This is a genomic window from Marinobacter sp. SS21 (genome assembly GCF_028369065.1).
GTDB lineage: Bacteria > Pseudomonadota > Gammaproteobacteria > Pseudomonadales > Oleiphilaceae > Marinobacter.
The window spans coordinates 461,025-504,101 of the sequence record NZ_JAQNDA010000001.1 but is presented as its reverse complement, the minus strand read 5'-3'; the positions used below and the strand labels follow the sequence as shown (position 1 = coordinate 504,101).

Genomic DNA, 43,077 nt, shown 5'->3' with positions numbered 1-43,077 from the left:
CATCAACCACAACACTTCCAGGTTGCGATGGCATTCCTTCTCCAGGCGGCGGGTACTGCTGGTCTGGTTCAGGTAGGCGTAGATATACAGCTTCAGCAAATCACCTGGGTGATAAGGACGCCGGCCAGTTTGAGCTGTCTCGGCTTTCTTGAACCCCAGCTCAGATAGGGGTAAGGAATCGACAAAGGCGTCGATGACGCGAACCGGGTGGTCCTGGGGAATGTAATCTTCAACGCTCGGGGGGAGCAGAAGCGTCTGACTGCGAGGTGTGCCTTCCTTGTGCCTCATAAAAATAACCGCGAACCATGTCGCGGTTATTTTGCCAGCTTCGGAGACTGTTTTCACACAGCCTCTCATGGGCGCCCTTTTTTATTGTCGTTACACCGGCTGATTGTAAAGCAGATCATCCGCGTGCCGGAGATACAGCAACAGGTCAGCACCGGCTTCTGTCATGGAATCGAAGGGACCTTCCACGGTCCCCTCCCGGGTCTGGTAGTACCATTTGCCATTGACCGACGTGAAGCGGTCGCTGCGGAACCAGTGCTTTTCCTCTTCGCCGCGACGAATATCCATAGGGGCTACCTCTTTGCACGAACACCACACCAATCGCTCAAAAAACGACCACCTCCCTGCAGTCTAGGTCAGAACCTGCATTCACCCCCAGCAACCCGGGGATATATTTCACAGACTTTCACAAAGCCAGCCCCTCGCCACGACCGCGTCCGTGCACTCAGTCTTCCAGCAGGTCGCGCATGAACTGGGGCTGCGCCAGCGCACCGTGGTGCGTGGCCTCGTTGTAATAACGGGTCACAAACCCACGTTCGGCGGCATCCGCCTCGCGGAAGTACAGCAGCGGGTTGTCCTTGCTGCCCATGGTGCAACTCCACCAGCCGGTGGGGTAAACCGGTTGTGGGAACGGCAGCGTGACCACATGCCCCAGACCCGCTTTTTTCATGTCGGTGTGGATACCGCGAATGATGCTGTCGGTGTGCAGTAACGGCGATTCACTCTGCTGCACCACAATGCCACCCTCCCGCAGCGCCAGCATGCAGTCACGGTAAAAATCGAGGGCGAATAGGCCTTCCGCCGGCCCGACCGGATCGGTACTGTCGATAATGATCACATCAACGCTGTTGGGCTCGATGTCCCGCATCCACTGCACGCCATCGCCAAAGAAGAAGTTCGCCCGCGGATCGCCATTGGATTCGCACAGTTCAGGAAAATACTTCTCGGACAGCTTGGTAACCCGTTCGTCGATCTCCACCTGCCAGGCTTCCTCCACGTCGGGGTGCTTCAGCACTTCTTTCAGGGTGCCGCAGTCGCCACCGCCGATGATCACCACTTTCTTCGGGTGCTTGTGGGTAAACAGGGCCGGATGGGTCATCATCTCGTGGTACAGGAAGTTATCCCGGCTGGTCAGCATCACGCAGCCGTCCAGTACCATCAGGTTGCCGAATGTGTCGGTTTCATAGATTTCCAGCTTCTGGAACTCGCTCTGCTCCTCATGCAACTTGTTGCGGACCTTGAGTGAAAACGCCGTGCCTTCGTTCTGGAACACTTCCGTAAACCAACCGTCATTCAGTGTGGTCATGCCTGTTCTCCAATCGCCAGTGATCGACCCGAATCACGGGTCGTTATGTAGCGATATTGTAGGTGCCCTCACCTCAGAGCTAAAGCATCCCTTGGCGCTATGGCGCTGATAAACCCCAAATCGCCTCTGCGCGATCTGAGGGCTCCTATAATTTATATTCTCACCATCTTTTAGCGACCGCCGGGAATCCCTACAATGGCGCCATCGCGCCGACACCCGATCGGCCCAGCCTAGAGCACAGGTAGCAACGCCATGACTGACGCTTCCGCCAACCACGCCAAAGCGGTTTACAACATCGCCCACTGGAGCGACGGCTATATCGACGTCGACGCCCAGGGTGACGTCCTCATTCGGCCCGACCGGGACATCAGCGCGCACGCCATCAACCTGCCCCAACTGGCGGCGGATCTGGTGGCCCAAGGCACCGCGCTGCCGGTCCTGGTGCGCTTTACCGATATCCTTCACGACCGCGTCAATCAGCTCTGCCAAGCGTTCAATCTGGTGGCCGCGGAACAGAACTACCAGGGCCGCTACACCGCGGTGTACCCCATCAAGGTGAACCAACAGCGCCGGGTGGTGGAAGAGTTAATCCGCGCCGAGCCGGCGGCCTCGCGACAACAGATTGGCCTGGAGGCGGGCAGCAAGCCGGAACTGATGGTGGTGCTCGCGCTTTGCCAATCCGGCTCGGTGATCGTCTGCAACGGCTACAAAGACCGGGAATACATCCGGCTGGCGCTGATCGGCCAGGCCCTGGGTAACCGGGTGTTTATCGTGGTGGAGAAGCCGTCGGAGCTGCCGCTGATCCTGGAGGAGGCAAGCCGCCTGGGGGTGAAGCCGCTGATCGGCGTACGGGCGCGCCTGGCCACCGTCGGCAAGGGCAATTGGCAAAATACCGGTGGCGAGAAGTCCAAATTCGGCCTATCTGCCAGCCAGATCCTGGACGTTCGCGACACTCTCGCCAGCGCCAATGCGCTGGATTCCCTGCAACTGCTGCATTTCCACCTGGGCTCGCAGATTGCCAACATCCGTGATATCCAGACCGGCCTGCGGGAGTGCGCCCGGTTTTACAGTGAGTTGCGCCAGATGGGCGCCCCCATCACCACAGTGGACATTGGTGGAGGTTTGGGCGTGGATTACGAGGGCACCCGCACCCGCAGCAGCTGCTCGATGAATTACAGCATTGAGGAGTATGCCTATAACGTCATTCACACCCTGCAGGCGGAATGCGAACGCCTGGGCATTCCCCATCCGGATCTCATTAGCGAGTCCGGCCGGGCGCTCACCGCGCACCATGCGGTGCTGGTCACCAACGTGATTGATCGTGAACTGGCGGAGCACGGAACACCGAATGCGCCCGACGCCGAGGCGCCGACACCCTTGCACGACCTGTGGCGGGATTTGGCCAGCCTGCAGGATGAACGGTCTGGCCGATCGCGGGTGGAAATCTTCCACGATGTGTTACACGCCATGAGCGATGTCCATGCCCAGTTCGCCCACGGCCTGCTGTCGCTGGGTCACCGCGCCGAGGCGGAACGCATCTACTCCGCCTGCTGTCGACTGCTCCAGCAGCAGCTCAACGGCAGCAACCGGGCACACCGGGAGATCATCGATGAACTCAACGAGAAACTGGCGGACAAGCTGTTCGTCAACTTCTCCCTGTTCCAGTCGCTGCCGGATGTCTGGGGCATCGACCAGATCTTTCCAGTGCTGCCAATCAACGGGCTGAATCGTCCACTGGACCGGCGGGCAGTGATTCAGGACATCACCTGCGACTCCGACGGACGCATCGACCGCTATGTCGATGGCCAGGGCATCGAATCCACCCTGCCGATCCCCGCCCAAGACCCGCGGCAGCCCATGCTGATCGGCTTTTTCATGGTTGGCGCCTACCAGGAGATTCTCGGGGACATGCATAACCTGTTCGGCGACACCCACTCGGTGGATATCCGCCGGGATGCCGACGGTCGTTACCAGATCAGTGAAACCATTGCCGGCGACACGGTGGAAAAGATCCTGCGCTACGTCAATTTCGAACCGGCAACGCTACTCCAGGCGTACCGCAAGAAATTTGCCCACAGCGCTGTCCCCGCTGACATCCAGGATGGCTTGCTGGCGGAACTGGAAAGCGGCTTGTACGGGTACACCTATCTGGAAGAGTGAGTGCTCACTCGGCGCCAGACGGCGATTGGCGTGAGGTTCGATAGGCGGTCGGCGACATGCCTTCCCACTTGCGGAAGGCCCGACCGAAATTGGACGGGTCGCTGTAACCCAGCCGAAAGGCAATGTCATCGATGCTCATGTCGCTGCCGGCCAGCATTTGTTGCGCCCGCTCATGGCGGACACCATCCTGCAGCGCCAGGAACTTCATGCCCTCGGCGCTGAGCTGACGACGCAGGGTTCGGGCCGACACACCGAGCCGCTCCGCCACCTCCTCCAATCCAGGCAGGCGACCCGACTGCACCGATTCCAGCAATCGCTGAACCCGCTCAACCGTCGAAACCAGGGCCTCCAGACGCTGCCGCTCCCGTTCGCACTGTTCCTCGGCAACCCGGCGGGTAACCGGATTGGACAGGGCCAGCGGCAGGGTCAGAAATTCCTTGCGGAAACGCAGTTGATTCACGCCCTGGGAAAAACGCACCGTCTCGCCAAACAGGGCCCGATAGGCCTCATGGTGATCCGGTTGAGGGTAGCTGAGCCGACATTCGCCGCCGTCCAGCAAACGGGTACCAAACAGCAGCAAATTAACGTCCATGATGGAGGCCAGCACCACCTCCACATTGAACGCGTGAAGGTCCATCAGGTCGTGCTGAATCTGCAGTTCGAGCACCGCATCGTTCCCTTCGATGAAGAAGGTCAGGTCCATGTAGATAAAACGCACGCGGAAATACTTGATGAGGACCCTGAGCCCCTCCTCAACGGTATCACTGCTAACGGCAGCCTGTGACAGGGCACCGTGGGTGGTGAACTTGAGGCGCCGACCATACTCCAGCCCCAGCGCCGGCACGCCGCCCAACTTCAAGGCAGCCCGATTGAGGGCCACAAACTGATCCACCGTGATCAGGTTATCCGGGTGCCCCAGGGCCGCCGGTCGAAGGTTGGCAGCCGCCAGCATTGCGCTACGATTGCCCCCTTTTTCCTCCACCAGCTGGCAGAGAATCTCGGCATAGTGCGCTTTGATCAGAGGCAGATCGGGTTTCAGCTCGGATGGGTACGTCGACATCCTGCAATCCTGAAGACAAACCAGCCGTCAGCGTAGACGGCGTGACCGAATAGAGCAATTACTCTTCAGCCGGATCTGGGGCGCCACCAGAGCCAGTCGCGGCCGTGCCGGGCGATTCCGACACTCACCGACCGGTGGCGGTGGGCAATGAATACGGTGTCTCGCTTTCGGTATTGACGGCGTCACTGCGACTCACCGGCACCTTCAGCCGCCGGCTCAATCCACTTATCCGCTGAAACGCCGCCTTCACCCTGCCTGGCCGAAAATGACCGCAACTTGTCAGTTTCTGACCTTCTGCCCACCGCGGCAATCAAGGATACTTGTCTACGTTGATTAGTGTCTCTGAACTAGTCCAGCTCAACGCCCCGTCGGGTTGAGCAATCTTGCTTTTAGCCACGCTTTTGCGTGGCTTTTTTCGTTCTGCCCAGCCTACGCCCCCGATAGAGTGCCCACCCGCTCTGAGGTACAATCCAGTCCCAGTTATATCCCGCAAGCGTGAGGCATGGCATGACCGTGGACGATTACAGCTACCGCTTTGGCGGCATTGAACGACTCTATGGTCGCCGGGCCCTGACGGCCTTCCGGCAGTCCCACCTGGTGATCGTCGGTCTCGGTGGCGTTGGTTCCTGGGCCGCCGAGGCGCTCGCCCGCTCCGGCATCGGCCGGCTCACCCTGGTGGACATGGACGATATCTGCGTCTCCAACACCAACCGCCAGTCCCATGCGCTGACCGGCCAGTACGGCCGAGCCAAGACCGACGCCCTTGCCGAACGCCTGCGGGCCATCAACCCCCATGCCCACATCGAGCCCCATTTCGGCTTCCTGACGCCGAACAATGTGGAGGCCTTGATCGGCCGCGAACTGACCGGTGTGGTCGACGCCATCGACAGCGTCAAGGCCAAAGCCGCGCTCATCGCCCACTGCCAGCGCCGCAAGATTCCCCTGATCTGCGCCGGGGGCGCCGGCGGCCAGATGGACCCAACCCAGATCCAGGTCGCCGACCTCAGCCGAACCACCCAGGACCCGCTACTGGCAAAAGTTCGCAATCTGCTGCGCCGGGAATACGGCTTCTCGCGCAATCCCAAGCGCCGGTTTGGCATCGAGGCTGTGTACTCGCTGGAGCAACTGACCTATCCCGCCGCCGATGGCGAGGTCTGCCTGCAGAAGCCCGACAACGCCGGGCCGGTGCGACTGGATTGCGCCACCGGCTTTGGCGCCGCCAGCCCGGTCACGGCAAGCTTCGGTTTCATTGCCGCATCCCGATTGCTAAACCGCATTGCAAGGCGGGCTCAGCTTAGCGATAGTTAAGGGCCTCACGCTTACACCACCTCAAGGGAACTGATCCTTTATGTCGCCCAGCATCGTTATGCTCCTCGCCAGCATCGGCGTGTTCTCGCTCTTTTGCCAATGGCTGGCCTGGCGGGTGCGCATGCCGGCCATCCTGTTTCTGCTCGCCGGCGGCATCATCGCGGGCCCCCTGCTGGGCTGGCTGGACCCGCAACCGCTGTTCGGCGAGCTGTTGTTTCCGCTGATTTCCCTGGCGGTCGCCGTCATCCTGTTCGAGGGCAGCCTGACCCTGCGCTACCAGGAGATCAAGGGTCACGGCAAAATGGTGCGCAATCTGATACCCGTTGGTGCCCTGGTCACCTGCGTCATCGCCACGCTCGTCGCCCACTGGGCCCTGGATCTGCCGTGGCCGGTGGCGCTGCTGTTTGGCGCTATTGCCATCGTCACCGGTCCCACCGTCATCGTTCCGCTGCTGCGCTCGGTCAGGCCCCAGGCCAAACTGGCCAATATCCTGCGCTGGGAAGGCATCGTCATCGATCCGGTCGGCGCGCTGCTGGCGGTGCTGGTGTTCGAAGGCATCGTGTCCTGGGGCCAGGGTAATGTCTTTAGCCACTCGCTGTTCATCTTCGTCAAGGCCCTGACGGTGGGTTTCCTGATCGGCGCAGTCGCTGGCTGGATGAACGGCGTCGCCCTGCGCAAGCACCTACTGCCACAGTACCTGCACAACGCCGGCACCCTGACCTTCATGCTGGGTGTCTATGCCCTATCCAACGAACTAGCCCACGAATCCGGCCTGCTGACGGTCACCGTCATGGGCATCTGGATGGCCAATATGCGTCAGGTGCCTATCGACAGCATTCTTGAATTCAAGGAGTCCCTCAGCGTTCTGCTAATTTCCGCCCTGTTCATCATCCTCGCCGCCCGCATCGAGTTCGCCTCCATTGCCGAGCTGGGCTGGGGACTGGCGGTGGTGCTGGCGGTCCTGATGCTGGTCGCCCGTCCGCTAAGCATCTTCCTTTCCGCCATCGGCACCAATCTGAACTGGCGTGAAAAACTGTTCCTGAGCTGGATCGCGCCTCGCGGTATCGTCGCCGCCGCGGTGTCCGCGCTGTTCGCCTTCCAGCTGCAGAAGCTGGGGCATGCCAGCGCCGAAACCCTGGTGCCGCTGGTGTTCATGGTGATCATCGCAACCGTGACCGTGCAGAGCCTTACCGCCCGCCCGCTCGCCCAGCTGCTGCGCGTGGCGGAACCGGCCAACTACGGTTTCCTGATTCTGGGGGCCAACCAGGTCGCCCGACAAATTGGCCAGGCGCTGCAGAAACACGATGTACCGGTGATGCTGACCGACACCAACTGGGAAAATGTCCGCCAGGCCCGCATGGACAACCTGCAGGTGTACTTCGGCAACCCGGTGTCGGAGCATGCCAGTACCCACCTGGACTTTACCGGCCTGGGCAATCTGCTGGTGATCTCGCCTTACAAGCACATGAACTCGCTGGCGACCTATCACTTCCTCGACTGGTTTGGTAAAGGCAGCGTCTACAGCCTGTCGGACGGGGACCAGGACCAGTTGGCCCGCCACCAGACCGCCGAGAAAATCCAGCGTACCCGGGGGCTGTTCGGCGACGTCAGCTACGCCAAATTGGCCAGTCTGGTGAGCCGGGGCTACACGGTGAAAACCACCCACCTCAGCGACGCCTTCTCGTTTCAGGCGTTCCAGGAACAATACGATTTCCAGGCCATTCTGCTGTTTGTGATCGACGCCCGGGCACGGATTCGGCCAGTAACCACCGCCATGGAACTGCAACCGGAGAAAGACTGGGTTCTGATCAGCCTGGTCCCGCCCCAGCCGCCGAAGGATCGCAAGGAGAAGGATACCAGCAGCCAGACGGAAGCCACCGGCTAGGGAGCCGGTGGGCGGAGAGATCGAGCAACCGGGACCGGCCTAACCCGCCCGGCAGTCAAGCACCAGTTTGCCTTGTACGTGGCCATCCTCGAGCACGCGATGGGCGTCCGCCGCAGCCGCCAGCGGAAACACCTGGTGCACATGCACCTTGACGTCACCGTCCTCGATGAGTTCGGCAATTTCCTCCAAATGGAAGACTTCCGGCCGCACCGTCATGCCATGGGCTCGCAGCCCCATACCTTCGGCGGCGGAGATGATGTCGTCCGCCGTCACCGTGGGAATGGTGACCAGCACGCCGTGTTCACTGAGGGTATGCAGGGAACGGCGACCGGTATCCCCCCCCACCAGGTCCAGCACCACGTCCAGGCCATAGCACTCGTCCACCACGTCGGTCTTGGTGTAATCGATGACCTCATGCACCCCCAGACCGTCCAGGAAGTCCTTGTGGCGTGCCGAGGCGGTAGTGATCACGTGGGCGCCGCGGACCAGGGCAAACTGAATGGCAAAATGGCCGACCCCACCGGCACCGGCGTGAATCAGGATTTTCTGTCCCGGTTCCAGTTCCGCCACCTCAAACAGCGCCTGCCAGGCGGTCAGCGCCGCCAGCGGCACGGCACCGGCAGTCATCAGGTCCAATTCTTCCGGGACAATGGCCACCTCGTCAGCCTGCGCCAGCACGTACTCGGCGTAGCCGCCACCAGCGATGGGAAACCCCACCATGCCCATGACCCGGTCCCCCGCAGCCAGGGTCCGTACCTCGTCACCCAGCGCCACCACCTCGCCGGCCATATCATAGCCCGGCGTCCACGGCAGCCGATGCTCAATCTGTCGAGCGGCGAACCCCAACCCCTTGCGGGTTTTCCAGTCAATCGGGTTCACTCCGGCGCCAGCGACCCGGATACACACCTGACCTGGGCCAGGCCGCGGCACCGCGGTTTCCTCCAGTTTCAGCTGGTCGGCGTCGCCAAACCGCTCATAGACGATGCGCAGCATCGCGCCGCTATCAGGTTGCACGGCCGGGTTCTCCATCGCGCTCTCCCCTTTGCTCGCAGTCCGAGGGTATTCCACTCTCCAGCCTAGCAGATATTTCAGCCTTCGCTGTCAGTCGGTCTGGCTCAGCGCTGCCAAGCCCTTACCGCCAGCGACCAGGGCGCCCCCCAGGATCTCACCGTACTCCGGGGGCACCCGCGTCGGTCGCTGACTCTTGAGATCGACACAGGCGTGGCTGGACAGGGCCCTTACCAGGGTCTTGCCGTCGCTGGCGCGCACCAGCTGGAATTGGCGGGCAGAACGGAAGCGACCGTCGAAACCGGTCAACCAGGTGGCCAGAATGAGGCGGTCGCCGGCATTGGCGGCGGCCAGATAATCGATTTCGGTGCGGGTGATGGCCATGGCCTTGCCGGTGGCCTCGTGGCGCTCCCAGGTCATGCCCAGACTCTCGATGTGAGCCCAACTGATCTCCTCCAGCCAGCGGACGTAGACCACGTTGTTGGCATGTCCCAAGCGGTCGGTATCGTCAGGGGTCACGTCGATGGTCAGGGTATACGGATCCGGCAGATCCCAGTCAATGTCCGCCACTTGCATCATTCGTTAATGTCTCCAAGCCCAGGGATGGCATGCAACGCTAGCCGACCGATACGGTCGTTGTGAAGTGAACCAAAGTATAGATAACCACCACTGGGATTCACCGACGTGATCTCCTGCAGATGGCTGCCCCTGGTATCGTGGAGGCTGGTGATCACCGCGCCCTGGTCGTCCAGCGCCACCACCAGGCCATAGGCTTCCGGCTTCGGTTTCAGTCCATCCGGCAACTTCGCCACCAGATCCTTCAGCCAGGGGTGCAGATGCAGGGTGTCGATCTGCTCATTGCGCAGCGAGGGAAAGGCAACCCAATACCGACCCTGCTGGTCCACCGCCAGGTTGTCCGGGAAGCCAGGCAGGTTGTCGGCAAACACCTCGGCCTGACCGGCATCGCGGCCACTGATCCAATAACGGAGGATACGGTACTTCCAGGTTTCGTTGACCAGCACGTAGCTGCCATCCGGGGACACCGCCACACCGTTGGCGAAATGCAGGTTACCCAGCAGCACCTCGCTTTTGCCCGTGGCGGGATCGTAGCGCAGCAGACGACCGTGGGGGCGCATCTCCAGCAGGTCCAGTTTGTAATCCGGCTGCTCGAACCGGGAACTGGCATCGGTAAAGTAAATACGACCGTCCGGGGCGATATCGACGTCATCGGTGAAGCGATACGGCAGCCCTTCCGCTTCCCGACTCAGCACGCTGATCTCGCCGTCGGGGGTGATCGCCAACAGCCCCTTCCAGGCATCGGCCACGATCAGTCGCCCGTCGCCATCAAACACCATGCCCAGGGGTCGCCCACCGGTCTGCAACCACTCCTCGACCCGGCCATCCGGCCACACCCGCACAATCTTTCCGTCCTGGGTGCCCGCGTAGACGCGGCCCTGGCCATCCACCGCGGTATCTTCCGGTCCGTAGACCTGGCCCTTGGCCAGCAGATCGGCCAGACGCAAGTGCTGGTTGGCTGAGAGCGGGCCGGTCATGGCCGGAGGCGGTGGCGGCGCCCAGGCCTGGCTGTCTACCGGTGAGGGCGAGAGCAGAAAACCACCCAGCAGCAGGAACACCACGAGCACGCCGATCAATAGCCATTTCATAAGAAATTCCAATTCCTTAGGTTGCTTGCAAACACACTCGACGACAACCTAGCACAGCGACCTGACTCGGCATAGCGTCGACATTGCAGCGGCACGGGCGCTCGAGTATAGTCACTGCTCATTTTCTGACCGGCCCGGCGCCACGAACGTACCTTTAGGGAGCCCACCATGCTGTACCAACTCGCCTCTCCGCTGTTTACCCTGGCCGCGCTGCTGGTCATTGGTGGTGTCGCTTATAGCGCGAAAGCGTTTTTTGACCATAAGCTCAGCAAACTGGACAGCACCGGCGATCGCCAAGCGCGCGCCTGAGCCCCCCTGGCAACTCACTCCGCCAGGAACTGGCGGCACAGGGCGGCAAACGTATCCGGCTTCTCGGCATGCAGCCAGTGGTCGGTGCCGGTGATCACCTTGAGGCGGGCATGGGGAAACAATCGGGCCACCTCGTCCCGGTGTTTTTCCTGAATGTAGGCGGAATCTTCACCCTTGAGGAACAGTACCGGGCCCAGGTAAGGGCTGGTGGCTTCCGGGGCCGCGGCCAGCCGGTGGTAGCATTGCTGAATCACCGGCAGATTCAGGCGCCAGCGAAACACCGCGGCACCGCTACGCTCTGAGTCCGGAATCCGCTGCAGGTTCTTGAGCAGGAAGCTGCGGATGCCCGTGGTGGGCACATACGCCGCCAGGGCCTCGTCGGCCTGCTGCCGGGACGTGATCCGATCCAGATCCAGCTGACTCAGCCCCTCCAGGATGGCGTCGTGGCGGGGTTTGTAGGTCACCGGGGCGATATCCGCCACCACCAAGCGCTCGACCCGGTCGGGCGCGCTCAGGGCGACCTGCATGGCCACCTTGCCGCCCATGGAATGCCCCAGCACGCAGGCCTGCGCCAAGCCCTGCTCATCCATGTAGCCGATGACATCATCCGCCATCGCGGGATAATCCATGGTATCGGTATGGGGCGAACGGCCGTGGTTACGCTGATCCAGAGCGTGAATCTGAAAATGCTCCTGGAGCCGCTGTGACACACCCCCGAGATTTTCCATAGAGCCAAACAGGCCATGGAGCAGGATCAGCGGTCGCCCTGCTCCGGTGATGCGATGGTTCAAACGGACCTTCATGCCGACTCCTCTTTCGTTGCAATCAGTCAATGGGCTGGCCATAAGCAACCGCGAACTAAGGCGCCTCTGATGGTGAATGGCTCTGAATGCCAGAGCTGATCCGGAGTTAATCAGAGGCTCCCTAACCACTGCCAGCGCGTCATCACTTACTCATTTTGTGGTGTCCATCGCGCACAGCGGCTGCCTGGCAAGCTACATTAACACCGAACACCAACGCCACACACATTTCAGGGATACCGGCCCCATCGACGTGACCGGCCCGCACACAAGGAAACTCACCATGGCGCAATCGCAGCAACCGGACCGCCGCAAACTTCGCAGGATGCCCGCCGCCAACCTGGCCTTGGAATGGCGGCCACGGAAGGGTCTGTTTGGCCGCTTCCGACCCGCCGCCGGCTTCGACTTCACCCGGCAAGGTCTGTCGATGGTGGTCAATGGCCAATACTTACTCAAGGAGGGGGATGCGGTGGAGCTGCGGGCTCAGCTGTCGATGGAAGCCGGCGTCCTCGACCTGGACAAACTCATCGCAAAGGTCTGTAACCTGCGCCACAGCGGTCAGGATCAACAGATTGCAGGCCTGCAGTTCGATTTCACCGCCAGTCGCGCCATGAAGTCCGACCAGGTGAAGGCACAGCTGGGCCGTATCGAGGGCATTCTCGAACGCAGCGAAAAACTGCGCCTGCGCATCCAGCCGCTGGAAGCGTTCGGCGTCGGGGACTGAGCCCCTCAGAGGCTGTAAAACACAAACGAAAAAGGCCGATCACTCGGCCTTTTCCGGTACTAACCGCCCCCTTAGCAGAAGAACATGCCGCTCAGGTACTCTTCCAGTGCCCGACAGTTAGCACGCTCCAATTCATTATGGGGAACAAAAATTGTGTTTTCCATACAGACCACCTCCTCGTTGTTGATTGTGTACTGCAGTGTCTCTAATCGGTGGTCTAATGCTATCGTTAAAGCGATGACATTCCCTTGACAGGTTGTCCCAGACACTTGACATTTCGTAACAACATTTCGGAGCAGACCCGCTTTGGCAGGACCCGTGACGGTGGATACGAAGGACGAGGAAACCTTGAGCGTAACGCCGCTGGTGGCGGCCTCCAGCGCCCTGGCACTGGTGCATTACCTGCAACGCCGGGGACAGGACGACCCCGCGCCGATGGAGCAGTTGCTGGGGGTGTCGCTGAGTCAGCTAGACGGCCCCGATCAGCGCGTGCCCGCCGACGCCTACTACCGTTTTTGGGACTATGCCGAGCAACTCACCGGCGATCCGGCGGTGGGCCTGCACGCCGGCGAAACCGTGGACCCGGAGAGCATGGGCCTGGTCGGCCACGTGTTTTTCAATTGCGACACCCTGGGCGATGCGCTCGGCCAGTATGTCCGCCTGCACCGACTGATTAACGAATCGATCGCCCTCAGTTTTGAGCAGACCGAAGACCAGGCCATCCTGTCTTGGCAGCCGGATACCGCGGCCCATTACTGTCGCCAGGACATGGACCGCACCCTGGCCTCGGCCATCACCCGGACCCGGCACTTCATCTTTCCCGACTTTGCGGTGGACTGGGTCGAGCTGGCCCACCCACAACCCAGTTATGCCGCGGAATACCGGCGCCTGTTCGGCGGAGAGGTGTTGTTTGGCGCCACCACCACCCGGGTTGGCTTCAGCAGCCGCCACCTGGGTCGCCCGATTCCACGGCGCAATCCCTACATCTATTCCGCCGTGCTCAAACAGGTCAACACCATCCTGGCTCGCTGGCAACCCCAACGCAGCTTCAGTCGCAAGGTACGCCGCCTGGTGGCCCACCAAATGGCCACCGACCGGGTCAATGCCGACACCCTCGCCCAGCAATGCCACATGAGCCGCCAGACGCTCTACCGGCGCCTGAAACGGGAGGGGGTCAGCTTTCACGACCTGGTGGAACAGGTCCGCAAGGGCAAGGCGCTGCGCTATGTGGCAGCCAACCAGTATTCCCTGGGCGAAATTGCGTTCCTGCTCGGATTTTCCGAACTCAGTGCCTTCAGCCGGGCCTTCAAGCGCTGGACCGGCATGGCACCGGCGCAGTTTCGTGCCCGGCATCACCATCAGGACGGCCATCAGTGAGCGAAGGGCTGTCGTTCATCGCGTTCGTGGTCGCCAGCCTGTACGGCGCGGCGTTGCTGTGCGTCTACCGCATTCTGCTGACCTATCGCACCGCTCAGGGCGCCATCGCCTGGATCATCGCCCTGCTGGGCCTGCCCTACCTGTCGGTGCCACTGTTCCTGTTTTTCGGCCGCAACCGGTTCTCCGGATACGTGCGGGCCCGGCGCCTGGAGGACAGGGCGCTGCAGCCCCTGGTCAACCGCTTTGAACAGCAGACCGCCGCGCTGATCGCCCCGGAACCGGCCCACGCCGATCCCGACCTGCAGGTATTGTGCCGGCTCGCCCGCCAGCCGTTCACCGGTGGAAACCGCTGCGCTGTACTGCGGGATGGTGAAGCCACGTTTCAGGCTCTGTTCGATGCCATGGAGGATGCCCAGCACTATATCCTGCTGGAGTTCTACATCGTCCGCTCTGACCGGGTTGGCCAGCGCATCAAGACCATCCTCAAGCGCAAACTCGCCGAAGGGGTCCGGGTCTGGTTCCTTTACGACGACATCGGCAGTGTCTGGCTGCCACGTAACTACCTCAACGAACTGAGCGCCGCCGGCGCACGGATTGCCTCGTTCGGCGATGGCAACATCCGTCGGCGCCGGTTCCAGATCAATTTTCGTAATCATCGCAAGCTGCTGGTGTGCGATGGCAGCATCGGTTTCGTCGGCGGCATCAACCTGGGGGATGAATACCTCGGCCGCGCCATGGATCAGGAGCCCTGGCGCGATACCCATTGTCGCATCGAGGGCCCTGCGGTACTGGGCCTGCAACTGGCCTGGCTGGAGGACTGGAATTGGGCCTGCAACGAGACCCCGGCCCTGGACTGGTCACCCAAAACGGCGCCGGGAGGCGATCAGCAGGCGCTGATTCTGCCAACCGGTCCGGCCGATCCCCACGAAACCTGTACCCTGTTCTTCCTCAACTGCATCAACAACGCCCGCGAGCGGATCTGGATCGCTTCGCCCTACTTTGTTCCCGACTTCCAGGTGATCAACGCCCTTCAGCTTGCCGCCCTGCGGGGGGTGGATGTCCGCATTCTGATCCCCGAGAAATCCGACAGCCGGCTGGTCCGGTTGGCGGCTTACTCCTACCTGGTCCAGGCCAGCCGGGCCGGCATTGGCATTTACCAGTACCAGCCGGGCTTTATGCACCAGAAGGTGGTGCTGGTGGACAGCCGCTACGCGGCGATCGGCACCGCCAATCTGGACAACCGCTCCATGCGGCTGAACTTCGAGATCACCGCCCTGTCCACCGCGCCCCAATTTGTCCAGGCCGTCGCGCAGATGTTGTCCGAGGACCTGCAAAGCTGCCGCCTGATGACCGCACGGGACTACCGCGACCGTTCGCTGCTGTTTCGCCTGTGCTGCCGGGCGGTACGCCTGCTGGCGCCCATTCTGTAACCATTTTCCCCACTGCCAAGATGTGAGAACATTGGCGGCACTCTGCTCCAGGCCGGACCCCAAGCACAGCGATGACCACCTTCAAACCCAGTGAACCCCTGACGGAACAGGTCGCGCGTCACCTGGAAAACCAGATTGCCTTTGGCCAACTGAAATCCGGCGAACGGATTTACGAGAGCGCCATGGCACGGCAGCTGGATGTCAGTCACGGCTCCATCCGCGAGGGCCTGCTGCTGCTTGAGAAACGTCACCTGGTGCGCAACGTGCCCCGTAAGGGTGCCTTTGTGACCCGACTGGACGAGTTCTTTGTCCGCAGCCTGTACGACATCCTGGTGCTGTATCTGAGCCACACCGGGCGCAAACTGGTACACGGTTGGCAGCCCGCCGACATGGCGCGCCTGGAATCGCTGTACACCCGGATGAGTGACGCTTTCGAGCGCCAGGATCTGATGCGGTTTCTCGACCTCGGCATCGAATTCACCCAGGCATCCCTGGTCTATGCCGACAACTATTTCATCGTGTCCGCCATTGAAAATCTCTGGCCTTCCGCCAAACGCTGTGCCTTCGTGGCCTTCCAGCACGGCGGCCAGGACACCCTCAGCGACAACCTGGCCTATATGCGAGATTCCATCGACGCCATCCAGCAACGGGATGAACCGCTGCTGTGCGAAATTCTCGAAGGTTACGCCCAGCAGCAATGCGCCAAGGTGATTGCCAGTCTCAAGGCGACGGAAACCGATTACCATGCGTCACCCTGAACCTTATCGAACCCTCGCCGCGGTCAGCCTGGCCACCCTGATGAGCGCCTGTGCCAGCACCCCCTGGATGGCCTCGCACCCGCAGTCCGCGCCAGCGACAGCCGATGGCGATACCCGAGAGCAACGACCACAACCGCCCTGCGCCTGGAGCCAGGTGCGAGGCATCGCCAAGCTGCTGTCGCTCGGGCGCCACCCTGACCGCAGCCAGGCCTCCTGGCAGTTCTTTCCGGGCGATGACGTGCTGTTCCATCCCGCCCCGCCCGGCAGCCGGGTGGGCGACGAATACAAGGCACTGCTGCGCCGGCCCATGAATGGCCCCTGCCGCCAGCTCGAGCTGTACCTGGTTGCGCCCATCTGAGCGCGCCGATCCGTCCACCCCGGGCATTCAGTCGAATAACCGGCCCAGGTAATAGCCGATATTCAGGTACGCGGACCAGCGGTGGTCGTCGTTATAAGCGGCGGTGATCTGCACCGGGCCGAGGAAGGTATCGATGCCGGCGAACAGGCTGTAAGAACGGAGCAATTGCGCCCAGCGGGCCTGGTCGACACTCTGCCAGGCGTTGCCGACTTCCACCCCGGCGCCGGCGTAGAACGGCACAAACGGCCCGCCGAAGGCTCGATAACCGAAAACCGAGGCAAGGGCGGCGTCCGGACCGGCGATTTCGCCGTGTCCGTAGGCGGTTAACTGGCGAAAGCCCCCCAGAATCACGAAATCGTCGATGTCCGCCTCGCCGTCCGTCACCACATCGACATAGAGCGTACCGAGGAAACGATAGTTTTCCCAAGGTGCGGCGCCGGATGCCAACAGGGTCACCCGGTCATAGTCGGCATCCGCCCCCAGAGCAGGGCGTTCGAACTTGCCCTTCAGTCCGATAAAAGCGCCGTCTCCGGGCAACAATGGATCGTCCAGCGAATCGTGCACCAGCTGCAGGTCCCAGCCGCCACGATGGCGGCGGCGACCGCTACCCAACGCTCTGCTGACCAGCTCATCCAAAGTGCTGAAACCGCGATGCAGCCCCACCCGGGCTTCGGTATTCGAGGTCAAGTTCGCGCCCAACGCCAGGTCCAGCTGCCGTCGTTTGACATCCGCCTCGACGATGCGGGTGCCGTTATCGAAGATATCGAACTCTTCTTTCTCATACTCGGCTCCCAGCACCGCAAACTGCTCAAAACCGAAGCCCAAAGGCTGGAACCACTCACTACGGACATAGGGTTCGGTGCCAATCTGGATGCCGGTCAACCATTCGCCCCCCAGGCGGTTGAGTTCGGTCATGCGAACCGCGGCAGAGACGTTGAAGCTGGCATCGTCGTTAAAGCTTTCCTCGTAGCCGAGGCCGAAGCTCAGGTAGTTGGGCCCCCAACTCTTCTCCCGGGCCTGGACCTCCAGCACAGTCCCGGTCTCGGCCGGCAGCAGACTGTAGTTCACGGTTTCGTGGTATCCCAGCCCGTACAGTCGCTTGAGATCCTCATCCAGTGTCGGCACGTCCAGCGGCTGATTGAGTGGCTGGCGGATGCGGGAGAGAACGAAGGTTTCGGAGATGCGTGCCGACGGCTGCACCCGGATCTCGGTGATCGGACCAGCCATAAACGGCCGTTCCGCCCGCCGGGTGAGGTAGTCTTGCCAGGTTCCGGCGTCCACCGACAGCGGATAGAGTTCCACAGCATGATGGCGGGCGGCGGTGGCACCGATCTCGATCAGCATCGGCGCCGCAAAAAAATCGGCAGACGACAGTCCTTCCAGGTCGGGGCTGATCAGCACGTCGTCTTCAGACAGTAGCGCCAGCTGCTCCAGCACATTGTCCCGGGTCAACAGGGTGGTGAGCTGGCCCACCACCGAGAAGGCCTCGGTCAAACTGTCACCGGCGGCCAGCGCATCCGAGATGTCCACGGCGATCACCACGTCCGCGCCCATCGCCTTCACCACGCTGATCGGCATGTTATTGGCAATCCCGCCGTCCACCAGCGGGCGACCGTCGCGCACAAACGGCGCATACACCGCGGGAATACTCATGCTGGCGCGAATGGCATCGGCCAGGCTGCCCTCCCCGATCACCACTTCTTCGCCGGTTTCCAGGTCCGTGGCCACCGCCCGGTAGGGAATGGGCAGTTGATCGAAGTCTCGCACCAGGGCCGCCTCTCGGGTCAGCTCGTTGAGGGTAAAGCCCAGGTTCTGACCCGAGATCAGGCCCCGGCCAACGTGGACGCCGTCGGCCCGAACCCCGATACCCGGGGTGACCGGGAAACGCCAGTCCTGCTGTTTGCGCCGGACCGGCAGGTAGGAACGGCCCGGGGTGTCCTGAAAACTGGCCAGCCAGTTCATATTGATGAAACGCTGCTCGATTTCATCCACCGGCATGCCCAGGGCGTACAGCGCGGCCACGGCGGAACCGGCACTGGTGCCGGCAATGTAATCGACGGGCACCCGGATTTCCTCCAGCACCCGCAGTACACCCACGTGGGCCAGCCCCTTGGCGCCTCCGCCACTGAGCACCAGACCGACCTTGGGCCGCGACTCGGCACCGGCCGGGTGAGCGGCGGCCGACAGCTCCAGCGGCCACGCCAGCAACAGGCAACACGGCAGGAGCCGCACCAGGAAGTCTAGGCGCACCAACAAAACCCTTACCCTTGCCCGGGCTCTCGACCCTTGGTTTCGGCGTCGGCCAGGGACAGATGGGAGGTGTCCGGCACCACCGGCGGGGGCAGATCGCGCTCCACCCCGAGGTCACTGCCGGCCGGCGCCACGGTCCAGTCGTCGAGATGCTCGAACATCGGCACCTCCACCGCCTTGGGTTCCGCCAGGGTGACCCCGGCCGGGTCCAGGGACAGGCCGCAGCCGGACAGAATCGCGTCCACTTTGTCACCCGCCAACGGCAGCCGTTCGCCGGGTTCAACCTGCACGCCAGCCCCGCTCTGCGACGGTGTCGGATCGGCGGTCGTCGCTCCAGTTGAGGCCGGTGGCGGAGCCGTCGCAGGTGCCTCCGGCGGCGGCGACTGACTGGCCATCGGCTCCACAAACGCCACCATGCCGTGTTTGTGCAGCACCGCGCGGTATTTCTCTGCCTGTGCCTCGTCCAGCCGATTGCGGATCACCACCCGCTGGCCACTGAACATCTTGTCCACCTGATCCAGGGAGGCCTTAAACAGGGCGCGCGCGTTGTTCCGCGCCGTTGCCAGATCGGTACCGGGTGCACACTCACCCTTGAATATCAGTTGATACATGTAACGAACTCTCCTGACATCAGATTATTTTCATCATAGTTGATCGTTGTCGGTGCCAAAAGCCTCGGCCGTCTGCGGTCCACTCGCAAACAATTGAAAAATTACCGCATAAACAGCAGCGCCTGGCACTGCGATCTGCCACAATGCCGCGTAACCCAATGTTACGGCGAGTTACCGGACGTACAGACAGAGCTGATGCGATACTTTTCCAGAATCCCTTGCCTGCCGACCGTGCTTGCCCTGGCCGTCAGCACGCCCGCAATGGCCGACGACATCGACGTGCTGATGGCTGACCTGTTTCCGAAGTCGGAAGCCACCTACATTGGTTACGATCGGGTGGAGCGGATGGACATTCCCGAAACGGCTCCGGTCGATCGCAGATATCTGATCGTGGACTTTCGCTTCCACAATCCGCTGGCGTTGGATCGGCTGCAGACCACCGTCCACAAGGTCTGCATGGCCATGCTCGAAGACCAGGAACTGATGCGCTCGCTCTCCACTGACGGCTACGACATGGTAGCGGTCGCCTTCGACCGCCAAAGCCAATACGACTGCCTTTAGTGTCAGTCTTCCCCCAGCAGGCGGGGAAAGGATTCCAGCGCCGAGTTGATCGCATCCAGATTAAACGCATCAACATCCGCCAGCAGCCGCTCGCCGTATAGGGTCACCCGGCGGGAACGGAAACGCTGCCCCCAGGCGAGCACGCGGCGGGCAAAATAGCGCATCTGCTCCGGATCGCCGCTTTCGCGCACCGACTGCCACTCATCGCCAAAGTCTTCCGCCAGCTGATTCCTTAGCCAGCCACGCTCCTGCATGTTGAGGGTCTCCACCAGCGGCTGCGCCGCTTGCTCCTGGGGCTGATCGGTTTCCGTCTCCTGCTCCGCAATGACCACATTCGGCAGCGTCACCGAGAAGGTGGAGCCTTCACCGGCACGGCTGCTGACCGCCAGCTCGCCGCCCATCATGTCCACCAGCTTGCGACTGATCGCCAGGCCCAGTCCAGTACCGCCATACTTGCGACTGCTCTGCCCCTCTTGCTGCTCGAAGGCATCGAAGATCCGTTCCTGCTGATCCGGTGCAATGCCGATACCGGTATCGATGACCACGATTTGCAGGCAGCAGCTCGCCGGCTCACCGTCGGCAGCCACGTCCGGATGGGCGCTGGCATGAACCGTGACCCCTCCCTGGTGGGTAAACTTGATGGCATTGCCCACCAGGTTGAACAGCACCTGGCGCAGGCGGGTCTCATCCAACAACATCACCGCCGGCGTTGCCGGGTCCACGGTGACCTCCAGGTTGATGTGTTGCTCGCGGGCGCGCAGATCGAAGACATGGCGCACATCGTCCAGTAGCCGACGCAGCGACAGCGGGCCGATTTCCAATCGCAACTTGCCCGCCTCAATACGGGACAGATCGAGAATGTCGTTGATCAGCATCAGCAGGCTGCGACTGCCCGCTCGTATGGCCTCCAGATAGCTGCGCTGCTGGGGGTCCGATACACTCTTGTCCAGCAAATCGCTGTAGCCGATGACCGCATTCATTGGCGTACGTATTTCATGGGACATGTTGGCCAAAAACTCGCTTTTGGCGCGATTGGCGCTATCGGCCTCCCGCGCCAGCCGTTCGGCTTCCAACTTGGCGGCCCGCAGCTCATCCTCGCTGCGGCGCAGGGCCTGCTCCGACCGAATGCGCTCGTCCACCTCCCGAGACAGCTTGCGATTCCAGTACAGGAAGATCAGCACCACCGCCAGCGCAATCAGAATGACCCGCCGCACCACGGTGTAGTCGGTTTCCTGTTCAATATCCAGATGGATCCAGCGGTTGTAGATCTCCTCCCGGTCGGCCGCGTCCAGGCTGCCCAAGGCCTTGTTCAGGATACGCAGCAGCTCCGGCCGGTCGCGCCGGACCGCAAACCGCAATTCGTACTGGTAAGGCGTAATACTGGTGATGCGCAGGTTGGACAGCCCCAGTCGGGCGACGGTGTAGCTGACCGCCGGAATGTGCGTCACCATCACGTCCAGGTCACCGTTGGACAACGCCAGCAAGCCGTCTTCCACGGTTTCGACAGGATACAGATTCAACTCCGGATGGTTGATCAGCAGGTAATCGTGCCCGGCCTGCTTGCGCACCACCCCGACCCGTTCGCCCCGCAATTCCCGCAAGTCACCGATAAAACGGCCGTCCTCGCGGATCACCAGGGCAATGGGCAGGCTTAGGTAGGGCCGACTGAACAGGAATTCACCCTCACGCTGGGGCGTCAGTGACAGCGCCGGCAGGATATCCAGGTCACCGCTGCGGAGCTGGTCTTCGGCAAGCGCCAGATCGTCCAGATTGCTGCGGGCAAACTTCACTCCCAGCTGTGCTTCCAACTCGCTCACCAGATCCGGAACCAGACCACGGATTCTGCCGTCTTCGACGAACTCAAACGGCGGCCAGAGTGAGCGAAAAGCCACCCGCAAATTGGGATTTCGCTTCAGCCAACCCTGTTCCGACTCGCTCAGTTGCACTTCCAGGTGTTCCCCCGCATGGGGAACGGCAAACGGCAACCAGGCCTGGCGAATGGTGCGATGCTCGACGTGACTGATGGATTCCACCGCGCGATTCAACACCCGATGGGTCTGCTCGCGACCAGGCGGAACCGCCAGCACCACGTCGATGGGCTGGTGATCCAGCAGTACCGCCAAACCGATGCCGTTGATCATGGCCGATTGCAGGTAATCGGACACCACCGGCACCGGACTGACAAAGGCATCGGCCTGACCGGACAACACCATACCCACCGCCTCGCGGGCATTGGCGACATTGACCGGGTGGAAATTCTCGACCGCATCGAGCAGCAGGAACTGATTGGGATCATCCGCAATGAGCGCAATCCGTCGGCGCTCAAGATCCGCCAGCTGGCGGATGCTGGCATCGCCGGAATCCACGAACAGGCCGTAGGTCAGGCTCATCAGCGGCACCGTCAGCAACGGCTCACCCGTCACCGGCTCGCCCGGCGCTCGGGTGGTAATCAGCGCGTCCAGCTCGCCCCGGGCCAGGGCGTTCTCCAGTTCAACGAGAGATCCGCTGACCTGTTCCACGGAGGTGTCGAGCTTGTCGGCGATGCGGGCCAGATAATCAATGTAGGTGCCGGCCAGCCCCCCGTCCGAGGTACGGAACGCCAGCGGCACCTGGTCACCGCGAACCCCGACACGGAACTGATTGACCTGGTCCAGCCAGAGCAAATCGGCAATACCCAGCACCGGGGCAGGCGAATCCAGTGGAGGTTCCGCCCACACCCGGCCGGTCAGGGCCATCAGCAGCCAAAATGCCAGCAAGGTGGCCGTTCGTCTAATCACTGGATATCCTCACTGCTTCCGCTACATTGAACAATAACAGTCCCCGGAACGGGCCGGCGTCCCTGACCGGTTCGTCGGCCGGAGGCTTTCGCCGTTGCGGCGCCATCACTAATCCACGTGTCATCGCGCATTGACCGGCAAGGTTTTTCATCTGTGTGAGGGGTAAATTACCATGGACACCAGCAAGCACACCTTGGGTACACTGTTCGATCAACTGGGCCTGCCTTCGGACGAAGACAGTATCACCCAGTTCGTGACCAGGCACGCCCCCCTGCCGGGGGACACTGCTCTGCACGCCGCGGACTTCTGGAATGAAAGCCAGGCCCACTTCCTGACCGAAGGCATTGAGGACGACTCTGACTGGGCCGAAGTGATTGACGAACTCGATGCCATGTTGAGGCACTAGCCGCCATTGGAGGACACCGCCCCCATGGCTCAGCAGGCAATGTGAACCTGATTTCGGCCCGCCGCCTTGGCATCGTAAAGCGCCTTGTCGGCACGCTCAAACACCGAGTCGGCATCATCGCCCTCCGCCAACTGGGTCAGGCCGGCGGAAAAGCTGATGCTGACCGGCTCACCGCGAAAATGGAAGGGCAACTGTTCGATGTGCCCGCGCAGCTTGTTGAGTACGCCGTGGGCGCACTGGGGATCGGTTTCCGGCATCACCACCACAAACTCCTCGCCGCCGTAACGCGCAATGAAGTCGGTGTTGCGCAGACGCTCCGCCAGGGTTTTCGCCAATAATTGGATCACCCGGTCCCCAGCCTTGTGGCCGTAGGAATCGTTGATCCGTTTGAAGTGGTCGATATCGAGAATCGCGATGGACACCGATTTGCGATAGCGCTGCCAGCGCCGGAACTCGAAGTCGAGCCGCTCCTGCCAGGCCTCCCGGTTAGGCAACTGGGTGAGCACATCGGTCAGGGCCCGGGAGCGCTCCTCTCGCAGCTGTTCCTTGACCTGTTCCGAACGCGCCTCAACCGCTGCCAGCTTTTGTCGCATGGCCTCAATCTGAGCTTCCAAATACTGCTCACGCTCCTGCTCAGCGCTGCGGTGGCGTGCCAGGTTTTCCGCAATGGAGTCGACATGACTGGCGATCGACTGTTTCAGCTCCTGCATGTCATTCGAACGATCCACCAGCTGGCCGAGTTCCTGCAGCTCGGCTCTCAGAACCTGATCGAAATCGGCGGCGGCGCTGCGACCTTCCGCCAGCGTTGTCGACTGCTCGCAAAAGTGGGTTTGCAGCGCCAGCAGGCGCTCGTCCAGGCGCTTGAGAAAGCTTTCAAACTCCCGCTGACCCCGCTGCACCACCACAATCATCAGTTCGGCCACTTCGTTCAGCGAGGCCCGCAGATCCTCCCACTCATGGCTCAGCGACAGGTGATCCCGCAGCGCTAAGGCACGGGTATGGGAGCGAGAATCGAGGGCCAGTTGCGCCAGCATCTGGCCCAGCAGTTCGGACACCCGGCGAGCGAATCGAATCCGCTGATCGGCATCGGACTCGCCACAGCCGGAGTTCTCGCCGGCCGCCTCCTGCAGGCGCGCCATCGGTGCGTCGCCGGCAACGACCGTCAAAGCCTCGCCCCCAAAGGCCTGCTGTAGCAGCGAAACCAGCTCGCAAAACAGATCCGGCAGATCTTCGTTCAGGGAGCGGGACCGCCGTAACGCCTTGGCCAGCCGCTCTAGCCGGTCCTGGTCAGCGCCAAGGGAGGGATTCGCCCGGCTATTCGCCAACAGGCCGTCCACCGACGCTTGCATCTTGCTCAGCCGAGTCTGCTTGTGGTCATTCAGCAGGTGCAGCTGGCGATCTATCCGGGTCTGCAGTTGTCGCAGCCCCTCTATGTTGAAGCCCCCTTTCTGCACCAACTCCCGCAGCCGAGCCAGCAGGGCGTCCAGATGAGCGTTGTGGCCTTCCGATGCCATACTGGTCAGCACCAGCAAGCCCGCCAGGGTATGGCGTTCTCGATTCCAGCCCTTTTCCCGGTCCTGCGCGACAGCCACCTCCTGCAGGTAACGTGTTTTCCAGGCTTCGTCCGTTGACATGTAGCTCCCCTGTGTATGACTACCGCCCGGCGACGGTCGCTCGCCAGGCCGCAACGATCCTTCGTTTCCCCCAGCGGGTCCGGCTCGATTTGGGGCTTACCCCGTAACTTTTGAGGCTTACCCCTAACGTTTGTGGTTTACCCCTAACGTTTGTGGTTTACCTAGTAACTATAGACACCGCTTGAGTAATCATCGACTCAGCCCCTGGACCGCGAGCGTGGTCGACGCTGTGCCCGCGGGTGACTCTGATCATAAACTTTAGCCAAATGCTGGAAGTCCAGGTGGGTGTACACCTGAGTGGTCGCTATATCCGCATGGCCCAGTAGTTCCTGTACGGCGCGTAGATCACCGCTGGATTCCAGCAGATGGCTGGCGAAGGAATGGCGCAGCAAATGGGGATACAGGCGCTGATCGGCCCCGTGAAGCTGGCCCCAGCGCGCCAGTCGCAGCTGCACGCTGCGTGCGCTCAGGCGTCGGCCATGTTGGCTGAGGAACATCGCCAACTCCCCGTCCACCGCCATGGCCGGGCGCTGAGCCAGCCAGCGTCGCAATGCCTGTAGCGCCTTACGCCCCACCGGCAACAGCCGCTCCTTACCCCCCTTCCCGAACACCCGGATCTCGCCCTCGTCCAGCCGGACGTCGTTAAGGTCAACCCCTGTCAGCTCGGAGACCCGCAATCCTGACGAATAGAGCAACTCAAACATGGCCCGGTCACGGATCGTCAGCGGATCGTCGTCCGCAGCTCCATCCAACAGTTCGTTGAGCTGATCCACGTCCGCAACCCGAGGAAGACGGCGCGGGGCCTTAGGTGCGCGAACGCCCAGTGCCGGGTTATTCCGCGCCAGGCCTTCGCGATTCAGGTAATCGTAAAAGCGGCGAATGGCCGACAGGTGACGGGCGATGGAGCGGCCACCCAGCCCCTGACGACTGAGCTCGGCGACATAGCCCCGCAGGTCATGGCTGTCCAACGCCGCCCAGGTAGCGGCCTGGGCCTGCAGATAGCAGGCCAAGCGCAGCAGGTCGCGACGGTAATGATTACAGGTTAGGCGGGCCTGACGCCGCTCGGACGCCAGGTGTTCGATAAACCGTGCCACTGGCTCGCCCAGCTCGGCGGGCAGAGCAGTTGCGCCTATCTCCGCGCAAGGTGCCGGAGCCGGTGAAGGCGCCACAATCAGTTCGGCTCCACAACCACATCCACCACCACCGGTGGCTCGCAATAGCGCTGCATCATCGAAGGCAGCAGCCGGCTCAAGGTGTCGCTGATGTAAGTCAGAAACAGCGAACCCATGCTCTGGTCAAAATAACCGGACTCGCAACTGCCGATGGCAAACACCCCACGCAGCTCCTGATCCCGCAGCGGCACCAGGGCCACCGAGGCGATCGGGTCTTCGCGATCTGGAAACAGGAAGCTGCGTTCCGTTTCCCGGAACTGACCACAGACCGCTCGCTGACCCTCCAGCAGGTCACCCAGCCGTGCCTTGGCCTCGGCCGGGGCCACGACCTGCAACGCGCCCTGGGGGTTGAGAGTCAGGGGCTGGTCGGTGAACAGGATCACCGACGCCGCGTCGAGACCAAAGTCACCCCGAATGCTGTCGTCGATGGCGGCTGCCATCTCGTTGAGGTTGTCCGCCTCGATCACCTGCAGCAGCAAGCGTTTGCATTTCTCGAACAGGCGGTCGTTATGACGGGCAATGGAAACCAGCTCCACCAGTTCACGGCGGAGAGTGTCACGCTGCTCGCGAAACAGGTGTACCTGACGCTCCACCAGCGAGATCGCCCGACCGCTGTCATGGGGCAAGGTTAGCGAGCGTAACAACTCGTCCTGATCGAGAAAAAAATCCGGGTTCGCCCGCAGGTACTCGGCGACGTCGTCACGGCTCAGTTCGCCAGCCTTCTCTCGGGCCGCTTGTTCTGTCATGGCCTTCTCCTTGTTGGTCCGCGCGGTGACCCGGGGTCGGAGCGCTATCGATTACGGGACTTGGCTTTGTGATCGCCCGAACGCTTGGGTCGACGACTGCGTGGCGCAGGGGCCGAAGGCAGGCGAATCTGACCTTCGTACACGCTGGTTGCCGGGCCCTCCATGATAACAGGGGTCCCTTCCCCCTGCCATTGGATCACCAGGTGCCCACCGGGCAGCTCGACATCCACCGTCTGCGCCAGCAGTCCGCGCAGTTGACCGGCGACCACCGCCGCGCAAGCGCCGCTGCCACAGGCCAGCGTTTCACCGGAGCCACGCTCGAACACCCGCAGCCGGACATGGCTGCGGTCGAGGATTTGCAGGAAACCAATATTGGCCCGGGCCGGGAAGCGGGGATGGCATTCCAGTTGCGGGCCCAGTGACGCCACCGGTGCGGTATCGACATCGTCCACCACCAGTACGCCATGAGGGTTGCCCATGGACACGGCGCTGAGTTCCACCGCCTGCCCCGCCACTTCGAGGGTGTAGCTGGTTTGCCGGCAGTCGGCCACGAACGGGATGGCGGCCGGGGTCAACTCCGGCACCCCCATATCCACCGCCACCAGGCCATCGCGCCCCAGGCGCAATTCGATCACACCGCTGGCGGTCTGCACCCGGATGACCTTCTTGTTGGTCAGGCGCCGGTCCCGCACGAAACGGGCAAAGCAACGGGCACCATTGCCACACTGCTCCACTTCGGAGCCGTCAGCGTTGAAGATGCGGTAGCGAAAATCGACGTCGGGCATCCCCGGCGGTTCCACCACCAGCAGCTGATCAAAGCCGATGCCAAAGTTGCGGTCGGCCAGCTCACGGATCATCTCCGGCTGCAACCGGAACGGCTGACTGATCGCATCGACCACCATGAAGTCGTTGCCCAACCCGTGCATCTTGGTAAACGTCAGTTGTGGCCGATTGCCACGCCGATGTTGGATCATGCCCGGTCCCTATTCCGGCAAACAGCTTTCTGGGCCCAGCTGGTCGTCCAGCGTCTCCCGTCGCCGCACCACGTGCACCTGATCGCCGTCCACCATCAGCTCTGGCGGCCGATTGCGGGTATTGTAATTGGAACTCATCACGAAGCCGTAAGCCCCGGCGGAGCGTACCGCCAGCAAGTCGCCCGGCACCAGTCGCAGTTCCCGGTCCTTGCCGAGAAAGTCGCCGGTTTCGCAAATGGGTCCCACCAGATCCCAACGCTTGGCGTCCACATCGTCCCGCTGCGTTGCCGGTATGATCGCCTGCCAGGCGCTGTACAGTGCCGGTCGGATCAAGTCGTTCATGGCGGCATCGATAATGGCGAAATTCCGGTGCTCGGTACACTTGAGGAACTCGACCCGGGTCAGCAGAATGCCCGCGTTGGCCGCGATGGAACGGCCCGGCTCGAGCACCAGCTTGAGTTTGCGATCCGCCAACCGTTCCGCCAGCCGGGCGACGTATTCCGACGGCTCCGGCGGCTGTTCCTGGTCATAGCGAACGCCAAGGCCACCGCCCATATCCAGGTGCTCAATGGAAATGCCACGTTCGGCAAGCTGATCGATCAGCACCAGCACCCGGTCGAGCGCGTCGAGAAAGGGCTCCACCGAGGTGAGCTGGGAACCGATGTGGCAGTCGACACCAATGATGTTCAAGTGCGTAAGCGCAGACGCTCGCTCATAGACCGCCAGCGCCTCGGCAATGTCGATGCCAAACTTGTTCTCTTTCAAGCCGGTGGAAATGTAGGGATGGGTTCCCGCATCGACGTCCGGGTTCACCCGCAGCGAGACCGGTGCCCGAACCCCCAGCTCTGCGGCCACCTGGTTGAGGCGGTCCAGTTCGGTGTCGGATTCGACATTGAAGCAGTGCACCCCGACTTCCAGCGCCCTGCGCATCTCCCAGGGCTGCTTGCCCACACCGGAGAACACCACCTTCGCCGGATCGCCCCCGGCACGCATGACGCGCTCCAGTTCGCCGGCGGAAACGATGTCGAAGCCGGCACCGAGCCGGGCCAGCACGTTCAGCACCGCCAGGTTGCTGTTGGCCTTGACGGCATAGCAAATCAATCGCTCGCGGCCGGCCAGCGCCTCGTCGTAGGCACGAAAATGCCGTTCCAGCGTGGCCCGGGAATACACGTAGGCCGGCGTCCCGAAACGCTCGGCAATATCGGCAACAGCGACATCCTCGGCATAGAGTTCACCGCTGCGGTAATTGAAGTAATCCATTGATTGTCCTGCTAGTGTCCTGGGGCGGACGCGGCTACCGCGGGCCGTTGCCGGCGAGCGCTTCGCGGTCACGCGCAACCGTGTCGGCTGGCGCGGATGCGGTCGCTCGCGGCTCCGGGTGCTCTCGGTACTCTGGGTTTCCTTGGCTCTCCAGGTACAGCGGCCCTTTCTGGCCACAGCCTGTCACTGCCAGGCCGAGAATCAGCATGACCACCCACGGTAACCGACGTTGCATTGCTCACCACCCCGTTGTTGCAATTGCCCCGCAGTATACCTGACACCGGCATGGCGGGGCGAGACGGGGATTCAACCGGCCAAGGCGCGGTTCAGCGCCGCTTCCAGCCGGTAACGGTAATCCAGGTACTGGCAGGTCTGCAGCTCCTGCTGGTAACTCTGTCGCCCCAGATCGTGGGGCAGCTGCAGGTCGGTCAGGTAGACCGGGTAGTTTTCGCCGGAGCCGCGCAGGGAGCGGATGTAATGGGCGACGGCGGGAATCAACTGGTCGCCGTACTCCTGAACGGTAAAATCCTGCCCCTGGCAGAAGATGTCGAAGTAGAGGTCACCGTCGCTATCCCGTGCCCCCACCGCCTGCACCTCCAAGCCACTGAGCGGCGACACGTCGTAACTCACGGAGCGCGGTTCCACCAGCCACTCCCCGTGCCGGGCCACCAGCTCAAGACAGCGAATGTCGAGCCCGCCTCCGGGGAGGCTCAGACCATCGCGCAGTTGGCGTCGCTCCAGCAGATTCTCCAAAAATTGCAGCACCGGGCCCAGCAAGTGCCGGCGCCCACTGAACTCCCGGCGCCAGTGAAACAGCGAGCCCACCTCGTCCAGCACCCAAAACCGGGCCTGCTTGCCCGCCACCTGGAAGAACACCTGAATGGTCTCCGGCTCACCGGCCCGGCAGACCGCCCGCAACAGCGGCTCTTCCTGCAGTGCATGGCGGTCGAACACCACCGGCACGTAGTGCGCCTGCGGCCGGCCCAGGTGGGCCATCAGGCCGTCCAGATCGTCCAGCACCGCAATCCCCGGATCGCTGTCGACAAATTGCAGCACAAAATAGCGGCGATCCACCTCCAGCACGTAACGCAGCGGATGCGGGCCGCGTCCGCCGGCGAAGAACTGCCCCATGATATCGCCAAACAGCTCCTGCACCCGCCGGGCTATGGCCTGGCCATGCCCTACGCTGCGACTGTGCACCGACAGCTCGGGCAGGCAATCCGGGGCCAAGGCCGCCGCTGCCAGCACGCTCTTCAGACACTGGATCAGGGTATCCCCGGCGGCGTAGTGCTGCAGACTGGTTTCATGCCAGGAGTTGAGCGTTATCTGGTCGACGCTGTGAACCAGGTTTTCCCGGCCGCCACTAAAGCCCAGCGAATCGCTACGGGCAGAGAGTTTATGCAGCCCGAGTTCGGTCAGTCGGGCCTGCGGGTCAACGCCGACATTGACCAATAACAGGGTGCGCAAGGGCCGCACCGGTTGCTGCAGGGCTTCTCGCTCCGGTGGACCAACCGGCATCGGCAACCTTTCCGTCAGTGCTTCCAGCAGTTCCCGGACCTCCCCGACCGAAGCCGCACTGGTGCCGGCACGCAGGTTCAACCGGGTGGTCCGGGTCAGCAGGCCATTGCAGTAGCACCACAGCATCAGTTCGGCCAGGTTGTTCGACCGACGGATGACCGGCTGCCAGAACGCGTCGGTCGGATTTTCCAGGTCACGGAACAGCAACCAGCCTTCGGCGCCTTCCCCCTCCTGTTCGGACTGGTGGAAGAACGACAGGTTTTCCTCCATGAGCGAGGGCGCCAGGTTGGGGTTGATGTGCTCAATCTTGCCGGCCTTGCGCTGAAACGCCGCATACAGCTTGCGCCCCAGCAGGTTCAGATCGCGCTGACTGATCGCCGCCCCGCCACCGTGTTCCCGGGCCAACCGGGACAGCAGCCGGTAGCTGTGGGTAAACTCGTTGACGATGGTGCGGCGCAACGAGATAACATCCTCCACTCGCCATAATTGCCGGTTATCCAGCAAGCCGAGCCTGTCGTCGTCCCAACCCCATTCGGTGACCAGCGATTGCAACAACTGCCCGCGCCAAAGGGCGGCACTCTGCTCGCCCCGGGTCAATGGGAGCCCGGCCTTGAGGTAGAGACTGCGCTGCACCAGCTCCAGACGCTCGGGCGCCTGCGTTTCGTTGAGCCAGGCAGCCAGGCGCCGATACAGCATGACATAAGGGTCGAGTCGATCGGCATTGGTGTCGCCGCCATACACCGCGGCCTTGAACGCCAGCGCCAACGGGCCCTGATCCGGGGTCTGGGCGTAACACTCGATCAATAGCAGCTTGAGTATGGACTTCCAGGGGGAATCGATGCCCTTGTAGAGCTGCCAAACGCCGGCACCGAGAAACTCCTCGCGGGGTATCTGCGGCACCGCGCCAAAATCGATGTACTCATCGGCACGAATGAAACGGCACTCGATCAGCTGCCGGGTACGGGCCAGGTAATTCGCCTCATCCTCAACCGGCACCAGCCACCACAACGGGTAACGCCCCCCCAGATGGATACTGGTGCGGTAAAACTCGTCCAGCAGCAAATAATGCTGGGCGCTGCCGCAGTTCTCGCCAGCCACCTCGGCCCGTTGCTGGCGCTGGCGCCAGTCCGAGGCGGAAAAGACGAAAACGTGCAACTCCACGCCGAGCGACTCCGCCCAGGCCGACACCTCCGCCGCCTTCTGTTCCAGCCGTGCGATGGCAGGTTCCGGCAAGGCGGCATCGTGGCACAGCCAGACATCCAGGTCACTGGCAACCGAATGGCCCAGTGAACCGGGGCTTCCCATCAAAAACAGGGCTTCCAGATCCGGGCGGCGCTTGCCGCCGTCACGATAGGCGAAGGAACGGGCCAGGCGCTGGGCCGCCCCCAGCGTTTCCTCGTCCGGCTGATAGCAACCCAGGCCATGAGGGCAGTCGCGATGACGGTAGCCTGGCAACGAGGGGTGGTTGAGATGAAAGATCAACGGCAGGATGTCCAGCACCACCTGCTGGCGGTAGGTCAGCGCCGAGCGGGCACGCTGCCAGCGGACCCGGTTGACTGCCACAAACCGGTCCCTCAGGCGACGCAGGGTTTTGCGGTCGATGCCGTCATCGAAATCGAGCGCAATGGGAAGTGAGTGGGTGGTCACACTGTCTCCGCAAGAAGGTTATTTCTGGCTGGATTATCAGTATGATGTGGCCATCCAACCAAAATGACAACAATAAAGAAACCTCCGAGTCCGGTCATACCGACCGCTACGGACCATCGAGGGCACCGTGACGTGAAAGAGTTCTTTATTCGCCGCTACCGTACCGAATCCGATCGGGGCGAGGTGCGCCGCACCCTGGTCCGGGTGGATGATGGCGGCCTCATCACCTACATCGATTCCCAGGCCGAAGCCGTGCTGGGCTATGACATCAGCGACCTGCAGGGACGTTCGATCAGCCACATTGCCGCCGACCGCGAGGACGACCCGCTCGCCGGCGGCCACCGCCGCCGGCTTGAGGCGGGCCAGCCCATCGTGATCACCGTGCGCCACAAGGATGGCTACTTCTTCACCGCGGAACTGGCCCAGCGCACCCACATGAAGGACGCCGACAAGCCCGCCAAGGCCCAGATCAACCTGCGCACCGGTGGCCTCCAGGACAGCCGATTGCTGCAACTGGTGGAAACAACCGGTAGCTTGGGCATCTGGGAGCTGGATCTGCGCACCAACCAGGTCTGCTGCAGCGAAGGCATCTATCGGCTGATGGACCTGCGGGTGGGCGCCGACATCAGTCCCGAACAAGCCCTGTATTTTTGCCAGAACAAGCAAACCCGCATCCGCGCCCTGTTCCGCCGCTGTATACGCACCGGGGCGCCATTCAGCATCAGCCTGGACCTGATGACCGGACGCCAGCTCTGCCGCCGGGTACGATTGACCGGTCAGGCCTTGCGGGAGGAGAACCAGATCATTCGCCTGGGGGGTACGGTGGTGGATCTCACGCCCCAGGCAACCCAGCAGCAGGCGGCAGAGCGGGCGCGCCAACTGCTGCATTCGATCATTGGCGCCACCCACGACTTGGTGGTGGCGGTGGACTCTGACCTTAACCTGATGTGTTTCAATGACGCCTATCGACGCCACTTCGAAGAGGCGTTCGGCCAGACCCCGACCGAGGGCGACAACCTGTCCACGCTGTTGCGAGACTTTCCCAACGAGCGCCGCCTGCTGGAGCGACTCTGGCGCAGGGCGCTTGAACGGGCCGGGTTTGCCGTTGAAATGCCGCTGGCGTCCCAGCAAAGTGGCGCGCCGGTGTACGAAGTCCACTACCAGCGCCTCGCCTGCCCAGACGGTGAGGCGGTTGGCGCGGTCCACGTCGCCCGCGACGTTACCGAACGCATCCGAGCCTCCGGCAACCGCAATTACCTCAACAGTCACGACCCCATCACCGGGCTGCTCAATCGCCGTGAATTCCTGGCACGGCTCGGACGCCAACTGAAACACGCCGGACAGCCCGGCTACGCCCTGCTGTACATCGACCTGGACCATTTTGCCAAATTCAACGACCGGGCCGGCAGCGGCACCTGTGACCGCTACCTGCGCGAGCTGGCCGGCGCCCTTGGCCTCAAAGTCCGGCAACGGGATGCGCTGGCACGGCTGGCCGGCGATACCTTCGCCCTGCTGCTGGAAAACTGCGCCGAGGCGGAAGCCCGCAAGGTGGCACACAACCTGCTAAAGCTGATCGAGGACTTTGTCTTCGACTGGCAGGGCGAAAGCCTGCAGACCAGCGCCAGCGCCGGGCTGTTGATGCTTGGCGATCAGTTGCAGGAGGACCCGGAGGATTTGCTGACGCAGGCCGCCGACCTTTGCCACACCGCTAAGATCGCAGGCCGGAATCGCTTTCACACCGCCAGCGCCCACTCGGAGGCTCTGCGAGAGAGCGAGGCACGCCTGCTGCTCGGCCACCTGCGACAATGCCTCGACAACGACCTGCTGATCCTTGACTACCAGACCCTGAGACCGGTCAACAGTGCCACCTGGGGTGACCATATCGAAATACTGGCCCGTTTCCCGGGCATGGCGAGTAGGGACGGAGGCGGCGAGCGCCTGCTGCCGAAGGATTTCCTGCCGGTAGCGGAACGCTTCGATCTTGCCAAGCGCATTGATCGGCAGGTCATTGGCACCACCCTGAACTGGCTCGACCAACACCCGTTACTGGAACCCCGGTTGAAATACTGCGGTTTCAACCTGTCACTGGCGTCGGTGCTGGACGATCACTTCGCCGACTTTGTGCAGGAGCGGCTGGCGTCGTCGCGATTTGCCAACGACTGTTTCTGTTTCGAAATCAGCGAGGCCCACGCTGCCCAGTACCCGGATGAAGTGGCGGTGCTCAGTGACGCCCTGCATGGCGTCGGCTGCCAGGTCGCGCTGGACGGCGCCGGCGCTTCGGTGAAAAGCTTCGAGCTGACCGCCAAACTCCCCATCGACCTGATCAAGCTGGATCGAGGCATGATGAAGCACCTGCACCAGGACCCGGTGAAACAGGTGATGGCGGAGGCACTGCACAAAATCGCCACCGAGGCCGGCAAGACCACGGTGGCAACGTTCATCGAAGACGACGAGACCCTGCGCCGGGTTCGCACCCTCGGCATCCATTTCGGTCAGGGCTTCCGCCTGCACCGGCCGCGCCCCCTCACGGAGTTGACGCCGGCGGTGGTGCAGTTACAGACCGGGCAGATTGGCGGCTAACCCGCCAGCTGCTGACGAGCCCGGGCGACCGCTGCCCGCACCTGGTTGGGGGCAGTACCGCCAAGGTGGTTTCGGGCGTTGACGGAACCTTCCAGGGTCAATACCCCGAACACGTCCTCGCCAATGATGTCGGAAAACTGCCGCAGCTCCGCCAGGGTCATTTCCGACAGATCCCGGGACTCGGCCACTCCGAAGGCCACCGCCTTGCCAACGATCTCATGGGCATCGCGGAACGGCACCCCTTTCTTGACCAGGTAATCGGCCAGATCGGTGGCGGTGGAAAAACCACGGCGGGCGGCATCGCGCATGTTATCCGCCTTCGCGCTGATGGCCGGCACCATGTCGGCGTAGGCCTTGAGGCAACCCTTGACGGTATCGACGGTATCGAACAGCGGCTCTTTGTCTTCCTGGTTGTCCTTGTTGTAAGCCAGCGGCTGGCTCTTCATCAGGGTCAGCAGGCTGACCAGGTGACCGTTAACCCGGCCGGTCTTGCCGCGCACCAACTCGGGCACGTCCGGGTTTTTCTTCTGCGGCATGATGGACGAGCCGGTGCAGAACCGGTCCGGCAGGTCGATGAAATCAAACTGCGCCGACGTCCACAGCACCAGCTCTTCGCTGAACCGGGACAGGTGAGTCATCAACAAGGCGGCAAAGCTGCAGAATTCGATGGCAAAATCCCGATCGCTGACCGAGTCCAGCGAGTTCTCGCTGGGCCGGTCGAAGCCCAGCAGGCGTGCGGTGATGGCACGGTCGATGGGATAGGTGGTGCCGGCCAGGGCCGCCGCACCCAACGGCATCACATTGACCCGTTTGCGACAATCCTGCAGCCGGTCGGCATCGCGCACCAGCATTTCGTACCAGGCCAGCAGGTGGTGACCAAAGGTGACCGGCTGAGCCGTCTGCAGATGGGTAAAACCGGGCATGATGGTGTCAGCTTCCCGCTCCGCCAGCTCCAACAGACCCTGACGCAGGCGCTGCAGTTCCTCGGCGATGACGTCGATCTCATCACGCAGGTACAGCCGGATATCGGTGGCCACCTGGTCGTTGCGGCTGCGGCCGGTATGGAGTTTCTTGCCGGTAATGCCGATGCGATCGGTGAGGCGCGCTTCCACGTTCATGTGGACGTCCTCCAGGCTCACCGACCACTGGAACTCACCCGCTTCGATGTCGGCCTTGACCGCCTGCAGACCCTCGATGATCTGGTCCTTCTCATCCGCGGTTAACACCCCCACTTCCGCCAGCATGGTGGCGTGGGCAATGGAGCCGATAATGTCGTGGTGGTACAGACGCTGGTCGAACCCTACCGACGCGGTAAAACGCTCAACAAAGGCGTCCGTGGGCTCACTGAAACGACCGCCCCAGGGTTTCTCGGAAGTCTTGTTTGAATCCGTCATGGTCATACGTTCCTGCTGGCAGCCCGCCAATCGGAGGGGCCCCCTGAACGGCGCCGGCAAGGCGCAGTGATTCGTTCAGAGCCGCCCCCATTTGCGGACGTGGATGAAATCGGGGGATTATAGCACTGTCAGACCCCGAGGAACCCACTAGCCATGCCAACCAGACGCAAGCAACCGACTGGCCGCTCCCCCGGCGCGTCAGCAATGGATGATTTCTTCGTGCCCGACCTGTGCCGGGTACAGGCGGTTTTCCTGCTGCTGATGACCAGCGAGCTGATGGTGCTGCTACTGGCGGTGATGCGCAGTCAGGCCCAGTGGATCGACTGGAATTACTTTGGTCTGCTGTCGCTGTTTGTCCAGTGGACCGCACTGACCAGCGCCGCCGGCATCTGCCTGCTGCGACGCTGGCTGAGTCGGTTTTCGGTCGCCGGGGCCACCAGCCTGATCACCCTGCTGGTGCTGGCAGATGTGTTCGCCTTCAGCCTGTTCGCCGACAACGTATTGAATTCCGAGCCCGGCGCCACCGCCTGGCAGGCCATCGGCAAGAAGATGCTGGCCGCGGCCATCCTCACCCTGATGGTGCTGCGCTACTTCTATCTGCAGCACCAATGGCAACAACAGCGACAGGCGGAATTGCAGGCGCGCCTGGCCGCCTTGCAGGCGCGAATTCACCCCCACTTCCTGTTCAACAGCATGAACACCATTGCCAGCCTGATCAGCAGTCGCCCGGAACAGGCCGAAGACGCCGTACTGGACCTGTCCGAGCTGTTCCGCGCCAGCCTGCGTACCCAGGACCGGCTGATCAGCCTGGACGAGGAGCTCAGCCTGTGTCGCCGCTACCTGATGATCGAAGGCCTGCGGCTGGGCGAGCGGCTACAGGTGGAATGGCAGATAGCGCCAGAGCTCAACCAGCAAGCGGTACCGCCACTGACGATCCAGCCACTGGTGGAAAATGCGATCTATCACGGCATTCAACCCTGCCCGAGCGGTGGTACCCTACGCATTGAAGGCTACGGCCGCGGCGATTCGGTCTATATTCTGGTGCAAAACCCCAAACCGGGCCCAGACCAGAGTCAGCACCAAGGAAACCGTATGGCACTGGACAACATTCAGGCGCGCCTGCGTGCGCTGTTCGGCGAAGCCGCTGTGCTCAAACAGAGCCACCAGCAGGACACCTACACGGTGATCCTGCGGCTGCCTCAACAAAAGGCACCAACGCAACCCCGACCACGGACCCCGCTGAGCGCATGACCACGACCACACCCCACAAGGTATTGATCGCCGACGACGAGCCGCTGGCCCGGGAACGGATCAGACGGCTGGTTGAGGCCCTGCCGGGCTACCAGGTGTGCGGCGAAGCCAGCGATGGTCACCAGGTACTTGGCCTGGTGGCCGACGGCAACCCGGACGTTGTGCTGCTGGACATCCGCATGCCCGGCATGGATGGCATGGAGGCGGCGGAACGCCTGGCGGCCCTGGTCAACCCGCCCGCGGTGATTTTCTGCACCGCCTACGACCACTACGCCATCAACGCCTTTGAGGTGCAAGCGGTGGCCTACCTGCTCAAGCCGGTGCGGCGAGAAGCCCTGGCCGAGGCGCTGGCCCGCGCCGGCCGGGTCAACCGGATGCAGCTACAGGCGATGCAGGCCCGCGAGCACAACAGCGGCGAACAGCTGGCGATCAAGAGTCATCGCGGCACCGAGTTGATCGAGATGGAGCAGGTCTATTACTGCGAAGCCGACCAGAAATACGTCACCGTCCACCACAACCAGGGCGAGACACTCACCGACCACACCCTCAAGGAGCTGGAAGCCCGTTTTGCGGACCACCTGCTACGCATCCACCGTCATACCCTGGTGGGCGTGCGCTTTATCCGCCGCCTCGCCCGTGACCATGACGGTCACTGGTTCCTGGAGCTGACCGGCCGGGCAAACCGCCTGCCGGTGAGCCGGCGCCACGCGGCGAACGTGCGGGAATGGCTTAACGAACACCTGCCGACGCCCGACTGAGCCGCGCCGCTGCGACCTATGGAGCCCCGCGAGCGCGGGACATTTGGTGACTAACGCGTTAACCTTGGAAACACACTTCCCGGCGAGTCGATAAATCACACTACCATGTCACAAAGAACCATCCGCATTGCCACCCGCAACAGCGCCCTGGCCCTATGGCAGGCCGAATTCATCAAGGCCGAGCTGGAACACCGCTACGATCACATCAGCGTTGAATTGCTCGGCATCAAGACCCAGGGCGACAAGATTCTGGACGTGCCGCTGGCCAAGATCGGCGGCAAGGGGCTGTTCGTCAAGGAGCTGGAGGAAGCCATGCTGGATGGCCGCGCCGACCTGGCGGTCCATTCCATGAAAGACGTGCCCATGCACTTCCCGGAAGGACTTGGCCTGGTGGCCATCTGTGAGCGGGAAGATCCTACCGACGCCTTTGTCAGCAACCGTTTCGACACCCTCGACGAGCTGCCTCAGGGCGCGGTTGTCGGCACCGCCAGCATGCGCCGCGAAGCACAGCTGCGCGCCTATCGCCCGGATCTGCAGATCCGTACCCTGCGCGGCAACGTCAACACCCGTCTGGCCAAGCTCGATGCCGGCGAGTTTGACGCCATCGTTCTGGCCAGCTCGGGCTTGAAACGCCTGGAGTTCCACGACCGCATTCGCTCGACCCTGCCCGACACGCTGTCCCTGCCCGCGGTTGGGCAAGGCGCACTGGGCATCGAGTGTCGCCTCGAAGACAGCGAACTGATCGAGCTGCTGGCATTCCTGAATCATCCCGATTCCGCCGACCGGGTCCGCGCCGAACGCGCCCTCAACCGGCGGCTGGAAGGCGGTTGCCAGGTGCCCATTGCCGCCTACGCGGTACTCGAAGACGCCGACACCCTGTGGTTGCGCGGCCTGGTGGGTTCGGTCAACGGTGAGGAAATCTATCGCGTCGAAGGTCGCGCGCCGCGCGCCGAGGGCGAACGACTGGGCCGGGAACTGGCGGAAGACCTGCTGGCCATGGGCGCCGATCGTGTGCTGGCGGAAATCTATGGCCATACCCCCAAGTAGCCGCCCCCTGAGCGGACAGCGTATTCTGATCTGTCGACCGGAGCCGGAGGCCAGCCGCCTGGCCGACGGATTCCGCGCGAAAGGCGCCACCACCGAGGTGGTGCCCCTGCTGGAACGCTTGCCACTGCCCGAGTCGGCGGCACAACGCAGCCTGATCCAACACATCGATCAATACCACCACATCATCGCCGTCAGCCCCTACGCCGCCAGGCTACTGGTCGAGCAGCTGGACACCTGGTGGCCGCAACCTCCGGTCGGCCTCCACTGGTACGGCGTCGGGAGCGGCACCGCCCAAGTCCTGGGCCAGGCCGGACTCAGGCCACACTGGCCCGAGTGGGGCAACGACAGCGAGGCCCTGCTCGCGCTGCCCCAGCTGGCATCGCCCTCCGGGCAAAAGGTGTTGCTGGTGCGCGGCGACCAGGGCCGGGAGCTGATCCGCGACACCCTGCGCCAACGGGGCGCCGACGTCACCGCCCTGTCGCTGTACAGCCGGCGATGTCCTGCCACGGCTCAAACCCAGCTGCCGCAATCACTGACGCACTTTGACCCCCATGCGGTGGTGGTGTTGTCCGGGGAAACATTGAACAATTTCATCGCGCTGGGTGAGAATAGCGACCATACTTTGAGGCAGCGACTGTTGGTGCTGCCGGTTCAGCGCGTGGCCGACCGCGCCGCCGCTGCCGGATTTTGCAACCTCTGCATTCCGGACAGCCTGCAGGATGACCACATCGTCGCCGCAGTCGCCCGGCGGCTGTCGCCTGGAACCTGCAACGACGTCCATCAGCCGGATTAACGACGCCACCGAAACCGCGGTCTTTGACAAGACAAGCAAGTAAGGATGCCTGTGACTGATACAAACAGCCAATTGCCCGCACCGATCGAGCCCAACCCACCCCGCCGGCCCAAACTGTGGCCGCTGTGGCTGCTTATTGTCGCGGCCCTGGCGCTGTGCCTCGCCCTTGGCCTGTGGAACTGGCAGCACTGGCAACGTCAACAAATGCTGCAGCAGGCCCTGGCGCATGTGCAGGCGACCAACCAGAGCCTGCAGCAACGGCTCAGTGACCGTAGCGGCGAACAGGCCGACCGCCTTCAGGCCCTGGAGCAGAACCTCAGCTCCCAGCAGAACCGGATGGCCACCCAGCAACGCCAGCTCGACCACACCGCCCGCGAGCTACTCGCCGCCGGCAACCGCACCCGCACCGACTGGCTACTCGCCGAATCCGAGTACCTGTTACGCATCGCCAACCAGCGCCTGCTGATTGAAAAGGACATCCGCGGCGCGCTGGCGGCGCTGGAGGAAGCCGATAAGGTACTGCGGGAGTCGGACGACATCGGCGTTTATCCGGTTCGCCAGCAGCTGGCCAAGGAGCGACTTGCCCTCAAGGCCATCACCGATGTGGACCGCACCGGCCTGTACCTCACCCTGGAGGCCGCCATCGGAGGCATCCATCAGCTCACCGACCAGAACCTGATCAACGACCGGGCGCCGGGCTTTGCCGCCTCGCAGCCAGACACCCTCGACGAGGCCCAGCCCGGCCCGTTGGCGCAAGCCTGGCAGCGGGTCAAGGCAACCCTGAGTAACGTGGTCGTCGTACGGCGCCTGGACGAACCGGTCCGGCCGCTGTTGTCACCCGAGCAAAGCGCCTACGCCCGACTCAACATGCAGCTGATGCTGGAAGAGGCCGAAATGGCGGTGTTGCGAGGCAACCAGATTCTGTATCAGCGCGCCCTGGCGAAGGCCCGCCAGGCGCTGGAGCAATGGTACGACGCCACCGATCCGAGAGTGGCGGCGCTGCTGTCAACACTGACCGGGCTGGCCGACCGGCACATCGACCCGGAGCTGCCGGACATCAGCCAGTCGCTGCAACTGCTGAAAGCGCGCCTGGCCGGACGCCTCAACGGCGATAACGACACGGCAGGGGGCGAATCATGATTCGCTGGCTACTGATCGCCCTGACCGCACTGCTGCTGGGCACCGGGCTGGCCATGGGCCTGCAGTACGATCTGGGCTACATTCGCATCAGCCTTGGGCACTGGCTGCTCGAAACCAACTTCTGGGTCGGCCTCGCCCTGCTGGCGCTGCTGGTGACAACGCTGGTGCTGACACTCGGCCTTATCCGGCGGCTGAGCAACCGCACCGGGCGCATGACCGGCTGGTTATCCCAGGGCCATAGCCGCCGGGCCCGCCGTCGCACCACCCAGGGGCTGCTGGCGTTGGCCGAAGGCAACTGGCCACGGGCCCGCAAACTGCTCGAAGCCTCTGCCGGGCACGCCGACACCCCTTTGATCAATTACCTGGCGGCCGCCCAGGCTGCGTTCGAATCGGGCGCCCACGACGATGTGGATGAGCTGCTGCGGCAGGCATTCGAAAGCACACCAGGATCCGACGTGGCGGTGGGCATCACCCAGGCCCAGCTCCAGCTTGCCGGCAACCGGCTGGAACAGGCGCTGGCCACCCTGGTGCGACTGCGCAAGCAGGCCCCCCATCACCCGTTCGTGCTCAAGCTGCTGAAGACCACCTACGTGCGGTTGGAGGACTGGCGGGAACTGTCGCGGCTGCTACCGGAACTGCGCAAGCGCGGCCTGGTGTCTGACGAGGAGCGGGAGGAACTGGAGCGCACCATCTGGCACAACCTCATGCAACGGGCAGCGGCCGAGTGCCGCCGACAATCCGATAGCGGCTCCGGCTCACTGACGCCGCTGACCCGGCTCTGGGACGAGCTGCCCGGCATCGTCCGGCGAGACGAATACACCATTCGCGAGTACAGCCAACTGCTGGCGGAACTGGGCGACGAGGCCCAGGCGGAAACCCTACTGCGCAAGGTGCTGAGAAATCACTGGAGCGAAGAGCTGATCAACCTGTACGGTCGCATCAAGGGAGCCAAACCGGATGAGCAATTGCTGGTGGCCGAACGCTGGCTGCAGGACCGTCCCAATAACGCCGAATTGCTGCTGGCGCTGGGGCGCTTGAGTCTTCGCAACGAACTCTGGGGCAAGGCGCGGGAGTACTTCGAGACCAGCCTGCGACTGCGTCGCAGTCGCGAGACCATGGCGGAACTGAGCCGCCTCAATGCCCATATGGGCGAGGAGCAGACCAGCGTCAAGCTCCTGATGCAGGGACTGGTGAAGGACAGCGGACTGCCGGACCTGCCCATGCCCAAGGCTTAGGAAGCCACAGCGCCCTTAGCGGGGCGCGTATTCCAGTACGTCGGAGAAGAACGCCGACGGCGGCAGCCCCTCGGCCACCAGCGCGTCCAGCAGGGTGTAGACCATGGCGGGCGAGCCACTGGCGTGGACTTCCACGTTGCGCCAATCGCTGCCGGAAGCCAGCACCGCCCGCACCAATTGGTCGTGGTGACCGCTCCAGTCATTGTCGGCACTGTCCCCCACTACCGGCACGAAGTTAAACGGCGCCCAGTCGTCCTGCCACTGCTGCGCCAGATCCCCCAGATACATGTCGTCCTGGCGACGCACGCCCCAGTACAGACTGACGGACTGGTCGAAACGGGTTTCCCGCAGGTAGTCGACGATGCTTTTCATCTGGGCAAACCCGGTGCCGGCGGCCACCAGCAGCAGTGGCTTCTCCGGCGCGGCGGCCAGACACGCCTTACCGTGGGGCAGCTCCACGGCGACCGAATCCGCGGTTTTCAGGGTATCGATGATGCGCTGCGCCGACGCCCACTCCGGCGCCGCCTGCACGTGCAGCTCGATGTGCTGGGCCGAGGGCCGGCTGGCAATGGAAAAATAGCTGGGCTCGCTGTCTGGCAATAGCACCGACAGGTACTGCCCGGCATGAAAGGTCAGCTCGCGCCGGCGCGGCAGCTTCAGTTCGACCCGATACACATCGTGGCCAATAAGGCGAACGTCCACCACCTTGGCCTGCATCTTCTGCGGGGAATTCTGTCCTGCTGCCATAACGGCCTCGATCTCCAGTTCGAGTGGCCCCTCGGCCTGAGCGCGACACAGCATCAGGGGAGTGGCCGGAATAATTATCTGTTGGTTGCGGGTATTCCGCGCCTGCCCGGCAATGAGGCGAGCCTCACACAGCTCACATACGCC

At 62.7% G+C, this 43,077-nt stretch carries 38 protein-coding genes (1 of these 38 cut by a window edge); 18 read left to right on the top strand and 20 right to left on the bottom strand.

Translation table 11 applies throughout. The features are described from left to right. The 3 genes from N6L25_RS02235 to speE all read right to left on the bottom strand — a co-directional run. The coding region (locus tag N6L25_RS02235) for a transposase (protein ID WP_271977400.1) at positions 1–288 on the bottom strand (288 nt) is incomplete at its 3' end. 90 nt (positions 289–378) lie between these two features. Beyond that, entirely contained in the window at positions 379–573 is a 195-nt protein-coding gene (locus tag N6L25_RS02230) for a DUF6316 family protein (RefSeq protein ID WP_271977399.1), read from the bottom strand. A 157-nt stretch (positions 574–730) separates the two neighbouring features. Further along, the gene (gene speE, locus N6L25_RS02225; RefSeq protein ID WP_271977398.1) at positions 731–1,591 is read right to left on the bottom strand and encodes a polyamine aminopropyltransferase; all 861 of its coding nucleotides are present in this window, start codon (positions 1,589–1,591) and stop codon (positions 731–733) included. Positions 1,592–1,843: 252 nt separating this feature from the next. Between speE and speA the strand changes: the two genes are divergently transcribed. Further along, complete coding sequence (gene speA, locus N6L25_RS02220) at positions 1,844–3,751, top strand: biosynthetic arginine decarboxylase (protein WP_271977397.1); 1,908 nt, start codon at positions 1,844–1,846, stop codon at positions 3,749–3,751. A gap of 4 nt (positions 3,752–3,755) precedes the next feature. On the opposite strand, the gene N6L25_RS02215 is transcribed toward speA, so the two are convergent. Further along, positions 3,756–4,811 carry an AraC family transcriptional regulator gene (locus N6L25_RS02215; protein WP_271977396.1) on the bottom strand — a complete coding sequence of 352 codons (1,056 nt, stop codon included), beginning with the start codon at positions 4,809–4,811 and terminating at the stop codon, positions 3,756–3,758. A gap of 507 nt (positions 4,812–5,318) precedes the next feature. Between N6L25_RS02215 and tcdA the strand changes: the two genes are divergently transcribed. Together tcdA and N6L25_RS02205 are read left to right on the top strand one after the other, a co-directional pair. Beyond that, positions 5,319–6,119: a tRNA cyclic N6-threonylcarbamoyladenosine(37) synthase TcdA gene (gene tcdA / locus N6L25_RS02210; RefSeq protein ID WP_271977395.1), complete on the top strand. Its 801-nt coding sequence runs from the start codon at positions 5,319–5,321 to the stop codon at positions 6,117–6,119. 40 nt (positions 6,120–6,159) lie between these two features. Further along, complete coding sequence (locus N6L25_RS02205) at positions 6,160–8,004, top strand: cation:proton antiporter (RefSeq protein ID WP_271977394.1); 1,845 nt, start codon at positions 6,160–6,162, stop codon at positions 8,002–8,004. A 39-nt stretch (positions 8,005–8,043) separates the two neighbouring features. Here the strand turns inward: N6L25_RS02205 and N6L25_RS02200 are convergent, their stop codons facing one another. The 3 genes from N6L25_RS02200 to N6L25_RS02190 form a co-directional block, all read right to left on the bottom strand. Further along, the gene (locus N6L25_RS02200) at positions 8,044–9,033 is read right to left on the bottom strand and encodes an NADP-dependent oxidoreductase (protein ID WP_271977393.1); all 990 of its coding nucleotides are present in this window, start codon (positions 9,031–9,033) and stop codon (positions 8,044–8,046) included. Between the two features lie 72 nt (positions 9,034–9,105). Next, on the bottom strand, positions 9,106–9,588 hold the full coding sequence (locus N6L25_RS02195; RefSeq protein ID WP_271977422.1) for an acyl-CoA thioesterase: 483 nt from the start codon (positions 9,586–9,588) through the stop codon (positions 9,106–9,108). Further along, complete coding sequence (locus N6L25_RS02190) at positions 9,588–10,676, bottom strand: SMP-30/gluconolactonase/LRE family protein (protein ID WP_271977392.1); 1,089 nt, start codon at positions 10,674–10,676, stop codon at positions 9,588–9,590. The genes N6L25_RS02195 and N6L25_RS02190 overlap by 1 nt, the downstream gene beginning before the upstream one ends. 168 nt (positions 10,677–10,844) lie before the next feature. Between N6L25_RS02190 and N6L25_RS02185 the strand changes: the two genes are divergently transcribed. Continuing rightward, on the top strand, positions 10,845–10,985 hold the full coding sequence (locus N6L25_RS02185) for a hypothetical protein (RefSeq protein WP_271977391.1): 141 nt from the start codon (positions 10,845–10,847) through the stop codon (positions 10,983–10,985). 14 nt (positions 10,986–10,999) lie between these two features. On the opposite strand, the gene N6L25_RS02180 is transcribed toward N6L25_RS02185, so the two are convergent. Further along, complete coding sequence (locus tag N6L25_RS02180; protein WP_271977390.1) at positions 11,000–11,788, bottom strand: alpha/beta fold hydrolase; 789 nt, start codon at positions 11,786–11,788, stop codon at positions 11,000–11,002. 280 nt (positions 11,789–12,068) lie between these two features. On the opposite strand from N6L25_RS02180, the gene N6L25_RS02175 reads away from it, so the two are divergent. The 5 genes from N6L25_RS02175 (at position 12,069) to N6L25_RS02155 (ending at position 16,432) form a co-directional block, all read left to right on the top strand. Then, entirely contained in the window at positions 12,069–12,509 is a 441-nt protein-coding gene (locus tag N6L25_RS02175) for a hypothetical protein (RefSeq protein ID WP_271977389.1), read from the top strand. Between the two features lie 324 nt (positions 12,510–12,833). After that, positions 12,834–13,886, top strand: coding sequence for an AraC family transcriptional regulator (locus N6L25_RS02170; RefSeq protein WP_271977388.1), 1,053 nt, complete (start codon positions 12,834–12,836; stop codon positions 13,884–13,886). Continuing rightward, positions 13,883–15,316 carry a cardiolipin synthase gene (gene cls / locus N6L25_RS02165; protein WP_271977387.1) on the top strand — a complete coding sequence of 478 codons (1,434 nt, stop codon included), beginning with the start codon at positions 13,883–13,885 and terminating at the stop codon, positions 15,314–15,316. Before N6L25_RS02170 ends, cls begins: the two co-directional genes overlap by 4 nt. A 71-nt stretch (positions 15,317–15,387) precedes the next feature. Then, a complete protein-coding gene (locus tag N6L25_RS02160; RefSeq protein WP_271977386.1) occupies positions 15,388–16,074 on the top strand; it encodes a GntR family transcriptional regulator in 687 nt (228 codons plus the stop codon). Further along, a complete protein-coding gene (locus tag N6L25_RS02155) occupies positions 16,061–16,432 on the top strand; it encodes a hypothetical protein (protein ID WP_271977385.1) in 372 nt (123 codons plus the stop codon). The genes N6L25_RS02160 and N6L25_RS02155 overlap by 14 nt, the downstream gene beginning before the upstream one ends. Positions 16,433–16,459: 27 nt before the next feature. Here N6L25_RS02155 and N6L25_RS02150 read toward each other — a convergent pair whose 3' ends face one another. Next, positions 16,460–18,682, bottom strand: coding sequence for a patatin-like phospholipase family protein (locus N6L25_RS02150; protein ID WP_271977384.1), 2,223 nt, complete (start codon positions 18,680–18,682; stop codon positions 16,460–16,462). Between the two features lie 11 nt (positions 18,683–18,693). Next, positions 18,694–19,293: a hypothetical protein gene (locus tag N6L25_RS02145; protein ID WP_271977383.1), complete on the bottom strand. Its 600-nt coding sequence runs from the start codon at positions 19,291–19,293 to the stop codon at positions 18,694–18,696. A gap of 195 nt (positions 19,294–19,488) precedes the next feature. On the opposite strand from N6L25_RS02145, the gene N6L25_RS02140 reads away from it, so the two are divergent. Next, a complete protein-coding gene (locus N6L25_RS02140) occupies positions 19,489–19,854 on the top strand; it encodes a hypothetical protein (protein ID WP_271977382.1) in 366 nt (121 codons plus the stop codon). A gap of 2 nt (positions 19,855–19,856) precedes the next feature. Here N6L25_RS02140 and N6L25_RS02135 read toward each other — a convergent pair whose 3' ends face one another. Further along, positions 19,857–22,589, bottom strand: a complete 2,733-nt coding sequence (locus N6L25_RS02135) for a transporter substrate-binding domain-containing protein (RefSeq protein WP_271977421.1) — start codon at positions 22,587–22,589, stop codon at positions 19,857–19,859. 214 nt (positions 22,590–22,803) lie between these two features. Between N6L25_RS02135 and N6L25_RS02130 the strand changes: the two genes are divergently transcribed. Continuing rightward, positions 22,804–23,037 carry a DUF2789 domain-containing protein gene (locus N6L25_RS02130; protein ID WP_271977381.1) on the top strand — a complete coding sequence of 78 codons (234 nt, stop codon included), beginning with the start codon at positions 22,804–22,806 and terminating at the stop codon, positions 23,035–23,037. Positions 23,038–23,066: 29 nt separating this feature from the next. On the opposite strand, the gene N6L25_RS02125 is transcribed toward N6L25_RS02130, so the two are convergent. The 7 genes from N6L25_RS02125 to N6L25_RS02095 all read right to left on the bottom strand — a co-directional run bounded on the left by N6L25_RS02125 (position 23,067) and on the right by N6L25_RS02095 (position 31,988). Beyond that, positions 23,067–24,671, bottom strand: coding sequence for a GGDEF domain-containing protein (locus N6L25_RS02125; RefSeq protein ID WP_271977380.1), 1,605 nt, complete (start codon positions 24,669–24,671; stop codon positions 23,067–23,069). A gap of 197 nt (positions 24,672–24,868) precedes the next feature. Further along, positions 24,869–25,789: a tyrosine recombinase XerC gene (xerC, locus tag N6L25_RS02120; RefSeq protein WP_271977420.1), complete on the bottom strand. Its 921-nt coding sequence runs from the start codon at positions 25,787–25,789 to the stop codon at positions 24,869–24,871. A gap of 53 nt (positions 25,790–25,842) precedes the next feature. Beyond that, positions 25,843–26,589, bottom strand: coding sequence for a DUF484 family protein (locus N6L25_RS02115; protein WP_271977379.1), 747 nt, complete (start codon positions 26,587–26,589; stop codon positions 25,843–25,845). A 44-nt stretch (positions 26,590–26,633) separates the two neighbouring features. Then, a complete protein-coding gene (gene dapF, locus N6L25_RS02110; protein ID WP_271977378.1) occupies positions 26,634–27,563 on the bottom strand; it encodes a diaminopimelate epimerase in 930 nt (309 codons plus the stop codon). A gap of 9 nt (positions 27,564–27,572) precedes the next feature. Then, positions 27,573–28,823, bottom strand: coding sequence for a diaminopimelate decarboxylase (gene lysA / locus N6L25_RS02105; protein ID WP_271977377.1), 1,251 nt, complete (start codon positions 28,821–28,823; stop codon positions 27,573–27,575). Positions 28,824–28,857: 34 nt separating this feature from the next. After that, positions 28,858–29,058 (bottom strand): LPS translocon maturation chaperone LptM, encoded by a 201-nt coding sequence (lptM, locus tag N6L25_RS02100; protein WP_271977376.1) that lies wholly within the window; start codon positions 29,056–29,058, stop codon positions 28,858–28,860. A 71-nt stretch (positions 29,059–29,129) separates the two neighbouring features. Continuing rightward, positions 29,130–31,988, bottom strand: coding sequence for a class I adenylate cyclase (locus tag N6L25_RS02095; RefSeq protein ID WP_271977375.1), 2,859 nt, complete (start codon positions 31,986–31,988; stop codon positions 29,130–29,132). A 132-nt stretch (positions 31,989–32,120) separates the two neighbouring features. On the opposite strand from N6L25_RS02095, the gene N6L25_RS02090 reads away from it, so the two are divergent. Beyond that, complete coding sequence (locus tag N6L25_RS02090) at positions 32,121–34,568, top strand: EAL domain-containing protein (protein WP_271977374.1); 2,448 nt, start codon at positions 32,121–32,123, stop codon at positions 34,566–34,568. Here the strand turns inward: N6L25_RS02090 and argH are convergent. Further along, complete coding sequence (gene argH, locus N6L25_RS02085; protein ID WP_271977373.1) at positions 34,565–35,962, bottom strand: argininosuccinate lyase; 1,398 nt, start codon at positions 35,960–35,962, stop codon at positions 34,565–34,567. The genes N6L25_RS02090 and argH overlap by 4 nt on opposite strands. A gap of 153 nt (positions 35,963–36,115) precedes the next feature. On the opposite strand from argH, the gene N6L25_RS02080 reads away from it, so the two are divergent. From N6L25_RS02080 to N6L25_RS02055, 6 genes are all read left to right on the top strand, one after another. Further along, positions 36,116–37,213, top strand: a complete 1,098-nt coding sequence (locus N6L25_RS02080) for a sensor histidine kinase (protein ID WP_271977372.1) — start codon at positions 36,116–36,118, stop codon at positions 37,211–37,213. After that, a complete protein-coding gene (locus tag N6L25_RS02075; protein ID WP_271977371.1) occupies positions 37,210–37,971 on the top strand; it encodes a LytR/AlgR family response regulator transcription factor in 762 nt (253 codons plus the stop codon). Before N6L25_RS02080 ends, N6L25_RS02075 begins: the two co-directional genes overlap by 4 nt. A gap of 105 nt (positions 37,972–38,076) precedes the next feature. Continuing rightward, positions 38,077–39,018, top strand: coding sequence for a hydroxymethylbilane synthase (gene hemC / locus N6L25_RS02070; protein ID WP_271977370.1), 942 nt, complete (start codon positions 38,077–38,079; stop codon positions 39,016–39,018). Then, positions 38,999–39,811: a uroporphyrinogen-III synthase gene (locus N6L25_RS02065; RefSeq protein WP_271977369.1), complete on the top strand. Its 813-nt coding sequence runs from the start codon at positions 38,999–39,001 to the stop codon at positions 39,809–39,811. Before hemC ends, N6L25_RS02065 begins: the two co-directional genes overlap by 20 nt. Before the next feature lie 45 nt (positions 39,812–39,856). After that, a complete protein-coding gene (locus N6L25_RS02060) occupies positions 39,857–40,951 on the top strand; it encodes a uroporphyrinogen-III C-methyltransferase (RefSeq protein ID WP_271977368.1) in 1,095 nt (364 codons plus the stop codon). Further along, positions 40,948–42,186, top strand: coding sequence for a heme biosynthesis protein HemY (locus N6L25_RS02055; protein ID WP_271977367.1), 1,239 nt, complete (start codon positions 40,948–40,950; stop codon positions 42,184–42,186). Before N6L25_RS02060 ends, N6L25_RS02055 begins: the two co-directional genes overlap by 4 nt. A gap of 15 nt (positions 42,187–42,201) precedes the next feature. On the opposite strand, the gene N6L25_RS02050 is transcribed toward N6L25_RS02055, so the two are convergent. Further along, a protein-coding gene (locus N6L25_RS02050) for a 2Fe-2S iron-sulfur cluster-binding protein (protein WP_271977366.1) crosses the window boundary here: on the bottom strand, positions 42,202–43,077 show its 3' portion. 126 nt of this gene lie beyond the right edge of the window; the window shows 876 of its 1,002 coding nt (coding positions 127–1,002); the start codon falls outside the window, past its right edge; the stop codon is at positions 42,202–42,204.

What these genes read in the sequence shown, in the direction of transcription:
- N6L25_RS02230 (WP_271977399.1), bottom strand. Translation starts at nt 573, where the DNA reads ATGGATATTCGTCGCGGCGAAGAGGAAAAGCACTGGTTCCGCAGCGAC.
- speE (WP_271977398.1), bottom strand. Translation starts at nt 1,591, where the DNA reads ATGACCACACTGAATGACGGTTGGTTTACGGAAGTGTTCCAGAACGAA.
- speA (WP_271977397.1), top strand. Translation starts at nt 1,844, where the DNA reads ATGACTGACGCTTCCGCCAACCACGCCAAAGCGGTTTACAACATCGCC.
- N6L25_RS02215 (WP_271977396.1), bottom strand. Translation starts at nt 4,811, where the DNA reads ATGTCGACGTACCCATCCGAGCTGAAACCCGATCTGCCTCTGATCAAA.
- tcdA (WP_271977395.1), top strand. Translation starts at nt 5,319, where the DNA reads ATGACCGTGGACGATTACAGCTACCGCTTTGGCGGCATTGAACGACTC.
- N6L25_RS02205 (WP_271977394.1), top strand. Translation starts at nt 6,160, where the DNA reads ATGTCGCCCAGCATCGTTATGCTCCTCGCCAGCATCGGCGTGTTCTCG.
- N6L25_RS02200 (WP_271977393.1), bottom strand. Translation starts at nt 9,033, where the DNA reads ATGGAGAACCCGGCCGTGCAACCTGATAGCGGCGCGATGCTGCGCATC.
- N6L25_RS02195 (WP_271977422.1), bottom strand. Translation starts at nt 9,588, where the DNA reads ATGCAAGTGGCGGACATTGACTGGGATCTGCCGGATCCGTATACCCTG.
- N6L25_RS02190 (WP_271977392.1), bottom strand. Translation starts at nt 10,676, where the DNA reads ATGAAATGGCTATTGATCGGCGTGCTCGTGGTGTTCCTGCTGCTGGGT.
- N6L25_RS02185 (WP_271977391.1), top strand. Translation starts at nt 10,845, where the DNA reads ATGCTGTACCAACTCGCCTCTCCGCTGTTTACCCTGGCCGCGCTGCTG.
- N6L25_RS02180 (WP_271977390.1), bottom strand. Translation starts at nt 11,788, where the DNA reads ATGAAGGTCCGTTTGAACCATCGCATCACCGGAGCAGGGCGACCGCTG.
- N6L25_RS02175 (WP_271977389.1), top strand. Translation starts at nt 12,069, where the DNA reads ATGGCGCAATCGCAGCAACCGGACCGCCGCAAACTTCGCAGGATGCCC.
- N6L25_RS02160 (WP_271977386.1), top strand. Translation starts at nt 15,388, where the DNA reads ATGACCACCTTCAAACCCAGTGAACCCCTGACGGAACAGGTCGCGCGT.
- N6L25_RS02155 (WP_271977385.1), top strand. Translation starts at nt 16,061, where the DNA reads ATGCGTCACCCTGAACCTTATCGAACCCTCGCCGCGGTCAGCCTGGCC.
- N6L25_RS02145 (WP_271977383.1), bottom strand. Translation starts at nt 19,293, where the DNA reads ATGTATCAACTGATATTCAAGGGTGAGTGTGCACCCGGTACCGATCTG.
- N6L25_RS02140 (WP_271977382.1), top strand. Translation starts at nt 19,489, where the DNA reads ATGCGATACTTTTCCAGAATCCCTTGCCTGCCGACCGTGCTTGCCCTG.
- N6L25_RS02135 (WP_271977421.1), bottom strand. Translation starts at nt 22,589, where the DNA reads ATGGCCCTGACCGGCCGGGTGTGGGCGGAACCTCCACTGGATTCGCCT.
- N6L25_RS02130 (WP_271977381.1), top strand. Translation starts at nt 22,804, where the DNA reads ATGGACACCAGCAAGCACACCTTGGGTACACTGTTCGATCAACTGGGC.
- N6L25_RS02125 (WP_271977380.1), bottom strand. Translation starts at nt 24,671, where the DNA reads ATGTCAACGGACGAAGCCTGGAAAACACGTTACCTGCAGGAGGTGGCT.
- N6L25_RS02115 (WP_271977379.1), bottom strand. Translation starts at nt 26,589, where the DNA reads ATGACAGAACAAGCGGCCCGAGAGAAGGCTGGCGAACTGAGCCGTGAC.
- dapF (WP_271977378.1), bottom strand. Translation starts at nt 27,563, where the DNA reads ATGATCCAACATCGGCGTGGCAATCGGCCACAACTGACGTTTACCAAG.
- lysA (WP_271977377.1), bottom strand. Translation starts at nt 28,823, where the DNA reads ATGGATTACTTCAATTACCGCAGCGGTGAACTCTATGCCGAGGATGTC.
- lptM (WP_271977376.1), bottom strand. Translation starts at nt 29,058, where the DNA reads ATGCAACGTCGGTTACCGTGGGTGGTCATGCTGATTCTCGGCCTGGCA.
- argH (WP_271977373.1), bottom strand. Translation starts at nt 35,962, where the DNA reads ATGACGGATTCAAACAAGACTTCCGAGAAACCCTGGGGCGGTCGTTTC.
- N6L25_RS02080 (WP_271977372.1), top strand. Translation starts at nt 36,116, where the DNA reads ATGCCAACCAGACGCAAGCAACCGACTGGCCGCTCCCCCGGCGCGTCA.
- N6L25_RS02075 (WP_271977371.1), top strand. Translation starts at nt 37,210, where the DNA reads ATGACCACGACCACACCCCACAAGGTATTGATCGCCGACGACGAGCCG.
- hemC (WP_271977370.1), top strand. Translation starts at nt 38,077, where the DNA reads ATGTCACAAAGAACCATCCGCATTGCCACCCGCAACAGCGCCCTGGCC.
- N6L25_RS02065 (WP_271977369.1), top strand. Translation starts at nt 38,999, where the DNA reads ATGGCCATACCCCCAAGTAGCCGCCCCCTGAGCGGACAGCGTATTCTG.
- N6L25_RS02060 (WP_271977368.1), top strand. Translation starts at nt 39,857, where the DNA reads ATGCCTGTGACTGATACAAACAGCCAATTGCCCGCACCGATCGAGCCC.
- N6L25_RS02055 (WP_271977367.1), top strand. Translation starts at nt 40,948, where the DNA reads ATGATTCGCTGGCTACTGATCGCCCTGACCGCACTGCTGCTGGGCACC.